The 57671-nt window shown below is 30.3% G+C and carries 50 protein-coding genes and 1 pseudogene (1 of these 51 running past the window's edge); 5 read left to right on the top strand and 46 right to left on the bottom strand.

The window, feature by feature from the left end:
- The 12 genes from G507_RS0107380 to G507_RS0107325 form a co-directional block, all read right to left on the bottom strand.
- Window positions 1–524, bottom strand: the 5' portion of a protein-coding gene (locus G507_RS0107380) for a virulence factor SrfB (RefSeq protein ID WP_026716903.1). The gene continues 2497 nt to the left of window position 1, outside the view; only the first 524 of its 3021 coding nucleotides appear in the window; its start codon is at window positions 522–524; the stop codon falls past the left edge of the window.
- 599 nt (window positions 525–1123) lie between these two features.
- The gene (locus G507_RS16550; RefSeq protein WP_051191521.1) at window positions 1124–1432 is read right to left on the bottom strand and encodes a helix-turn-helix domain-containing protein; all 309 of its coding nucleotides are present in this window, start codon (window positions 1430–1432) and stop codon (window positions 1124–1126) included.
- A 317-nt stretch (window positions 1433–1749) separates the two neighbouring features.
- Window positions 1750–4257 carry a DUF4268 domain-containing protein gene (locus G507_RS0107370; protein ID WP_026716902.1) on the bottom strand — a complete coding sequence of 836 codons (2508 nt, stop codon included), beginning with the start codon at window positions 4255–4257 and terminating at the stop codon, window positions 1750–1752.
- A 142-nt stretch (window positions 4258–4399) separates the two neighbouring features.
- Window positions 4400–7507 (bottom strand): type I restriction endonuclease subunit R, encoded by a 3108-nt coding sequence (locus G507_RS0107365; protein WP_026716901.1) that lies wholly within the window; start codon window positions 7505–7507, stop codon window positions 4400–4402.
- 5 nt (window positions 7508–7512) lie between these two features.
- Window positions 7513–8766, bottom strand: coding sequence for a restriction endonuclease subunit S (locus G507_RS0107360; RefSeq protein ID WP_026716900.1), 1254 nt, complete (start codon window positions 8764–8766; stop codon window positions 7513–7515).
- Window positions 8763–10310 carry a type I restriction-modification system subunit M gene (locus tag G507_RS0107355; protein ID WP_026716899.1) on the bottom strand — a complete coding sequence of 516 codons (1548 nt, stop codon included), beginning with the start codon at window positions 10308–10310 and terminating at the stop codon, window positions 8763–8765. Before G507_RS0107355 ends, G507_RS0107360 begins: the two co-directional genes overlap by 4 nt.
- 322 nt (window positions 10311–10632) lie before the next feature.
- Window positions 10633–11289 (bottom strand): hypothetical protein, encoded by a 657-nt coding sequence (locus G507_RS0107350; RefSeq protein ID WP_026716898.1) that lies wholly within the window; start codon window positions 11287–11289, stop codon window positions 10633–10635.
- 22 nt (window positions 11290–11311) lie between these two features.
- Window positions 11312–11920, bottom strand: a complete 609-nt coding sequence (locus G507_RS0107345; protein ID WP_026716897.1) for a P-loop NTPase family protein — start codon at window positions 11918–11920, stop codon at window positions 11312–11314.
- A 33-nt stretch (window positions 11921–11953) separates the two neighbouring features.
- A complete protein-coding gene (locus G507_RS0107340) occupies window positions 11954–12787 on the bottom strand; it encodes a hypothetical protein (protein ID WP_026716896.1) in 834 nt (277 codons plus the stop codon).
- 15 nt (window positions 12788–12802) lie between these two features.
- Window positions 12803–13114 (bottom strand): helix-turn-helix domain-containing protein, encoded by a 312-nt coding sequence (locus G507_RS0107335; protein WP_051191519.1) that lies wholly within the window; start codon window positions 13112–13114, stop codon window positions 12803–12805.
- A 266-nt stretch (window positions 13115–13380) separates the two neighbouring features.
- Window positions 13381–14859, bottom strand: a complete 1479-nt coding sequence (locus G507_RS0107330) for a hypothetical protein (protein ID WP_026716894.1) — start codon at window positions 14857–14859, stop codon at window positions 13381–13383.
- A gap of 267 nt (window positions 14860–15126) precedes the next feature.
- On the bottom strand, window positions 15127–16368 hold the full coding sequence (locus G507_RS0107325) for a site-specific integrase (RefSeq protein ID WP_026716893.1): 1242 nt from the start codon (window positions 16366–16368) through the stop codon (window positions 15127–15129).
- Between the two features lie 965 nt (window positions 16369–17333).
- Between G507_RS0107325 and G507_RS0107320 the strand changes: the two genes are divergently transcribed.
- From G507_RS0107320 to G507_RS17635, 4 genes are read left to right on the top strand one after another with little or no spacing between them, the layout of a single operon-like run.
- Window positions 17334–18092, top strand: coding sequence for a hypothetical protein (locus tag G507_RS0107320; protein WP_026716892.1), 759 nt, complete (start codon window positions 17334–17336; stop codon window positions 18090–18092).
- The gene (locus G507_RS0107315) at window positions 18092–18487 is read left to right on the top strand and encodes a DUF5675 family protein (RefSeq protein ID WP_026716891.1); all 396 of its coding nucleotides are present in this window, start codon (window positions 18092–18094) and stop codon (window positions 18485–18487) included. Before G507_RS0107320 ends, G507_RS0107315 begins: the two co-directional genes overlap by 1 nt.
- Window positions 18488–18497: 10 nt before the next feature.
- Window positions 18498–18713 carry a hypothetical protein gene (locus G507_RS0107310; protein ID WP_026716890.1) on the top strand — a complete coding sequence of 72 codons (216 nt, stop codon included), beginning with the start codon at window positions 18498–18500 and terminating at the stop codon, window positions 18711–18713.
- On the top strand, window positions 18700–18876 hold the full coding sequence (locus tag G507_RS17635) for a hypothetical protein (RefSeq protein WP_157496508.1): 177 nt from the start codon (window positions 18700–18702) through the stop codon (window positions 18874–18876). The genes G507_RS0107310 and G507_RS17635 overlap by 14 nt, the downstream gene beginning before the upstream one ends.
- A gap of 69 nt (window positions 18877–18945) precedes the next feature.
- Here the strand turns inward: G507_RS17635 and G507_RS0107300 are convergent, their stop codons facing one another.
- The 34 genes and pseudogenes from G507_RS0107300 to G507_RS0107120 all read right to left on the bottom strand — a co-directional run bounded on the left by G507_RS0107300 (window position 18946) and on the right by G507_RS0107120 (window position 55898).
- Window positions 18946–19368, bottom strand: a complete 423-nt coding sequence (locus G507_RS0107300) for a DUF6943 family protein (RefSeq protein ID WP_026716889.1) — start codon at window positions 19366–19368, stop codon at window positions 18946–18948.
- A gap of 1586 nt (window positions 19369–20954) precedes the next feature.
- On the bottom strand, window positions 20955–22334 hold the full coding sequence (locus G507_RS0107275; protein WP_026716887.1) for an ATP-binding protein: 1380 nt from the start codon (window positions 22332–22334) through the stop codon (window positions 20955–20957).
- A 212-nt stretch (window positions 22335–22546) separates the two neighbouring features.
- On the bottom strand, window positions 22547–27598 hold the full coding sequence (locus G507_RS0107270) for an NACHT domain-containing protein (protein WP_026716886.1): 5052 nt from the start codon (window positions 27596–27598) through the stop codon (window positions 22547–22549).
- Between the two features lie 87 nt (window positions 27599–27685).
- Window positions 27686–28312, bottom strand: coding sequence for a P-loop NTPase family protein (locus G507_RS0107265; protein ID WP_026716885.1), 627 nt, complete (start codon window positions 28310–28312; stop codon window positions 27686–27688).
- A 227-nt stretch (window positions 28313–28539) separates the two neighbouring features.
- Window positions 28540–29475: a transcriptional regulator gene (locus tag G507_RS0107260; protein ID WP_026716884.1), complete on the bottom strand. Its 936-nt coding sequence runs from the start codon at window positions 29473–29475 to the stop codon at window positions 28540–28542.
- A gap of 68 nt (window positions 29476–29543) precedes the next feature.
- Entirely contained in the window at window positions 29544–29831 is a 288-nt protein-coding gene (locus tag G507_RS0107255) for a helix-turn-helix domain-containing protein (protein WP_026716883.1), read from the bottom strand.
- Between the two features lie 225 nt (window positions 29832–30056).
- Window positions 30057–30890 (bottom strand): RteC domain-containing protein, encoded by an 834-nt coding sequence (locus G507_RS0107250; RefSeq protein WP_026716882.1) that lies wholly within the window; start codon window positions 30888–30890, stop codon window positions 30057–30059.
- A gap of 218 nt (window positions 30891–31108) precedes the next feature.
- Window positions 31109–33205, bottom strand: a complete 2097-nt coding sequence (locus G507_RS0107245; RefSeq protein WP_026716881.1) for a copper-translocating P-type ATPase — start codon at window positions 33203–33205, stop codon at window positions 31109–31111.
- Window positions 33206–33222: 17 nt separating this feature from the next.
- Complete coding sequence (locus G507_RS0107240; protein ID WP_026716880.1) at window positions 33223–33531, bottom strand: hypothetical protein; 309 nt, start codon at window positions 33529–33531, stop codon at window positions 33223–33225.
- A 7-nt stretch (window positions 33532–33538) separates the two neighbouring features.
- Entirely contained in the window at window positions 33539–34123 is a 585-nt protein-coding gene (locus G507_RS0107235) for a hypothetical protein (RefSeq protein WP_026716879.1), read from the bottom strand.
- 109 nt (window positions 34124–34232) lie between these two features.
- Window positions 34233–34784, bottom strand: a complete 552-nt coding sequence (locus tag G507_RS0107230; protein ID WP_026716878.1) for an AAA family ATPase — start codon at window positions 34782–34784, stop codon at window positions 34233–34235.
- A 22-nt stretch (window positions 34785–34806) separates the two neighbouring features.
- Window positions 34807–36180, bottom strand: a complete 1374-nt coding sequence (locus G507_RS0107225; RefSeq protein WP_026716877.1) for an MBL fold metallo-hydrolase RNA specificity domain-containing protein — start codon at window positions 36178–36180, stop codon at window positions 34807–34809.
- Window positions 36181–36192: 12 nt separating this feature from the next.
- Entirely contained in the window at window positions 36193–37035 is an 843-nt protein-coding gene (locus tag G507_RS0107220) for an ATP cone domain-containing protein (RefSeq protein WP_026716876.1), read from the bottom strand.
- Window positions 37032–37490, bottom strand: a complete 459-nt coding sequence (locus tag G507_RS17890; RefSeq protein WP_245575604.1) for a universal stress protein — start codon at window positions 37488–37490, stop codon at window positions 37032–37034. Before G507_RS17890 ends, G507_RS0107220 begins: the two co-directional genes overlap by 4 nt.
- 66 nt (window positions 37491–37556) lie before the next feature.
- Window positions 37557–37868 carry a universal stress protein gene (locus tag G507_RS17885; RefSeq protein WP_245575603.1) on the bottom strand — a complete coding sequence of 104 codons (312 nt, stop codon included), beginning with the start codon at window positions 37866–37868 and terminating at the stop codon, window positions 37557–37559.
- Between the two features lie 11 nt (window positions 37869–37879).
- Window positions 37880–38941, bottom strand: coding sequence for a class I fructose-bisphosphate aldolase (locus G507_RS0107210; protein WP_026716875.1), 1062 nt, complete (start codon window positions 38939–38941; stop codon window positions 37880–37882).
- An 11-nt stretch (window positions 38942–38952) separates the two neighbouring features.
- Complete coding sequence (locus tag G507_RS0107205) at window positions 38953–39966, bottom strand: type II glyceraldehyde-3-phosphate dehydrogenase (RefSeq protein ID WP_026716874.1); 1014 nt, start codon at window positions 39964–39966, stop codon at window positions 38953–38955.
- A 17-nt stretch (window positions 39967–39983) separates the two neighbouring features.
- Window positions 39984–41321, bottom strand: coding sequence for an APC family permease (locus G507_RS0107200; RefSeq protein WP_026716873.1), 1338 nt, complete (start codon window positions 41319–41321; stop codon window positions 39984–39986).
- A gap of 112 nt (window positions 41322–41433) precedes the next feature.
- Complete coding sequence (locus G507_RS0107195) at window positions 41434–41712, bottom strand: DUF5676 family membrane protein (protein ID WP_026716872.1); 279 nt, start codon at window positions 41710–41712, stop codon at window positions 41434–41436.
- 17 nt (window positions 41713–41729) lie between these two features.
- On the bottom strand, window positions 41730–41948 hold the full coding sequence (locus G507_RS0107190; protein WP_026716871.1) for an SHOCT domain-containing protein: 219 nt from the start codon (window positions 41946–41948) through the stop codon (window positions 41730–41732).
- Window positions 41949–41970: 22 nt separating this feature from the next.
- Entirely contained in the window at window positions 41971–42240 is a 270-nt protein-coding gene (locus G507_RS0107185; protein ID WP_026716870.1) for a hypothetical protein, read from the bottom strand.
- Between the two features lie 26 nt (window positions 42241–42266).
- Window positions 42267–42521 (bottom strand): hypothetical protein, encoded by a 255-nt coding sequence (locus G507_RS17880; RefSeq protein WP_245575602.1) that lies wholly within the window; start codon window positions 42519–42521, stop codon window positions 42267–42269.
- A 256-nt stretch (window positions 42522–42777) separates the two neighbouring features.
- Complete coding sequence (locus G507_RS0107175; protein WP_084518947.1) at window positions 42778–43452, bottom strand: WG repeat-containing protein; 675 nt, start codon at window positions 43450–43452, stop codon at window positions 42778–42780.
- A gap of 455 nt (window positions 43453–43907) precedes the next feature.
- The gene (locus tag G507_RS0107170; protein ID WP_026716867.1) at window positions 43908–44171 is read right to left on the bottom strand and encodes a heavy-metal-associated domain-containing protein; all 264 of its coding nucleotides are present in this window, start codon (window positions 44169–44171) and stop codon (window positions 43908–43910) included.
- Between the two features lie 83 nt (window positions 44172–44254).
- Window positions 44255–44815 carry a helix-turn-helix domain-containing protein gene (locus G507_RS0107165; RefSeq protein WP_026716866.1) on the bottom strand — a complete coding sequence of 187 codons (561 nt, stop codon included), beginning with the start codon at window positions 44813–44815 and terminating at the stop codon, window positions 44255–44257.
- A 7-nt stretch (window positions 44816–44822) separates the two neighbouring features.
- Window positions 44823–45296, bottom strand: a complete 474-nt coding sequence (locus G507_RS0107160) for a DUF305 domain-containing protein (RefSeq protein ID WP_026716865.1) — start codon at window positions 45294–45296, stop codon at window positions 44823–44825.
- Between the two features lie 63 nt (window positions 45297–45359).
- Window positions 45360–45809, bottom strand: a complete 450-nt coding sequence (locus tag G507_RS0107155; RefSeq protein WP_026716864.1) for a heme-binding domain-containing protein — start codon at window positions 45807–45809, stop codon at window positions 45360–45362.
- Window positions 45810–46430 carry a DUF3347 domain-containing protein gene (locus G507_RS0107150; RefSeq protein ID WP_026716863.1) on the bottom strand — a complete coding sequence of 207 codons (621 nt, stop codon included), beginning with the start codon at window positions 46428–46430 and terminating at the stop codon, window positions 45810–45812. It abuts the gene before it with no gap.
- A 27-nt stretch (window positions 46431–46457) separates the two neighbouring features.
- Complete coding sequence (locus G507_RS0107145; protein ID WP_026716862.1) at window positions 46458–48230, bottom strand: efflux RND transporter periplasmic adaptor subunit; 1773 nt, start codon at window positions 48228–48230, stop codon at window positions 46458–46460.
- Window positions 48231–48232: 2 nt separating this feature from the next.
- On the bottom strand, window positions 48233–49453 hold the full coding sequence (locus tag G507_RS0107140) for a TolC family protein (protein ID WP_026716861.1): 1221 nt from the start codon (window positions 49451–49453) through the stop codon (window positions 48233–48235).
- On the bottom strand, window positions 49446–53270 hold the full coding sequence (locus tag G507_RS0107135) for an efflux RND transporter permease subunit (RefSeq protein WP_026716860.1): 3825 nt from the start codon (window positions 53268–53270) through the stop codon (window positions 49446–49448). Before G507_RS0107135 ends, G507_RS0107140 begins: the two co-directional genes overlap by 8 nt.
- Window positions 53271–53408: 138 nt before the next feature.
- Window positions 53409–54047 (bottom strand): annotated as a pseudogene (locus G507_RS17990) (heavy-metal-associated domain-containing protein); the annotation flags it as partial.
- Window positions 54048–54231: 184 nt separating this feature from the next.
- A complete protein-coding gene (locus tag G507_RS0107125; RefSeq protein ID WP_026716859.1) occupies window positions 54232–54588 on the bottom strand; it encodes a hypothetical protein in 357 nt (118 codons plus the stop codon).
- Window positions 54589–54653: 65 nt separating this feature from the next.
- A complete protein-coding gene (locus tag G507_RS0107120; RefSeq protein ID WP_026716858.1) occupies window positions 54654–55898 on the bottom strand; it encodes a site-specific integrase in 1245 nt (414 codons plus the stop codon).
- Window positions 55899–56919: 1021 nt separating this feature from the next.
- Here G507_RS0107120 and G507_RS0107110 point away from each other — a divergent pair.
- A partial coding sequence (locus G507_RS0107110; RefSeq protein ID WP_026716051.1) for a hypothetical protein occupies window positions 56920–57671 on the top strand: 752 nt, incomplete at its 3' end.

Below are 57671 nucleotides of genomic sequence, written 5' to 3'. Positions count from 1 at the left end.
AAGATATTTTCCTCCGGATTTAAACTTAATTGAGGTCCTGTTTTATCAGTTTCATTTTTTGCTAAAGTGGTATCTATTGCAAGTACTAAACTGATCTTATTATATTCGTCATCGCAATCAAAATATAAACGTACCCAATCTGTAGGATACATTAGGTCTTTATTGATAGAATTGTCTTTAAAATATGGTAAGGGAATCCACTTCTTCTTAAAATGTTTTAAGGCTTTTTTAAGATTGTTTGTTTCATAATAATCCGCAATTACTTTACAACTATTTAAATCAACATCATCCTTTAACTTATTGTTTACAATGAAGTCCTTGTCTATTAATTCCTGTTTTCTATAAAAAAAAATATCCCCTTCAATAGTAACTTTGAACAAAGGGTCTAAGGTAAAATCTAAAATATTAGAATCAAATGGTTGGTGAAAATATAATTTATTGTTTTTAGCAAAATCTAAATTAATATCAGCTTCAAATTTATGATACTGAATACTTGAATTAGAGATAAGTGATATTCTTTTCATTAAATGTGGTTTAATCAAATTTTTCGGATAAGTCAAATATAATATTTTTTACTAAATATCCTATTAATTATTTTAACATACTAATTGATACTTTTTATACTAGATTTATTAATAAACAAAACTAAATATTTAAATTAATAATATTTTACGGTTTCCCGTAATGGGGAGTTTTATTATTAAGGGTTATATATTAAATAAGGGTTAAAAAGTTAAATTTCAAGTTTAATATAGTATATGATATTTCTATTTATAACCGTTAAAATATTATACTAATTAAAATACTAAAAATAAATATATACAAAAAACAAAAAATTAATACACAACAAATTATGACCTCATCAAACCCATTTTATATAATATAAGTAAAGGTTGATGGGATTAGGTTAGATTTACTTTCATCGATTTGTTTTTGGAATAGCTATATTTTTTTAATTTGGTTTTGTTCAATGATTTTAGAGACATTATTAAATGGACTATTGCCTTTTAATGGTTTGATCTAATTATTCTAAATTAACAACTTTATACCGTGTATTTAAATAGCTAATATTGTGTATTTAAGAATTGCAGCACAAAGAAATTGGAATATTTAATACTTACTTTTAAAAGCTAAATAGTCTTCTACTTTTTTTTATTTCTACTTCTGTAAGATACTTACCTGAAAAGAAATAATTTTCAAGATCTGATTTTTTAAAAAACAATTTTTTGCCGCTTTTGTAAAATGGGATTGTTCTTCTATGAACTCTTCCATATATTGTAGGCTTACACATTTTTAAGTATGCTGATACCTCATCGATATTCATTATGTCGTTTTCAATAGGAGGTGTATAATTAAGTTTTTCTTTTAGTTCTGAAATTGCTTTCTCGATTCTGTCTAAACGTTCGAAAATTAGTTCGAAAGGGTTTTCCATTATTTGTTTATTTTTATTTTAGGTATAACGAAAAAAATGAAGAGTTTTTTCCAAAAACAACAGTGCTTGTAGCTATTCTTTCAATATATGAAAAAAGTAACGGCTGTTTGATAATCGTATCTCAAATACTATTTTATGAAAACCATTGTTTCTATTTATCTAGTTTTGAATAAAAGATATATTTATCAGATCGATTAATTTATTATTTCAAATACAAGATAAGTTACTAAATAGTAAATATTTATTTCGAGATTTATTCCCACAAAATTACATTTATACTTTTAAAAATAATGTGATTTATTTTTGACTTAATTCATTTATTTTAAATTTTTAATAAACGGACTTAATGCTTTTTCAAATTTTGGGAGATTAGAAACTAAAAAATTATTCATTGTCTCCCAATCAGATTCATTGTATAAATTAACACAATCTTGATCTATTTTTATCCTACTCATTTTGTTTTCAGGTAGTTCTTCCCAAATAAATTCGTTGCCGAATGCTTGTTCTATTACTTCTTTGTTTTTATGTAATTTTTTGAAGTACATTTTATTGATGTCCTTACTTGAGGAGGAAATCGTCAATTCAATTCTAACAAAAGATTTAGTTACTACAAAAGTATAAGATACACCAGCAGTTCCCGCACCAGTAGAAAGCCAATGATCTTTAGACGGGCTTACATTGGCAAATAAGGTAGTGTCTTTTATTATTGGTAACAATTGCTGCCAATATTTTTTTCTTACATTAAATCGATTGGGTTCTGATTCGTTTTCTGTACCTGCTGCATATTTGATTGACAAATCTTCTTCCATTTCGAAAAGAGTAAGCAATCTTTTTAAACTATTAAATTTAGAGTTGCTATCTATATTTGATTCAATAAACCAACCATTAGTTACTTCTTGAGGTGCTCTAAAATCAAAAGAATTTCTTGTTATTTTAAAAACATCCTGATTCTCAACTAGTAATTGTGAGTTCTTCTCATGGAGATTTCTAATAACTCCAAAATACATTCGAGCGATAGTATCTTCTTCGACTTTCGTGTTTTCGAAAATGTAATATTCTAGTTTTTTATTTCTCGGACTTTCTGCATCAAATATGTTTTGTTCTTCTGAATCATCACTATCGATAATTATCACATCCGGGTATTCCCAAATTTTTAAAAATCTATCGTAAATGATACTTAATCGTTCTTCATAATTTGCAACGTTCCAAGTATCTAAAGATTTTAAATAAGCATTCAACCATAATCTGCTGAATTTATAGCCTTGTTCTCCTTCTTCATTGTTCATTTCCTTCTTGGCTAAAAATGACTTATTACTAAGCGTGCCATTGTTTCCAGAAAGAGTAAGGTTTCCGATTGTGTTTAAATATTTTTCCTTGAATAAAAAATACTCTTCTGATGATAAATCTGTGCTCCATTCCTGATTAGGATTTCTAGGAAAAATATGTTCAATTGTAATGTTTTCATTATTTGTATTAACATATTCACGATTGTTAAAATTTTCCAGCATTTCAAACAGATAATTTCTGTTTTTAGGTTGGGTATTATACAAATCCTTATCCTTTAAAGCTGTTTTTATATCTTCATTGGTAGGGAATTTGGCACTTCCTTTCTTTTTAAGCAAGACTCTAGCAATAGAATCGTAATATTCCTCTGTATCAACCTCTGCATATAGACTCATAAAAATCTTATTTAATGCGTTTGTTGGCAAACCTACCACAAACCTTCTCCAGGCATAACTTTGAATGAGTTTCAGTATTTTTATCAAATCCTCTTTACTTAACAACCCATTTTCAGCATCTTCAAATACTTGCAATAAAAAAGGATAGGCTACATTTATTTCTAATCGATTGATGTATTCTAGTTCTTTTCTAATATTTCCATCTGGAACCGTGGATGGATTTACCAGCTTTTTATAGTGAATGGATAAGGATTTTATGTTTTCTAATTCTTGATGGTAAGCATCTTCTTTTTTATTTGGATATAGGCTTTTAAACTCAGCATATACCTTATTTTTATTTGGTATTTTCTTATTGCGAAGTGTTAGGTAATCTCTTATGAACTCTGAAACTAATGAGCTTTGTTTCACTAAATCTTTTGCATTTTCTTCAATTGGATTCCAAATATTTTCAAAAATTCTATTTTGATCTTTTGGAGACAAGTCCATAAGTATGAAATTACGAATCAAATCCGATTGCGATAAATCTAATCCAGTTGAATTTAAGCTTTCAAAAATACGCTGTGGATCGTCTTTGTCTCTCTCTAATGAGATTTCTACAAATATTAAACGATTTAAACCTCTTAATATAACTTCGAAATTATCTTCGTTGATAGCACTTCTAAAGTAGTTGTAGTTTTCAATTACATTGGAGAACGTGCTAAATTCATTTTGTGTTCCAAGCATAATCGCTTTGAATGCTAAAGAATTCGAATCTGTTTGTTTTAGTTTTAACTTACTGGATTCATTTTGAACATATTGATTAGTTAAAAACATATTGTATAACCTATCCGCATCCTGTGTTTTACCAATTTCTTTAGCAAAACGATAAAGGGCTACATATAATATGTTTATTGTTGTTAAACGTTGTTGTCCATCAATTATAACTAATTCTTTTACTTCACTAGTGCTATAAGTTCCTTCATGTACAAATACAATACTACCAATAAAATGAGTACCTCTATTCTCTGTTTCAACTGAAATAATATCATTAAGCAATTCTTTACATTCAGCATTTTTCCAATCGTAATTTCTTTGGTATACAGGAATTACAAATTGCACATTAACAGCTTGTAAAAAGGTAATTATTGGTAATTCGTTTGCTTTCATATTGTATTATTTATTCAAATATTTCGTAAAATGTAGAATTCTTTATTTGAGAATATTTACAAATTTTATTATGATTTATTTTGCTAGAAAAGGCTATAAAATGATTTTATTATTTCCCTTCTAAATAGTATCACGAAGTTACTTATAACTCTCCACCTACACCTTTAAACTTCTCTATAAAGGCACTTATTTTTTGAAATACGCTTTGTTTTTTTGTTAGATATTGTGGGTTTAATGGACTCATTTTTGGTAAAATAGCATTTAATTCGGTGCCGTTTTCACTTGCGAATTCACGTTTTAATGATGCTGCTATGTATCTCTTTGTTTCGTCTTCATTTAAATTTTCATCTGCAATTAGTTCTGTGGCTTCTTTCTTTTGTTTTTCTTGTGCATATTTGAAGAAAGAATCTATAACATTCGCTTTATCATTAATGGTTTCAAGGTCGGTTTCATTAATGAAATCTACGACTAAATTCTCTTTTGCTCTATTGCCAATACTAGCTCGAATGACTCTACGAATTTCTTCAATCAAGGTAGCTTTATCTTTGTTCTTTTTCTTGTGCTCAAAAATTAATTCAAGAATGTAATCCAGGTTTATTTCTTGTGATTTAAGTAAGTCTATTTCAAAAACTACATCATCCCAATCAATAGTTGATTCTTCTGATTCTTTGCCGTTTTTCTCACGTCTTAACCAGTCGCGAATATCATTGTATGTTGAGCGATAATCTTGAATGGTTCTTTCAGGTAGCAAGCTGATTTCTTGCATCTTCTCTAATTCTTCGTCTGTTACAAAGTTTGCTTCTTTAAATGCTTCAAGAGCTTCTGTATCATTTACATCTATTGTTTGAAGTGCTTTTAGATTGTTGAATTCATCGTAATTCTGTAAAATGTTTTCTACACGTAAATACTCCCCAAATAGTTTAGAGAATTCTTTTTTGTCTTTTTCTGTTTCTATTTCGTCTGGTTTTGGGAACTTTTCATTTAATTCCTTCACCACATCCATAAAACCTCTTCTTGCTTCACCTGTGGCAATATCAGTAAAACCTTCTAAATATTCTTTGTAGCTCTTTTCTAGTACTACGTTTTTAGTGTTTTTATCTCCAAATAAGGTTATAGCATCTACAGTTGCCCTTTCTAAATCTCTGAACGTAATAATGTTTCCAAAGGTTTTAGTAGCATCATATATTCTATTTGTACGTGAGAAAGCTTGCATTAAACCATGGTAACGTAAATTCTTATCTACAAATAATGTATTTAGTGTTGGTGCATCAAAACCCGTAAGAAACATACCTACAACTATAATTAAATCAACTTCTTTGCTTTTAACACGTTTGGCAAGATCTCGGTAGTAGTTTTGAAATTCTTTACTTTCGACTCCAAAACTAGTTTTGAACATTGCATTATAGTCGTTTATTGCAGCTGTTAAGAATTCTTTGGCACTGCTATCCATAGCCGTAGGTTCAAAGTTTTCATCTGGAATTTCTCCTATAGCACTTTGTTCTTCATTGGCTGCAAAAGAAAATATCGTAGCAATTTTTAAAGGTTTTTCAGTATCTTTTTGAAGACGATTTAATTCTTCATAATAACATTTTGCTGCTACAACACTGCTAACGGCAAACATGGCATTAAAACCTTGGTTACCTGAATGTTTTCTGTGTGTTTTTATTCTATAGTTCTTTAGAATGTATTGTGAAACTTCTTTGATACGAGCTGGGTGAAGTAAAGCTTTAGTATTTTCTGCAGCTGTTAATTTCTTTTCATCCACTTCTGTTTCAAAACCTTTAAACTGCGGACGAACGTTGTTGTAATCTACTTTAAATTTTAATACTTTTTCATCTCTAATAGCATCGGTAATAACATACGAATGTAATTCGCGACCAAATACACTTGCTGTTGTTTCAGCACCTAAAGCATTTTCAGGAAAAATTGGAGTACCTGTAAACCCAAATTGATAAAACTTCTTAAATTTTTTGTTTAGGTTCTTTTGTGCTTCACCAAATTGAGAGCGATGTGCTTCATCAAAAATGAAAACCACTTGTTTTTGATAAATGGCTAAATCACTTTCGCTTTTCATTAAGTGGTTTAACTTCTGTATGGTTGTAACAATAATTTTATTGTCGTCTTTTTCAATATTTCTTTTTAAACCCGCTGTACTGTCTGAACCGTTCACGCTATCAGGAGAAAAGCGTTGGTATTCTTTCATGGTTTGAAAATCCAAATCCTTACGGTCTACTACAAAGAAAACTTTATCAATAAAATCTAGATTTGTTGCTAATCTTGCTGCCTTAAAACTGGTAAGGGTTTTACCAGAACCAGTAGTGTGCCAAATATATCCTCCACTTTCTTTATCGGACCATTTTTTAGCATTAAAGGAACTTTCTATTTTCCATAACATTCTTTCTGTTGCTGCAATTTGATACGGTCTCATTATTAACAATGTATCGCTAATATCAAAAACGGAATACGTTAGCAATACATTTAACAAGGTGTGTTTTTGAAAAAAAGTTGTTGTGAAATCTTTCAAATCTTTAACCAAAGAATTGTCTGCTTTTGCCCAATTCATTGTGAAATCGAAACTGTTTTTATCTCGTTTTACTGTGTTGGCAAAATAACGGCTATCTGTACCATTTGTAATTACAAATATTTGCAAATACTTAAAAAGTGAATTTTCACTATTAAAACTTTCTTTGCTGTAGCGATGCACTTGATTGAACGCTTCACGAATAGCAACTCCTCGTTTTTTTAATTCTATTTGTACCAATGGTAAACCATTTACTAAAACGGTTACATCGTAGCGATTAGAATGGGTACCTTTTTGTTCGAATTGTGAAATCACCTGGACTTTATTTCGAACAATATTTCTTTTATCTACCAGATAAATATTTTGGATATGACCATCGTCAAAAACAAAATCGTAGATATAGTTTTCATGTAATTTTCTAGTTTTATCAACCGTATTATCACTTGGTTTGTCTAAATACTCTTCTGTAAAACGAGCCCATTCGCTGTTTGTAAATACCATGTTATTTAGCGCTTGTAATTGCACTCTAACATTAGCTAACATGTTTTCCCTAGTATTAAGGTTAGTAGGGTTTTCATATCCTAGATTGATTAAATCTTGGATGAATTCCTTTTCTAATGCTGCTTCTGTTTGATAACTTGCAGGAGCTTCATTCACCTCTAAATACTTGGTAAATTTATCTAAAACAATGAAATTGTTTGATTCTGCTATGGTTTTATAGGTACTCATTGATTTTATTTTTTAGGAAATGTTAGTAACAAATCTCTATAATACTCGTATTGTTTCTTTCTTAACTCTATTTCTTTAGGTAAACCTTCGCTAATGGAAGTAGTTAAAATATCAAATTTATCTAGAATGGAAACGATGCGTTCTTGTTCTTTTTTTGATGGTATAGGAATGATCGCTTTACCTAAGCCTTTAGCATTAATAGCAGAAATTTTACCAGAAGAAATGTGCTTTTTAATTTGATCATGAAATTGTTTAGTTCTTGTAAAATATGCAACATACTTCGCATTTAATATGGTTTTATATGAAAAACATGCATCGTGAACAACTACACCTTCTTCACCTAGCCAAGCCGTTCCCATTCCAATATCATCTATTGTTTCACCAGCTGCAACGATGACAATATCTCCTTTCTCGGCTACACGAAGATTTTTACTTTTAACAAGCTCTTCACTTACAAAAGATTTCGTTTTGTCTGCCCAAGTACCATAGTGTGTGTACATTTCACCGTAATGAATAGTAGGAACTCCTTCAGAAATCAAATCAGTTTTTACAAAACGCTTACCTCTTTGAAATACCCCAATACTTTCATCACCCATCGGTAGATGTTTTACTTCCTTATCATCGAAAATAAACAATTCTTCTCGATAATAACTGTATTGTTGTTTGCGTGCTGTTAGCTCTGCTGTTAGCTCTGCTGTTAGCTCTGCTGTAAGCTTTGTAAAAGAATCGAGAATTGCAACTATTTTTTGTTGTATTTCGAGCGATTTTTTAGGGTTTTCTGGGCAAGGAATGGGGATTTGGAATTTTTTAAAATCTTCCTTGGTTATAGTCTTAATTATATTACCACGAGCAGTTTCTTTTTCTATTTTGAATTTTTCTTCAATTTGATATGCAAAATATTTTTTATCAATTTTAATCTTAAAATGTTCAAATATTGCGATAGTCCTATCAACATATGAATCATATTGTGTAATGGCTACACGACCAATACTGCCTTGTAAAGTTACTATAATAGTATCTAGTGGTACAAATACACTTTTTGACTGAGCCAATTTTGATATCTTCTTTTTTGTATTCTTTACAAGTTGTAAATCATAACTAACATCAACAACTTGGACAAAAGGCATTGCATTTTCTCCATCATACCACTCACTATTGCCGTATGGTTGAGGAAATGAACCACGTCTGAATGTTGCAATTTCTTCAAGACTTATCAACTCAATATTTACACCTTCTAATAATTTATCTAGAAAACTCATGCTTCAATCTCGTTTATAATGGCATCAATATCTCCACGAAGATTATCAATTTTCCCTACTGTTTTGGCAACTTTCTTGTTTAAATCAACAATGTTAATCTTCTCTCGATTGTCTTTCGCTTCCACATAAGAACTCACCGATAGATTGTAATCGTTTTCACCAATTTTGGTGTTGTCTATTGATATTGCAACATGAGGTACATTTTCTTTGCTATCAAATAGTTCCATTATTTTTTCAATATGCTTATCCGTCATCATATTGTTATTGGTAACCTTTTTGAAGAAATCTTCGCCACTTGCATCAATAAATTGTGTAGTATTATCTGTCTTATGTTTTGAAAGCACTAGAAGCGTAACCGCAATAGAAGTACCATAGAATAAATTAGGTGCAACAGATATGATGGTTTCTACAAAGTTATTATCTACTAAGTATTTTCTAATTTTTTGTTCGGCACCACTACGGTAAAAAATACCTGGAAAACAAACTAAAGCTGCTCTTCCTTTAGGAGATAGATAATGTAATGCATGCAGTACAAAAGCAAAATCTGCTTTAGATTTTGGTGCTAATACTCCTGCAGGTGCAAAACGGTCGTCGTTAATTAATGTTGGGTCTTCATCGCCAATCCATTTTACCGAATAGGGAGGATTGGATACAATAGCATCAAATGGCTTTTCATCGCCTAATTGTGGGTCTTTAAGCGTATCTCCCAATACAATGTGAAACTTATCGTAATTGATGTTGTGTAAAAACATATTCATACGAGCCAAGTTATACGTAGTGTGGTTAATTTCTTGGCCATAAAAGCCATCTTCGATAATGTGATTATCAAAGTGCTTTTTGGCTTGTAATAGTAAAGAACCTGAATCAGCTGCAGGGTCATAAATCTTATTTACATTGGTCTGCTTATGCATTGCCAACTGTGCAATTAGTTTAGATACGTGTTGAGGTGTGAAGAATTCACCACCTGATTTCCCAGCATTAGCTGCGTAATTTGAGATTAGAAACTCATAAGCATCCCCGAAAAGGTCGATTTTATTGTCTTCAAAGTTTCCGAAATTCAGTTCTTCAACACCTTTTATAACTGCTGCTAAACGGCTGTTTTTATTTTCAACGGTATTTCCTAATCGAGAACTTGTAGTGTCAAAATCTGCAAACAATCCTTTTATATCTTGTTCTGAAGGATAACCATTCGCCGAACTTTCAATAGCTGTAAAAATGTCTTTTAAATCTGTATTAAGGTTGGGATTGGTGTTAGCCGTTTTAGTAACATTCGCAAAAAGTTGACTAGGATAGATGAAATATCCTTTTGTTTTAATAGCATCGTCTTTTATTTCTGAAGAAATTTGATCGTCTGCAAAACTTGCATAATCTATACTTTCATCACCACCTTCAATATATTTTGTAAAATTTTCACTTATGAATCGGTAGAAAAGGGCTCCTAAAACAAAGTGTTTGAAATCCCATCCGTCTACAGAGCCACGTACTTCGTTGGCTATTCTCCATATTTTCGCTTGTAATTCTGCTCTTTGTGCTGTACTTGTCATTATTTTATTTTTGTAAATCTATTGGCTTAATAATTTTATGTAAAAAAGTGTTGTTAAATTATTTTTTTCTTTGAATATCTGAATCTTTTTAACATGTGTAAATCTAAAAAAAATTACTAAGTAAACCTATCCAAAATTTGTTTAGGTCTATACTATTATAAATATATTCTTACCGGAATAATTAAATAGTAATTCAATTGATTCAAAATTAATTAGTTTGAACAAAACTATTTTACGGTTTCCCGTATTGTAATAAAAAATAAAACTTTTAAAGATATTTTTGTCTTTAAAAGTTTTATGCAAATTTGAAATAATAATTCATTTATAATTTGGTTCTTTTATAAGCCATTGAAGCATATAAGTGCTTAATAAATTCATCGAGCTCTATTAATTGTAATAAACCATTGGTGTTTTTTGGTATAGGTTTTATTTCTATATTTTTTAAATGCTTTTTGAATGCAACTTCACCGATTACCAAAACTATCATTGTTTTTATTACTTCATTTAGTTCTTTTGATTCCTTGTAAGGATGGAAAACTGTAATGCATAATTTTTTTGTTGTTGTATTGAAGTCGTCCAACTGTAGATACAGATCACTAATTTTTACCTGGATTTCTGGAAAAACGTAATAGTTGTCTTGCTTATTTAGGTAGAGTTGTTTGTTGGTTATTGGCTTAATGATTACTATAGGTATAAGCTGTTTTAATACTGGTTGTGCATCTTCTAATGCTATTAATTTAGGGAATAGTTTTCTGTGCCCGTAAGCTGTAAGGAATAATTTCACTCCATCATTTTCTCTTATGACAATGTAGCAAAGTCTTTTTGAAACATAGTTGAGGTTTCTTAGAAGATGCTCCATAACTTCGTCTGTTTTGATGCCTAATGCCATTGCATTGTAGATGTTTGTTTCGTTATCTTCTATCCATCTCCAGAAGTTTTGGATGGTTTTTAGTTGTCTTTGGTTTATTGTTTTGTTCATGAGTCACTATATTAAATTTAACTTATTTTCTTTTGTCATTAACCACATTATTAAAAGCTATTAGATTGCATAATTCTCTTAACCTGGATCTCACTCTATTACCATATACTTTTTCAATTTCAGTAGCTGAGAGATTGGTTGTGATGTGTGTTTTGAGTTGTTTTGAATGGAATAAATCATATCTTGATAAAAGAATTTCTGCCATAACATTGCATTCATTGCCATAGTACTTGATGTTGTTTTCTGTTCCTAAATCATCAAAGCAAAATGTTCTTGGTTCTGAATGGTATAGTTTTCCTTTGCTATACCGGTGTATTATTTCATAACCGTCCTGGATAAATTCAAAACTAATATCTCTGCAGGGTTTAACTGAATATTTATGGTCTGGAAGAGCTAGGTGTTTCATAAGATTCATTAAAGATGTCTTACCACAGCCTATTGGACCAGTTAATAATATACCCTTGTTGAGGTCTATGCCATATTGATGACATGTTATTTCATCTTTAATGAAATATGCCATAAGCTTGTACACAATTGCATAATCTTCCTTATAGATTTTAAATTGATTGCCATATAACTCCTGCCCTTTTGTTTCTAGTCTTTGAATTATTTCTTGATAGTTGTATTCCATAGTAATTCGTTAGAAATGTTGATGAATTAAGATTTAAAGCGGTTCTGCATAGTCTTTATCTGTTGAGGTGTTTAAATGTTTTGCTCTGTTTGAATTAGCGTTTTCTGTTTGGTTAAAAACTGTTGCATTTAGCATCCAATTTTGAGCAGCTGCATTCCAATTTGCCATGGGAGTTTTTCCACCCACTAACCATCCAATGCTTGAAAAGTAATTGAAGAATTTTTGTCCTTCAATTTCTGGGTATTGTTTTTCTTTAAAAAATGCTTTTACCTCTTCTAAAGTTGGTTCCTGGAAACCTTTATTTTTTTCGCGCAACTTTTTTTGTTTGGATGGTTCGTCTTTCAAATTACTTTCATTTTGATTTACATTTTTTTGCTCGCTTGCTTTTATGTTTTCATTCTTTTTTATGTTTACATTGTTTGTATTGTTTATATAGTTTATTGAAGATACCAGTGCTTGTTCAGAAGCTGGTTCACTACTAGTCTTATTACTAGTCTTTTGCTTGTTCACTACTTGTTCATCAACTTGAGAAATTTTTTTATAGGTTGTATCTTTTTTAAAACTTGGTTTTTTGTCTTCCGAAAAATCAAATAATAACACTAGACTACCTCTATAAGGATTATAAGATGGTTCGTATTTAATTAGTTTTTTATCATTAAGATCTCTCATGCATTTATGATAAGTTGCTTTGGAACATATTTTACTTATACGCATCATTTCGTCTCTGGTTATACTAATGGGATTGATAAATCTGTTTATGTTCCAAGCGTGAAATAGTGCCATATATAAACTTACGTGAGTGGGGTTTAATTCGCTGTCTGGTATTATTCTGTCAAAAAAAGCTGTTAGGTGTTTTATATAATTCATAGATACTAGGATAGATTATTGATTTAGTAACTTATTGATATCATCATAATTGTAATAAACATTTTTACCGATTTTGGTATTTTTTATTTTACCGTTTATTCTTAAAGTATTTAGCGTTCCTGGGGAAATATTTAATAGTTTACGAACTTCACCAGCTTTTAACCATTGTCTATTTTTTATGATTTGATTAGAAGCACCCTGCATTATTTGTTTGATATCTTCTAGTAATTGCATTCTAAAATGATTTAGGTCATCTACTGTTATTAATTGTTCTCTGTAAATTCTAGGAGGTTCAGAAATAACTTGATTTTGATTTTTTTTTGCCATTGTATAAAGTTTAAGATTTGATACAAATAGAAATAATAACTGGTTGTCAAACCAGTTATAGGGGTTATATAACCCCTAAGGATTGTAGTGAAATAAGGGGGTTTTGTCCTAAAAAAAGAAGTGTGCTCTCTTACAATTTAGATTGTGAAAGTTATTTGGAAAACCAGTTTAGAAATTATCAAGAAGGCCTAATAAAGGTTGTTTTGAAATGATTGATTTTACATATTATGCCCAAACATATATTCTAGAATTAAAAGAAAGGCCGATTATTTAGTACGATTTAGTAATTCAATAATTTTAAACTTTATAGCTTCTTTTGTACTAGTTTCTACATTATAATATTTAGCATACAAGCTAGTAGCGGAAATTTCTTTTTGATTATCCGTTTGAAAATTATCCGCAAAAAATCTAATGACATTTTTTTGATTTTTGCTTTTTATTATATTGGTTTGAATCAATAAATTAAGAAACCATGAAAACTGCGCTACTGATAAACCAATATGTATTTTTTCCTTATTAGAACTTACCGGAACCATATTATTGTTTTGCGTTTTAATACTATTTTTTTTAGCACGGTATTCTATTTCTTCTTCTATCCAACTAGTAATTTGATATTTAATATCAGGAGTTTTATTGTTGTATGTATTGGTAATTAAAATCTGCTTCTGATTGATAAGTTTTAGGTACTTATATAGTTTACTTATTTTTTTAACTTCAAGTTCTTCAGCTTTTAAATCGGACTTTATTTTCTTTGTTAGCCAATGAAAATAGTTTATTTCGTTGTAATTTAGTTTTAGTAACCAAAGGTATAACTGGCTTTCTACAACCTCTATAGCATTTAAACTGCATAAGCGGTCCAATTCGTTTATATACTCGCAACAATAATTAAATTCTTGATAGGTCATTTTATCTTGAATGCCTAAAGTAGAAAATCGTAGTATGGACTGATAAGCGCTTTGTAATAATTCTTGATCAATATTTAGATTTAGTAAAATTGATTTAACGTTATTAAGTTTTGGAGCTATTTTATTTTCATTTAATAATATAGTTCTTAGAGGCACTCTAATATTAATATTAAGATAGTACTGATATTCTAACTCAATAAAATGCAATAGCTTCTCTAATTGAACATAGGCAAGCTTTAAACATTCTCTACTATCATATTCTGCCGGAACTTCATAAATCTCTGTATTAGTTGTTGGATTGATAATATATAATAATCTAGAAGTCAAATTCTCTAATGCATATTGAATTTTTTGAACAAAATATTCCATTTGTTCCTTAGAATTTGCACTGAAAGCCGTTTGCTTTATATAATATTTAATATTATTACATTCTTTCTTTATACAGCTGCAATAATATATAACAAAAGCTTCCTCTTTATTTAATTGCTTTGTATCTTCAAAGAATAGGTAAAACTTATCTGAAGTTTTATGCTTTACTAATTGATAGTTAGCAATAGTATTATTTGTGGTCTTTAGAAAGTGATTTCTAATGTTTATTGCATCTTTTTCATTTACATATTCTACCAATTTAAGTTTATTGATAAAGGGATGTAATGCATGAAATGTTTTGGAAATTGTAATGTTTTTTTTGTTGGAAACATATTCATATTCATACACCCATCTACTTTTATGGATATGATTATTGAAAAATTTATCAACTTTTATTTCATTTTTATCAAACTGAGTATTAATTTCTACGATTAAATCTTCAATTTTTTTTAGAAAATATTTTTGCTTCATACTATTTAAAACACTGACAATTAATTTTTTAAATTATTATAATTATGAAAATATAATTATTGAATCACATGTATTATTTAAGCTACATAAACGGTGCTAAAAATATAAATTTTTATGAATATTTTACTACAAAATGAATTTATGTAAAAACTATTTAAAGATTTAAGAAAATAGTAATTGACAACTAAATAGAACCTAATTGATTAAGTACAAAAAAAGGGGTAAACTTTATTTAAAATTTACCCCACTTATTAAAATTATAATATACTAACTTACTTGAGCTGCTGCCTTACCATTCATATTAAATTTATTTTTTAAAATCTTCATATCATCACTTACTTTTCTATCGAGCACTTTAGCATAGTGCTGTGTAGTTCTCAGGTTTTTATGTCCAAGCATTTTACTAACACTCTCAATTGGAACACCGTTTGTAAGTGTTACAGTAGTTGCAAAAGTATGTCTGGCAATGTGAAAGGTCAATTCTTTATTAATTTTACAAATACCAGCAATTTCCTTTAAGTATGCATTCATTTTTTGATTAGATAAAATTGGAAATACTTTATCTTCATTTATACATTTTGGATTATCTGCATATTTATCAATTATCATTTGCGTTACTGGAAGAATCGGAATTTTAGAAGCACTTTCGGTTTTCTGTCTATGTGTAAAAATCCACTTCTCACCATCAATACCAAAACTTATATGTGATGTTGTTAGGTTTTTGACATCTACATAAGCCAATCCAGTAAAGCAGCTAAAAAGGAATATATCTCTAACTAAAGACAATCTCTCATTTTTAAAATCCTTTTCAATTATACTTTGGATTTCCGCTTCAGTTAAATATACACGTTCCACCTCCTTAACCTTAGCTTTATAGTTTGCAAATGGGTTTTTATCAAGCCAATCATTAGCAATGCATATTTTAATTATTTTACTAAAGTTTTTAATGTATTTGACCGCTGTATTATTATTACAATTTCTAACACTTCTTAGCCAGAATTCATAATCTGTCACAAATGCATGGTCAATTTTAGTAATATCAATATCGTTTATGTTGTATTTCCATTTCATAAACTCTTTTGTATGCTTCAATGAAGTGGTATATCGTTCTAATGTTCCAGGTGCATATTCTTTACCTACGAGTTGCTTAATCTTATTGTTATGATCTTGGAAGATAGGCACAAGATATCTAATTGGTTTATCTGTTCCTTGTAGTTTAGCTTTAATTGTAGATGCTGTTGCTGACTCTTTGTCTTTTAAAATTTCATGATGAGCTTCATAAACTTGTTGCTCTAAAGTTTTTAAATACGCATTTAAAGATTTGACTTCAAAAGAGGTTCCGCTTACTTTTTGAAGTTTGTTATCCCATTTAATTGGATGGATGCTTCTTTTGCTTGAAATTTCTTTGGGTACTCCGTCGATTGTTATTCTTAAATAAATTGGAGCAGTTCCGTCTGATTTGATTTTGTTTTTCTTGATAAAGAAAAGCAGGTTGAATGTTTTGTTCATGGTGGTAACTTTTTTTGTTGATAAAATTATATTTAAAAAGTACTTGAAACAAGATGTTCAAAAGATGAACTGCTTGTTAAACAAGTGTTTCAGTAAGTTTTAGTGACCCATTTTTGAAAAAAAAATTAGGTCACTAAATAGGTCACTGATGAAATACTATTTTATGAACTTTATTGCTATAGCTACCAAAGCAAAAACGCTGTAGAACATATGTTTTACAGCGTTTTGATTTGTTTTGAGATTAACTCCGCGGAGAAAGAGGTTCTTGTTGATAACAAAAAATGTCAATAAAATCAATACTTCGCAAAGTATTTTATTTAAGTGACTCCTCGACTGACTCCTCGTTATAGGGATACAATTATCTTAAATTCAAAGTACTCAAAGATAAGCATAATTGTTTGAATATTTAAGCATCAAGACCAAAAAATGAACTAGTTTTTAAACTGGTTGAAAGTATGAATAAGTAAAATTTATTTTCTTATTAAGGTATAAATCTTACCCAAAAATTAAAGGTTCTACTTGTTCACTTTTCAATCCAGTGTATTGACAAAACTCATCGATTGTTAATAGCTCATTATCTTGCTTTTCATAGCTTAATTTTATCGTCTTTAACATTCTAGCACTTTGTCTATAACTCTTGCCTGTGATACGTTGTATGTCTTTTGGATAGATGCAAATTCTTTTAAATTGCAATTTCATACTTTATCTATGCCTTTGGTATAGCGTTGACTTACTTCAAAGTCGTTTTATTTGTTCTGCAATTTAGTAATATTTTTTAATTAATTAGAATCCTCTTTTTTGTCTTTTGTTGGACACTTTAGCCTTTTTTGGACATATCGTACACTCGTTATTTCTTTTTTTGATTAATGCTTTGTAAACTTTGTTTAAATCATTCAAAATGTGGTTGCAACTTATTGATAGAATGAAAGAGATTTAACTGAATGTTTAATTAAAAATTTGAAGTTATGGCTAGACAGAAAGGCATAATTAAATTAAAAGGTACTATCGGAGATATTACTTTTTATAAAACGCAAGATGGCCACTTGGCTCGTGAGAAAGGTGGTATTGAAGCTAGTAGAATTGCAAGCGATCCTGCGTTTCAAAGAACGCGAGAGAATGGAGCTGAGTTTGGTAGAGCTGGAAAAGCTGGAAAGCTTTTAAGAACTGCTTTTAGACCATTGTTGTTGAATTCTGCAGATGGCAGAATGGTTAGTCGTTTGACGCAAAGAATGGTTAAGGTTATTCAAGCGGATTTGGTAAGTGATAGAGGTTTAAGAAACGTTATTGATGGTGAAGCTGAACTTTTGTTCGGTTTTGAATTCAATATTCGTGGGAAACTTGGAACTTCTTTGTTTGCTCCGTTTGTTGCTACTATTGACCGTGTTGCTGGTGAAATTAAAGTGGATTTAGTATCATTTATTCCTGCCAATATGATTGCTGCTCCAAGTGGAACAACACACTTTAAAATTATTTCTGGTGGTGCAGAAGTGGATTTTGAAACTGAAACTTTTGTAGTTTCTAGTTCTGAAACTGCTATTTTACCTTGGGATAATACAGCAACTGCAGCTATTAACCAAGTAAATGCGGTTACTCCTGCAAGTACAAAACCATTGTTTTTAGCTGTTGGAGTTGAATTTTATCAAGAAATTAATGGACAAATGTACCCATTGAAAAATGGTGCTTTTAATCCGTTGTCTCTTGCGAAAGTTGATGGTGGTGTGTAATGGTTATTAATTTAACTAGAACTTATTTCCCTGAAGGAACAAATGGAAAACTCGAATGTGATGGTAAATTCATCTGTTATACAATTGAATTGCCTTGGAAGAATAATGAAAAGAGAGTTTCTTGTATTCCGGAAGGGAAATATTTTATTAGAAAGCGGTATAGTCCAAAATTCAAATGGCATTTAGAAGTGGTTGATGTTCAAAATCGAAGTCTGATTTTATTTCATCCTGCTAATAATGCTTTGAAAGAGTTAAATGGTTGTATTGCTCCGGTTACTAAACTTTCTGGTCCAGGATTAGGACTAATGTCAAGAAAAGCTTTTGAAAAGCTTAAAACATTGGTTTATCCAATTTTAGACAAAAAAGAAAGTGTAGAATTATTAATTACATCTTAAATTATTTAAAATGAAAAAGATATTAAATAGAGCTTCAGCTCCTACTCCAAAGTTTTTTAAAGTGCTTCGAAATGTTGGTTTAGCTTTGGCTGCTGTTGGTGGAACAATTTTAGCAGCTCCAATTGCCTTGCCAGTACTTGTTACAACTATTGGTGGTTATTTGGCACTTGCTGGAGGAGTTTTGACTGCAACAAGTCAGCTTACTACAACTGATGACAGCGAATAACCATACTTTAATGGGAACTGCTGGTGGCACATTTTTAAGTATAGTACCAAATATTAATTCAGAAGATATTGCAAGAACTATTGTTTTAGCAACTGTTGGAGCAATTGTTAGTTTTATGATTTCGTTACTGCTTAAAAGCCTACAAAAGAAGCGCAAAAAATAAGTTTAACTCTAGTTGTGGTGACCTTTGGGTTAAACAAAATGAAGCCAAGTCGTAAGACCTGGCTTTTTTTTATTTGTTACAATAACGATATAAAATTACTCTTCTCATATCGTTTATGAGGTTGATGTTGTCGTGAAAGTGTTTTTCTTGTTGTTCTAATACTTTTAGAGCTGCAATATGTTTTACATGAGCTTCATGTTCTTGCATCATGGATTTTGATTTTATGAAGAATTCTTTCTTGAAATCTGACAAACGTAAAAATGGAATTACAGAACCAATTAGAAATTGATGCCAGAATTTTGTTTTCCATAAACTGAACGCAACAAAATAAAGGTTTTCGCAATCTTCTTCGGTTTGAAAAAGCAATACAAAACTGTTTGTAAATGGCTCTTTTTGAGGCTTACCACTGTTTAATCCTTTGTTTAAGATGAATAAGTGAGGTTTCGAGTAAATCGTGTCTTTTTGGTGGGTTTTGATGATGAAATTTTGCATGGTTTTGAAATTAAAAATTAGGGATATTTTCAATTTTTCGCAGGTTTTTCTTTTGAAAGGCGGTTTTTCATCTCACGGTTGGCTTTTTAAAACTTTTCAAAAGAAAAAAGGAAAAAAAAGAAAGCCGTCTCGTTATGTGGAGGGTTTCAAAAAAGCAAGTTTTTTTGAAAAAATACTACCCGAATGGGTGGAGATTTTTTCCAAAACCCGTAGGGCTTGAACTTGCTTTTTTGTAAACCTGGAACAAAAATTTGTTTTCTTTTTTTTTCTTTATTTTTTTTGAAATTTCCTCTTCAATCTAGGGTTTGTTTTGGAAATGGATTTTTTGGTTTGATGAACCGATGAATGTGTTTTGGAATTGTATGGTTCTTGAAAGGGTGTGGGATTTTGAAACAGGATAAAAAACAATTTTTAAATCAATAGGGATGGTTTTATCCTGTTTTGAAATTTTACACTCTTTGTTTTTGGATTTGATTTTTGTGAATGCTTTTTTGTGAATGAATTGTGAGAAGTGATTAGTGAAAACGAAAGTTGTTGTGAAAATGGGAAGCATTGACAAAAAACAATGCATTAACCTGCCTAGTGCGATGGTGCAGTAGCGCAAGTATGGGTGCTATTTTTTGATTTGCTTAGTGAAGTTATTTTGATTGCTTTTATTAATAGCTGATGCCACTATTAGTGTTCAGTGTTCAGTTTTTAGTGTTCAGTAATTTGTGGTTTTGGAATTGGAAGGCATCAGCTATTGTGAAAGTAATGGACCTTGTAGTTGTGGCAAATGAAAAATAATACGCATACTGGGTAATTTGATTTTGTGGGTTCTAAAAATGGCTTTACCTCTCTTCTATTTTACTATGATTTTGAGCCATTTTTTGAACCTACAAAAACAATGTAAATACTACCGATGTCTACGCAAAGCTGATAAAACAATTGTAAAATTCCTGCGAATGATAACTATTTCACTTAATGTAAGTTATCCTACGGATTATTGAAAGTGGTTTGCGAAGGGTGGTTTTTTGAGTAGCTTGGTGATGCGATGGGAGCTGCTCAAAAAGTTGCCCTGGAGCAAACCACACGAGCGTTGGGTGGAGCGGCTTTTTTACATAATGTTATTATAGAGCATAAGGATTTTCAATAGAAAGATAGGGTTTCTTTATGCTCTATAATGCCACATTATGTAACTAAGCTTGGGAGAAAAAACTACTGGCATGAGTTGCGAAGCGTACGTGTTTTTGTTTTGAGCGTTGGGCAAGCTCTTTGACTGATGGCTTATTGGATTTTCATTATTAAATAAAGATTTCTAGCCAACAGGCAAAGTGCTTGATGTGCGATGGGACAAAAACCATGACAGTACTTTTTTTAGGAGCGTTGGGAAGGAGTGGCAATTGGAGTGTTAAGCGTCTTTTCTACAACCAAATGAAAAAATATTCTTTCTATTTAAAATGAAATTAGCGAAATGAAGCAAACAAAGAGTTGATGCTAGGAATATTTGGATACTGATATTCATCAGCACAAGCTAGGAGCAATTTTTGTGCAGCTGAATGAGATAATGAATTTTTACTATTTTTCTACCCACCTTTTGTACCCACTTATGGCAAAATTGGATTGATTTTCCAATAACCACCTTTATCACTTCCTTCTCTAGTTAGTAATCCTAAATCTTTTAGAACATCTATATTATTGTCAATGGCTGAGGCACTTAAGCCCACAAATTGTTCTAATTCTTTTTTAGTTACTTTATGATTATTATTTACTTCTTTAAGAATTTTAACTCTATTTTCAGTTAGTTTTTCTACCCAGTTTTCTACCCACATTGCAAAATCAAATGGCCTTTGTAGTGTAACTGTAAACATTCCGTCAATACTGAATTCTGGTGGTGTTAAACCTTCATCTTTCATTACATCACGAATACGAGCAATACCAGAACCAATTTGCTCTACTAAACGCATTCTTTCAAATAAACCAAAAATTAAAGGATTTCTACTCGCACTTCTTTTTCCAAATTCACTTTTTGGTACAGCACTTACTAAACCACCAGGATTAGATATTTCGACACGATCATTAAAAACTTCAATAGTTATTCTAGCACCTTTATCGTAATAATCTCTATGTGCTAATGAATTGATAATAATTTCTTTAAAAGCTATTTCTGGTATTTCCCATAATTCTTTTCTTGATTTGCCACCTTCTCCTTCAATATCATATCTTACATTAAGCTTTGATTTTATCCAAATCATACTTTTTTGATATTGTTGGTACAGTGTACCGGTCATTATTTTATCATCTATAATGTAACGTTTATCGATACCATCAAAAGCTACACAACGAATTACTGCTTTATCAAAAAACTTTTCTGGAGTGCTTCCGAAAAATAAAACAGTTCCGTTTTTTAATTGATTATCATTTGTTACTAGCTTAAGATTGGCAAACAATTGTTCATCTGATGTTGCATTGACTAATCCTGCTTCAAACCTAAATGTTTTGATATTTTCTTTTGCAATATCTTCGTTTATAGCTGCCTCTTTACAAATAGCATCATCAAAATAAATTTTGTCTGCTTGTTGAAAAAAGTCTCTCATTTCTTCAACAGTAGTAAGTTTTTGAGAATTTGGACCTTGACGTACATAAATTGCCCCTGATAAAACATAGGGTTTATTTTGACCTGATGGCACTTCGATAACTGCTATATTCAAACCATCTACCTCAACACTATAAAACTCACATTTTAAAGTTGGAGATATTTCATTTATAGAATTTTGTATAGCAGAACGTTTACTATTATCTATCGTTACTCCTTTTATGTTATTTGCATCATCAACACCTATTAGAACCACACCACCAGAAGCATTAGCAAAAGCACATACTTCTTCTGTAATTCCTTTTACATTACTTGGAATACTGACTTTGAATTCGGCATTGTAGCCTTCTCCAGAAGCTATTATTGATTTTATTTGGGTTGGATTGAGCATAATTATTAAATGATTTTCAAAAGTAATATAATTTAATTTACACCGATAAAATAAATATCAGGATTTCTATTGATTATTGATTTCAAAATGTATATTATTTTTAATTATTACAATTGAGACATTTGGAATTAATTCTCTGTTTAACAATTGCTCTAACTTTATTTACTTGAGGAATTTGGACTCTTTACATATTTAGATTTGATACTTTAAATTTAAAAATCTATCTTTTTATAAGTAATTACACTTTCACGAATTAGATAAGCTTCAGAAGAACCAATTTCTACCATTTTATTTAAAATGAATATAAAATCTGAAACTAAATTTTGATGATTTTTTATAATCGCAATATGATTGTTAAACAAAACTTGTATAAATTTTTTTGATGATTTGGAATTAAGAAGTAATAGGTTTTCAGGATTCTCTTTTAAGAACTTTGCAATCCAAGTTAATCCGTTTGGTAAAAACACTTTCTCTCCAAAAGTTGAAAACACATTTAAAAGCACCTCAAAATTTGTATTACCAAAGCTTTTTATCATTTCTTCATAAAATGATTTCTTATTAATAAATCCTTTCCAATTATCTGACTTTAATGACCATTTAGTATCAAGAAGTAATTGTTTTTGAAAATAATTTTTATCGGTTAAACTAAATCTTTCAAAAAGACACTTCCAAAGTTCCCAAAACTGTATTGCATATTTATTAATGTCAGATTCATTGTCTAATACAACCACATCATCTAATCTGGTTATTGTGTAATCAAAAATTTCATATACAAATTTGTAAACATCCACTGTATTCCTTGAAATTTCAAAATCAACATCTAGAAATGGATTTATTAAAGTTTCTAAAAGCTTTTTACTAAATTCTAAATCATTGTACAAAAGTACCTCGTTGATATAAAATTGTATTTTTATACTAATTGTAGAATCTAACTTTCTTTTTTTTCTTGAACTACTGAATGTATAATCATTATCATTTTTATGTTTGAAATCATCTAAAATAAGTTCTGTAATTTTTAAAATAAAAGCCTTCTGCAATTCATTTTTAGTATTAACAGGAATCAAAAGTAGAGCAAGTCCCAAATTATGTGGTTTGTATAGATCAAAACTTAAATCATCAAAATTTAAATTGTCAGAATTATTTATCCAATTTAATATAAATTGATGTTCCTTCTGTTTGAAATCTTCTTCTAATGCTTGGTCATTATTGTATACATTTGGTCTTTGAGTAATAAATTTTGAATAGTCTACTAGAAAATACCATTGTTGTAAAATTTCATTAGAGTACAAATTATTAAAGGTTGTTCTAAAATATTCATAAAATTCTTTTTCTTCATATTCTGCTAATGGACATATTAATAGGTATGATAAAATAACTTTAATTTCGTAAAGTGGTTCTTTTTCTAAAATATTGTCAAATAAAAGATGGATTGATTTTATAGTTAAACTAGCTTCTAGAATATTATAGTTTGGTAGATTGCCATAATCCCTAGAAAATTTATTTTTTATAATTTCAATTGTAGTATTTGAAATTGTTTCTAAACACCATTTCTTTTGAGAGGTATCTAATTCTGCTAAAAAATGTTGAAGTCCTAAAACCGACAAAGATACTGGTTTGTCAAACATTGATTTTTCGATTTCTATAGATGAGAAATGTTTATAAATAGCTTCCCATTGTTCAAATGTAATTAGTTCATCTTTTTCAATTGCATTATGAAGTATACCTGAAAAAATCAAAGAACTATCCTCATCTTTTCTTAATTCTGTAAATTCTTGAACAACCTCTTGAACGTCTTTAGAATAAGAGACTTCTAATTGAATTATCCCTTTTTCGTTATCCAAAATTGTTGACTTATATTTTCTGATGTCCATTTCACTAATGGCTTTTTCCCAAAAAACATCATTATTAACATTTTTATAGAAACCATCGAAAATTTTATGAAGTTCATTATTAAGCTCTCTTTCGTAAAATTGATAATAAAAAATAAACTCTCTTAAGCCTCTTGGATATTTTCTTCTGTGTGGAAGTTGATTTGAATCATATCGCTCCTTTTGAGCAAAACTAATTCTTTGATCAACAATTTCTAACGATGAATGTTCGCGTGTACTTCTTTCAACGTCAAATTCATAAAATCTTCTAGTTTTTAAAATAGGTAATATTGTTTCTCCAAATGATTTTGGATGAGCAATAAATACGCTAACAATTACACTACTAATCGAAACTGAATTAGAATTCTTTAAACAATATTCTATAATATTTTGAAATAGTTTTTTATCATCTTCTATATCTGAAATTGCTAACTCGAGAAGATATTTTTCTAGACTCATTAATACACTTTCAAACAAGTGATTTGTAACTGTAATACCTCTATATGCAGACCATAAAAAGCTATTACCATACTGTTCAATCTTTAATCCATCATTTAGAGTTATATCAATTTTCTCTAAATTATCTTTTTGACTAAATTCGGAATCTGCGTATGATTTTGTTATATAATTTGTGAAATCAATAATAAAATTTATTGCTTTAATAGGTTCAAAGACAAGCAAAGTATAAGTAAAAGTTTTATAAATACCTGGTGGGAAAAAATAGAGATAATCTTTTTTAAGACCCCAACAATCATCTCTTTCTTTTTGTATTGGAAAATTAAATTGACTTTTATTTTTAGATTCTTTTTTTGTTTCAAGCGATTTCTTCCATTTTTTATTAGCAATTTTAATTACCAAATCTGGAAAATTGGCAATTACTTTCTGGTTTCTTATCGCACCTAATGTAATTGCAATAACTTTTTTGTAAAAGTCATTTAATTCCCAGAATTCGTCGTCTTTTTTTCTAGTATAACTTCTAATTAATAAGTTTTCAATTTCAGTTTTATTATGAGGTAAGAAATAAAAAAATAAATAGATTAATTCTTTCCAATTTTCTTTTCCAAATGATTTATACCAATATTCGTCATTACTTTCAATCTCTTTAATGAAGCTTGAAACTATACAAATACCTGCTGCAATTTCCTTTGATGAACATTTTGCTTGTTGAAATAAAATTTTATATTCCCAATCAAATAATAACTGTATTACAGAATTTCTAATTATTGAAATCTCTTCTAAATGTACAGCAATAAAATTTAAAAGTTCTTGCCAAATTGAGCCTATTGGAAAAAGAATGTCTTTTGAATTATTATTATCAAACGAATATTCTCTACAAGTTGTTCTAGCTATTAAAATACATCTATTTAGAAAAACTGCATTATTTTGTAAAAGAATTTCTTTAAACTCACTAAAAAAGATTTCACAATTTTCAGCTCTAAAAACTGCGGTTAGTACTTCATCAGTCCAGTATGTTTCAATACTCTTATTATTAAGAGTATCATTTATCAATTGAATTACTTCTTCTGGATTATTAATAATTAAATCCTCAATCCATAATCTAAAAGCTCTTCTAATTGCTGGTTGATTACTTAATTTTTCAAATAAAGATTCACCTTGCAGTAATTTTTTTTGAATTGATTCAATATATCTTATCAATGCCCAATCTTCTAGAATATCGTGAGATGGGGCAAATTCATATTTTATGCCATTTCTCGATATTACATTATCATTAAGTAAAACTTCAATTGTTTCAAAATCATTAAAATCTTCATTTGGTTCAAAAAATAGTTGCATTGATAATGCTCTAGAAATAGCAATATGATTAAACGCTTTCTCTCTTTTTCGAGAAAGCCCATTTTTTACAACAGTTGCATTTTCAATAATTTGACTCCAAAGTTTTTCTTTAAATTCTTTTAAACTAATTTTAGTTGTTTTAAAATTTTCCTGACTAATTGTTAAAAGTCCATATTCCAAATATTTTGGGCTTCTTAATATTTCTTTAATTTCTTTATTTAAAAAAAGATTGTTTAATTGAGGAAATTCTTTTACGATGTTGTCTAATTCTAAATCCGATAAATTTGGAATTTCAATTAAATTTAGTTTTTCAGAATCAACTCCATATTTTTGTGTAATTATATTTACTGCGTATGAACGAGAAGTTATTAATAATTTCAAACCAGTTGTTTCATTTATTATGGTTAATAATTGTTTGAAGGCATTATCAGGATCTCCTTCTAATAGTTTTTCAGCACTGTCTATTATAATTACTTTATTTTGTAAAAGTGACATTGTGCTAAACAACTCTTGAATGTTATGAGATATTTGGACATCACCAAAAACTTGTGCTAAATTGGATTTATTGAATTGGTCAGCCTTAAAAATTATTGGAATTGAATCTATAAATTCATTTTCTAATAATTCTTTCACAATTGCAGATTTACCAACTCCCGGATTACCAGTTATAAACGTAATCGAATAATCATTAAACGATTTTTTTATTTTTAGCCTTGTAGAATCTCTATTAATATGATAATTTCTAATCGTGCTTTTGAATGGTTTTAAAATCAAATTTCCATCGTCAACTAGTTTCTGTAATGAATTATATGCACTTTGAGTATATGATAAGTCAAAATATTTATAGAGGTCATAAGATTTTAAATCTTCATAAGTAACAGAACCACCATTTATGTTTAATTCGGCACATTTAGCTAAAATAGTATTCCATATTTCTATTGGAGAAGTGTTACTATTACTTGTTTTAGAGAGTTTAAGTAAGTCTAATATATTAGCTTGATGTGTACTAGATTGTATAGTGAAATCATATGCTAGCAAATTAAAACATTTTAAAAATTCCCATACTTGTTTCTTTGAAACGTCTACACCATCATTTGCTTCTTTAAGGAGACTAGAAAATTTAGAAATATTTTGTTTTTTAATATCTATTCTTTCTATTTCTGAATAAAAATCAATTTCGTCTTTGTGAGTTTTTGCCCAATCGAGTAATACTATAATTTGATTTTTATCATCATTTGTTAAACTTGATTTGATTAAAAAAAACTTATCTTTTTCAATATTAAAAATTTCAGATTTATTAAAGTCAATCCAAAATGATTTAATAACATCTTTGAATATTTTACTTTTTTCCGTTAATGATATATTGTACTTTATTTGAATAACAACACGATGTTCATTTTGTTCATTTTTTATTTTTAAAAATAAATCATCTGTTTCATATCCTTTTCTTTTACATTGAAAAGCTATTTCATCAATACTTCCATTTTGAAAAGTTGGAACATTTCCTTTCAATATCATTGCAGTTAGAAAAGCACTTTGAATGTAATTTTCATAAACAAAACCCCCACCACCCATTTGAAATACACTCGCTTCTGATGCCATATTTAATAAAAAAATTAATAATTCACCAAATTATAAAATAATTCTTAATTATATGATTTATTCTCTTTTGAATTGTTAACCAAGTTATTAAAACCTTTTATCTGTAATATTCCTTTCAAAACCAATCAAATTAATCATTTCTCTTAATCTGCTTCTAACACGATTACCGTAAAATTTTTCAATCTCACTAGCCGATAAATTAGTTGTTATATGCGTTTGTAATTTTTTAGAAATGAATAGATCATAACGCGATAATAGAATTTCTGCCATTACGTTACATTCGTTTCCGAAATACTTTAGGTTGTTTTCTGTTCCTAAATCGTCAAAGCAATAGTTTCTTGGTTCTGATTGGTATAATTTTCCTTTGCTGTATCGATGTATGACTTCGTAACCGTCTTGAATGAATTCAAAACTTATATCTCTGCATGGTTTTACGGAAAATTTGTGTTCTGTTTTTGCTAAAGATTTCATTAGGTTCATGAGTGATGTTTTGCCACAGCCAATTGGTCCAGAAAGTAGTATTCCTTTGTTGAGGTTAATGTTGTATTGAAAGCAGGTTGGTTCATCTCGAAGGAAATAAGCTATTAGTTTGTAGACGATTGGATAATCGTTTTCGTGGATTTTGAAATGGTTGCCATAGAGTTCTTTTCCTTTGGTTTCTAGCCATTGGGTGATTTCTTGGTAGTTGTAGTGGGTTTTTATTTCTGTTTCCATCTTTTATTTTTTTAACCACATAGATTTCATAGTATTTTGATTGTGAAAAAGAAGTTTTGCTTTGGATAGTTATCATAGTTTTTTTCGCTAAAGCGAAGTTTTTGGAACACAGATTAAACGGATTTAACAGATTAGCACGGATTTTTTAAAATAAAAACACAAAGTTTTCATAAGATTCGTGAATATTTGCCACCCCGCCCTTTGGGCACCCCTCCAAAGGAGGGGAATTATAACGGTTCTGAATAGTCTTTATTTGTTGTGGTGTTGAGTTGTTTTGCTCGGTTTGTCGGTGTTGTGTCGGTGTTGTGCTTGAAATTAGTACTGTTTAACATCCAATTTTGTGCTGCAGCTTGCCAATCTACCATTGGTGTTTTGCCACCAACTAACCAACCCACACTTTTGAAGTAATTGAAAAATTTTTGTGCTTCTTGTTCTGGGAAGTTTTGTTCTTGGAAATAGGTTTTGATTTCTTCTATGGTTGGAGTTGATTTTTGGTTAGGTGAGTTTGCTTCGTTCCTCGCAATGACATTGTCTTTTTGCCAACCTATTTCAGTTTGATTTTTATCGATGTCAGCGAATGTTGAAAACATTTCTTTTTTAGCGGAACTTTTTTCTTTTTTTAAATCGGAGCTATAGATTTCTGAGATTACTTCATTCTTCGTAATGACATTTTTTGCTTGCTCTTCCAAGTTTACAATCTTTAAATCGTTTGTAATGTTTGATATGTTTGTATTGTTTATATAAGATACTAGTGCTTGTTCAGTACTTGTTTCACTACTAGTGCAAGACTTGTCTATTACTTGTTCAGTAACATGTTTAAAAACTGGTTCATTTTTTGGTTTTCTTTCGCTTTTTGGAAAAGGTTTTAAATCTTCTGAAAAGTTGAATAAATACACATGGCTTCCTTTGAATGGATTGTAGGATGGTTCGTAATTTATATAACCTAAACTATGTAAATTCTTTAAGCATTTATGATAGGTAGCTTTTGAACTTATTTTACTTATTCTCATTACCTCATCACGACTTATGCTTATTGGATTTTTAAAACGGTTGCAATTCCAAAACTGAAATAAAGCAATGTATAAACTAACGTGTGTTGGGTTTAAGGTTTTATCTACTGCTACTTTTTCGAAGAAACCGGTTAGGTGTTTTATGTAGTTCATAATGAAGTATTAAGATTGGAGAATTAAGTATTAAGACTTTTGAGATTGCTTCGTTCCTCGCAATGACATTACTTGAATAAAGTAGGTATTGCGTGGACTTTATTTCCGTTTAGAAGTTTTTCTATATCTGCATTATCGTAATACATGATACCACCAACTTTGGTATAAGTTAGTGTTCCATTAATTCTTAAATTTTGTAATGTGCCTGGAGAAATGTTTAACAGCTTTCTGACTTCTTTAGATTTGAGCCACTGTTTTGCTTGTTGCGGTTTGGAATGAATGATTTCTTTTAAATCATTTAGTAATAGACTTCTAAATTCGTTTAAGTCTTCCATTGTGATAACTTGTACTGCCATAACTGATGTTTTAGATTGTTATGGTACAAATTTGTGAACTTTGATTCATTTTAATTCACAACCTATACACAAGTTGTGTACGATTTTTGATGAAATTATAAAGAAGTGTATTGTTTTAAGGTGTTTTGAAGTATTACTTTTTTAGAGTCTGAATTTTAAAACAATCGTTTTTGAAAATATATTGCTATTTTGAAGCAACACACAACCTTAACACAAGTTGTGTATTTATTCTTCTTCTAATAAATGGTTTTCTAAACTTTCTGAAAGTTGGTTTATGAATTTTGAGCGAACTGTCTTTCGGTTTTTAATATCAATATACCATCTATAGACATTCTCTTCTAAATCTTGATTAAACATTTTTCCGAAATTAGTTGCGAGTTCTTTTATATCTGAATTTCCATTATTGATTTTCTTCGATAAATGAAGTGCATAAATTAATTCGACAAGATCTATTTTGTTTCCTGTCCAGTTTAAAGGTTGTTGATTTATTATTTGAGTGTTAGTATTGTTATTTTCTATTTCTTCAATTTTATTTTCAAGGTAATTTGTTAGTAAGTCATTTGCTATCATAATAGCCATACTATAATCATGTGAAGTGCATAATTTTAAATCATAATTAATTAAAGAGCAATCTCTTTTAATTATGTTTTTTTCTACACTTCTTAAAAAATAAGCACTGTCTTTGTAGGAAGCTCTAGCTCTATAATATTCGTAGAATTTCTTGTTTTTGTTGGTGTATTCTTGAATAGTGTTTAGCTCTTCTTCATAGAATTTTATTTTATTTTTTTTTGAAGTAGGTACATTGCTTTCAATATTCAGAATCGTTTTGTAATAAATTAGTTTGGAAATGAATATTGGTTTTAAGTCTTTGAAGAAATAGATTTCCTCTTCAACAGAATTGAATTTATGTTTTTTTAACCATTTAAAAAGTTCTTTACTTTTTTCTTCAATTAGTGAAATTACTTTGGATGCAATTAAAATATTGTCTGAATTTGTATTTTTAATATTTTGGTATTCTTTTTCGAATTCATTGAAAAAAGGCAAACAAAATTGATTCATTTTAACACGATTTAGGTTACTTTATAGTGATTTCTATAAAACTAAAATTTGTTAAAAATATTGTTAAACGGCAGAAATTTTATTTTCTATTTAAGAATTTATTAAATTAACTAACAAATTATTATTTTAATCACATATTAAGAAATTTAAATAAAATGGGGCTGTGACACCTCGTTTTATGTCCTTTTTATAATTTTATATCACTTAAAAAAGATTCCTTATTTTTTACTTATACTTCTTTTTAAAAGTTGTGCATTAACTGCAACGATAATTGTACTTAAACTCATAAAAACAGCTCCAATTGCTGGACCTAAAACAAAACCAGAAGAATATAGCACACCAGCTGCTAATGGAATTGCAATAACGTTATAACCTGTTGCCCAAATAATGTTTTGTATCATCTTATTATAAGTTGCTTTGCCAAATAGAATTAAATTAGCAATATCTTGAGGGTTACTATTCACTAAAATAATATCTGCTGTTTCTGCTGCAACATCTGTACCTGAACCTACAGCAATTCCAACATTTGCTTGAGCCAATGCTGGAGCATCATTAACACCATCTCCTGTCATTGCAACAAACTCTCCTTTGGCTTGCAGTTCTTTTATTATTTCAACTTTTTGATGGGGTAATACTTCAGCATAATAGCCGTCTAAACCTAGTTTATCGCTAACTGCTTTTGCTGTTTGTTCATTGTCTCCCGTAGCCATTAGTACCTTAATATTGTTCTTTTTAAAAACTCTAATTGCTTCAGCGGATTCTGGTCTGATCTCATCTGCCAATGCTATAAAACCTATTAGCTTATTATCAATTAGTATAAAAACTACTGTTTCTGCTGCATCACTGTAAGCATCTTCTGGAATTGAAATATTATTTTCACGCAAATATCCTGGACTTACAACTTTTACATCCTTACCTTCAACTATAGCTTCTACACCTTTGCCTGTAATGGCATTAAATTTTTCGAGTTTAGGAATTATGATGTTATTCTCTTTTACTTTTTTAATAATTCCAACCGCTATTGGATGTTCTGAACTTTGTTCTAAAGCACTTGAAAGTCGTAAAACTTCGTCTGAATTATAATTTTCATCTACTGATTCAATTCGTGTGACCCCAAAATCTCCTTTAGTTAATGTTCCTGTTTTATCAAATAGTAAAACTGATATTTTTCGTGATTCTTCAAAAGCTGTTCTATTTCGAATTAAAAGACCATTTTGAGCAGAAACTGCTGTTGAAATAGCAACAACTAAAGGTATGGCTAGACCAAGTGCATGAGGACAAGCAATTACCATAACCGTAACCATTCTTTCTAAAGCAAAAACAAAAGGAAATCCTAAAAGAAGCCAAGTCGCTAAAGTACCAAATCCGATAGCTAAAGCTATATAGGTTAGCCATTTTGCAGCCCTATCTGATAAGTTTTGCATTTTTGACTTGGTTTTTTGTGCCTCTTCAACCATCGTAATAACCTTATTAAGATAACTGTCTTTTCCTGTATGTTCTACTTTTATCTTTAAAGAACCATTACCGTTTACTGATCCACCAATTACTTTATCGTTTTCCTCTTTTTTTATCGGTTTTGACTCACCAGTAAGCATAGATTCGTTTAAATAACTTGTACCTTCGATAATTATACCATCGGCAGGCACTTTTTCACCTGGTTTTACTAAAATTACATCGTTTTTTAATAACTTATCAAGAGCTATATCTTCAATTTTATCTCCATTAACTTTGTGGGCTTCAGCAGGCATCATACTGACTAAAAGTTGTAATGCTTTAGAGGCTCCTAATACACTTTTCATTTCTATCCAATGTCCAATTAGCATAATGGCTATAAGCGTAGCTAATTCCCAGAAAAAGTCAACTCCTTTTAAACCAAATACAGTTGCCGAACTATAGAAATAAGCAACACTAATTGCCATTGTAATTAGCGTCATCATTCCTGGAGAACCACTTTTTATTTCTGACCAAAATCCTTTTAAAAATGGCCAACCACCATAAAAATATACTATTGTTGAAAGTGCAAAAAGCACATATGAATTACCTGGTAAAAGTAATTCATAATTAAAAAACTCCTGAATCATTGGAGAAAATAACAATATTGGAAATGTAAGTACAAGGATTACCCAAAAACGTTTTTTAAAATCATTAATCATCATTTGATGATGGTTATGACCTGCCATTCCCATAGGAATACTACTATGGTCCATTTTTGAGTGGTCCATATTAGTATGTTCTTCTTGGGTCGTGTTCATTTTTGAATGGTCCATCTTTGAATGGTCTATTTTTTTGTTCTCGTGCTCTTTATGATTTTCCATGTTATTAAATTCTTTAGTTACTTTTGATGTTTTTGATTCAGTTTTTGTATCATTTTTTCATTTAAACTTTCGCTATACATTCCATAAGCGTCTACTAACAAGCCTTTAACTCCATTTTTAGAGGAAATTGCATATAGAATACTATTATCGTCAGTACTACTCATTCCTTCAAAACGGTAGAATTGATCTACCTCGAAATCTTCTGGATGAATTTCAATAGAAAGGGAAGCACATTTTATACAATCCTCATTCAAATTAAAATCTTTAGTATAGCCAAGACTTATTAAATCATTAATTGCCTCTGAAAGTGTGTCGTAATTTCTCATTTTTTAATTATTTATATTCCATTGTAAAGTAGCTTCCATCATTTTCAATAAACTTTTGATAGGTGAGTAAACCATTAGTATCTAACTTTTCAGTTAAATAATAATTTAATTGTTTGACTTTTATACCAAATGCATATGCTTTTATGCTTATTTTTGATGTGATACTCCAACTTGTATTATTGATTTCTTTTTTTCTGTTGTAAATTTTTATTTTACTTTTTGATCCAAAAAAATTCAATAAACCTGAATCGAAACTTATTTCTAAATCCACATTTTCTAATTTTTCGATATTGTATAATTCTTTAAAATTTATTGATTTTGAACTAATTTCGGTTTCTTTTGATTTTGGATTTGCGAAAGGAAAAACAAATAGTACAATACTGAACTTTTCCGGTTCGCATTTATATGTTGTAATGTATTTTTCTTTTACAATTTTATTTACATCAAATAAAGTGGTTGTTACTATTATTTCATAATAATCTTTTTTTTTAGTGATTTTTCCAGCTTCAAAAAGTTGCTTATTTAAAAGAACTCCTTTGTCATTAAAATTCTCTCTTATGATAGTCCTACCTTCTATTTGTTCTAAAAACATGTTGTTTTGAGATTTTGCACTTGTGCAAATAAACAATATGAAAAGACATAAATAGGGTAGAATGGATTTGGTATTACAATTATATTTGTTTTTTATATTTGACATTTTTCTATACATTATCTAAAATATATTTAACTCTTTCTAAAGGAGACACAACAGGCACAAAAACAATTGGAAAACCTAAATCTCTATAAACATCAATTATTAATTGGTGAATCTTTTCTTGATCTTCTTCATTTTCTGTTCTTGCATAGTCTTTTGTAAATGGTAGTCTATCTAAAATGAAAATTTTTTTATAAGAGACTTCTTTTATTGCATTTATTAATTTTTCATCATAATCTAATTCCAAAAATTGATAATAGGCTAAAGCATCTGGAATAGCTCTATCCAAAAAAACAATGTTTTTGGTTTTAATTGAAGCTTCTTGTTCAATTTGCATATCTAAAACTCCTAATTGAAATTTTCTTTTATTATTTCTAATTTCATCAACTGAATGTCCTTCATTTCGCATAGTATCGATATAATGTCTGGCATGTTCAATTGTAGTAGTATATCCTTGTTTCTGAAGTAAATCAATTACTGTTGTTTTACCAGTGCTAGGACCTCCAGTAATAACATACCAATTTTTCTGAATTGTACTATTTGTTTTACTATCCATCATGTTATATATATATATATTATCATTAAACTTCTTCAATACTATAGAGTTGGGGTATTTCAGCATCCCATCCATAGGTTTCTTTTATTCCTTTTTGAACACCTTCTGCACCTTCTTTTTCCCCATGAACAATAAAAATTCGTTCAGGTTTGTTTTTTATTTTACCCATCCAATCCATAAGTTCCGCATGGTCTGCGTGTGCTGAAAGACCTTCAACTTCAGCTACCTGCATTTGTAAAGGGACCCATTTTCCATAGACTTTCAGTTCTTTTTCTCCTTCTAATAATTTTCTTCCACGAGTACCTTCGGCTTGATATCCTACAAAAAGCAATGTGTTATTGGGGTTTTGAGCTTGGGTTTCCAAATAATTCAGCATTCTTCCACCAGTAAGCATTCCACTACCTGCAATTACGATTTTTGGTTTATTATCTGTTCGTAATTCCATAGTTTCTCGATAACTGCTTACTACTGTAAAATGAGAACACATTTCATCGCATTCGTTGTCTTCTAATTTATGCCAATCTTTTGTACGATGAAACAGTTCCAATACGTTAGCCCCCATAGGACTATCCATTATCATTTGTACTTTTGGAATCTTATTCTCTTTAAGCAATTTCCAAAAAATAAACATCATCAATTGGGCACGTTCTACCGAAAAACTGGGAACAAATAAACTACCACCTCTTTTTATGGTTTCATTTACTAATTTTTCAATTTGTGGAATGGCTTCTAATTCTTCTTGATGGAATCTACCCCCATATGTTGATTCTATAAAAAGTACATCCGCTTTTTTTGGTTTCAAAGGTGAATACAATAGTAAATCATTTGTTCTTCCTATATCACCAGAAAAGACAAAACGTTTTCCGTGTACATCCAATTCTATAAATGTAGCCCCTAAAATATGTCCATTATATTGAAACCGAGCCTTAATACCATCGAACAATGGAATCCATTGTGATTGTGGAACACTCTTAAAATGCGGGATTGTTTTTTCCACATCTTTTAAATCGTATAATGGTTCTGCTGGGCTATGCTTTGAATAGCCTTCTTTATTGGCACGTTGAGCTTCCTGCTCTTGGATTTTTGCACTATCATTAAGTATAATTTTTGCAATATCCAAGGTTGGATTAGTTCCATAAATAGGTCCGTTGAAGCCTTGTTTGACTAATCGTGGTAAATATCCTGTATGATCCATGTGACCATGTGTTAGTAATACTATATCAATATCTGACACTTCAACTGGTGGATATTCCCAATTTTTAAGACGCAATTCTTTAAGTCCTTGAAAAAGACCACAATCAATTAATATTTTTTTGTCTCCTGTATCCACCAAATATTTAGAGCCAGTTACAGTGCCTGCTGCTCCTAAAAAGTGAATGTTTATTTTATTATTTTTCATTTTCAATATTATTTAATGATTACTACATAATTCTTTAGAATCGTCAAGTATTTTTTTTTGCCTTGCTTTTGGTATTCCAATTTGATTCAAAATAGTTGGAGTATCGTAAATTTCCTTGCAAAGCACTAAACCTGCGTCTAACAATTTCAATTTTTCTGCTTTGGTGAGAGTAGTTAAAGCAGTTAATGGATGTAGTCCTGATTTGTCAATTCGTTCTTTAAGTCCATTTCCTTTTGGGTAATCCCAACTTGCCAAACCTAAACCTATACAAGTACCATATTGAATTGCATCAGTTGTGAATCTAGTGTTTGTATAAACCCATCCCTTATGAAGTTTTGTATTGTGTCCTGGTTGTTTTTTCCATAGTTTTTCAACATCTAAAAATCTTGACTGGATGTATAAAGGAATTTTTACATTGCAAAATCTGCCTTGGTCACTATGGTATTTGCATTCTATCATATAATGTTCATTATCCTTTTGTGCTATGACATCTATCTCGTGCTGCACACAACTACCTTGTACAATTACACCAACTTCTGTTTTAAATCCTTCGTGCGATAGTAGTTTTCCTATTATTTTTTCAAAAGGAAAACCAGACGGTCCCAATTCCATTAAAGCCTTTTTTAGTTTATACCTTGAAGCACTTACTGTTGACTTACCTTTTAACATTTTAAAAGCCATTTTATATATTTGCTTTGTTGTCATGCCATCTTTAAGAGTGCTTTGAACTTCATTGGCAATTTTAAGAATAAGTGGCTCATCAGCTTTAGCTCGTCTTAATGAATTTTTCAGCTTATCTAAATTGAACTCCTCAATTACTCCAGAGTATTTTACTATGTTGATTATCTTTTTCATTTCGAAATATGTATAGTCATTACGGGTAGCTTAGAATGATTGGTAACACCTTCAGCGATGCTTTTAGAGAATAGACTTAAAAACCCTGTTTTGCCGTGTGTAATCATTGCAATTAAATCTACTGGTTGCTCATTAATAAATGTATTAATGCCAGTTTCCACAGAATCTTCGTTATAGACTGCTTTTGAGTAATTTTCAAAATCTGGGAATTTTTTTAATAATAATTCAATGTTTTTTAAACTACACTCAATACTATTAAAATCTGTTTTTGTATTTATTTGTAATAAGTGAATTTTTGCCTCGCATTTTGTGGCAATTGATAGTGCTTGTTCAAAAGCATCAGATACGTCATCTTCAAAATTTGAAACAAAGACAATATTTTTAAATGGAAATTTTATTTTTTCATCTTTAACAACAATAACTGGAACTTTAGCTTTACGAACAATATCTTCCACATTACAACCTGTTATTTCTCTAATTACTCCTTTTGTACCACTGCTTCCAGTAATGATAAAATCATGTTAAAAATGGCCTGAATGATCTAAAATATCTGCTTGTTCAGCATCATATTGAAGAAAAGTGCGACATTTTACTCCTTCGTGTTCTGCCCTTAATTCTAATTCTCTTAAAGCAGATTTGGCTTTGCCAATTTCTTTTACTGTTTCTGGGAATCTTTCTTCTTTTAATTTATCCAATTTAACCCAGTCTACAGGAGTTTTTAATAAGTGTAAAAAGTGAATTTCCGAATTATATAGTTTAGCCATTTCAATACCCAGTTGTGCTGCTTTTGCACAGTTTTCAGAGAAATTGGTTGGTATAAGTATGTTTTTCATGTTGATTATATTTAAGCAATAGTTATTTTCATGTCCAGATAAACACTTTGTATAGTATTTAATAAATCGACACCTTCTTTAAAAGGTTTTTGAAATGCTTTTCGACCTAGAATTAAACCAGAACCGCCAGCTCTTTTATTAATTACGGCTGTTGTTATTGCTTCTATCAAATCAGATTTGCCATTAGAACCACCTCCAGAATTTATCAATCCTATTTTTCCCATATAACAATTGGCTACTTGCAAACGGCACAAGTCAATAGGGTGTTCTGAGGTAAGCGTTTCGTACATTTCATCATCATATTTTCCAAAACCAATTTCTTTAAATCCGAAATTATTAGTTGGCAACTTCTGTTTTATTATATCTGCTTGAATAGTTACACCCAAATGATTAGCTTGTCCTGTAATATCGGCAGCAGCATGAAAATCTTCTTTTTTAGTTTTAAATGCATCATTACGTGTATAGCACCATAAAATAGTTGCCATTCCTAAATTGTGGGCTTCTTCAAATGCTTCTGCAATTTCTTTGATTTGTCTGTCACTTTCTTCAGATCCGAAATAAATGGTTGCACCTACAGCAACAGCGCCCATATTCCAAGCAGATTTCACTTTGCCAAATAATGTTTGATTATATTTATTAGGATAGGTAAGTAATTCGTTATGATTAATTTTTACAATAAATGGTATTTTATGCGCATATTTTCTTGCATTCAATCCTAAAACGCCAAAAGTGGAAGCTACCGCATTACAACCTCCTTCAATAGCGAGTTTAATTATATTTTCGGGATCAAAATACGCTGGATTTTTATAGAATGAAAATGCGGCACTATGTTCAATTCCTTGGTCGACAGGTAAAATACTTAAATATCCAGTACCACCCAAATTTCCATGATTATACATTTGTGTAAGACTTCGAAGTACTTGTGGATTTCTGTTACTATCTACAAATACGTTGTCAAGACTATTTTTACTTGGTGTTTGCAATTGGTCTTTTGTAATTTTCTCGCAAACGTAGTCTAAATAGTATGCTGCTTTTTCTCCTAAAATTTCCGATATGTTTTTTTCTGTTTTCATTTTAAAAGGATTTAATGAATTCCTAAACTTTCATTTGTTTTAGCAATAGATTTATTTGCATCCATTTCAATTCCGGTAAGTGCTCTAATGGCATCGATAGTTTCGGGAATAACAATCGCTTGGTTATCGACTACATAGGCATAAAACAATTCATCGCCTACAACTTTTAACATATCTTCCCAAAGAGCCACTTCATACATGTCGCCCCATGGTCTTCCCATATCTAGAAACATTTCCTTAATGGTGTTATTAGAAACCAGTCCTTGATCATAGCGTATTAATTTAATACGACTGGATGTTTTAAAAGCTTTTAGCACTTCTTCTTTAGTGGTATGTTTTTTTAACTTTACATTCCAATAGTGCATATGGCTTAAAGTTTCTGGAACTTTTACAGCAGAAGTAATCACATCTAAATCTGGGTCTACACTTTTTGCATCAGGACCTTGATGACTTGGTATTTCTCTTTCGGGTACCATTGTATTCATTATACCTCCTAAATGACTTTCCCATGGGTCTGTAGCTCTTCTTAATAATGTACCTCTCGCATACTCTAGTAAGTCTGCTTTTTTTAAGGTTGTTAATGTTCTTAATATGGAAGTAGTATTACAGGAAACAACCCTTGTTGCATTCAAATTTATTGCTGAATTATAATTGTTTTCGGCACTAAAAGAATGACCAGTGGTTTCATGTTTTTCGCCACCTTGAACAATATATTTGATGCCTATTTCTTTGTAGATTTTTATATTTTGTGCCGCTATATTTTTTGGAGTACAATCCACTACTAAATCTACATTTTTCAAAAGGTCTTGCGTGCTTCCTTTTAATGGAATATTTGCAGTTGTCATTTCCTTTTCGGCTTCGGGTGTTGCGTAATAGATGTTGTATCCTTTTCGTACAGCATTTTGAATACGCCAATCACTAATGATGTCACATACTCCGGAAAGTTTCATGTCTTCTTGTTTGCTTATGGCGTCAGCAACTCTTTTTCCGATAACTCCGTAACCTATAACTGCAATATTTTTCATATAATTTTATTTTTAAATTAATCATTAGTGTCCATTCCCATTTGCATTTCCCCATCATCATCTGTATGCGAAATCATAAAAAAACGTTCCGAAATAATCATTAGAATAATTCCAATTGCTGCTACAATTAGCACCAAAGGATCGTTTATGTATTTTACGTATAAAAATGCTGAAAGAACTACTATATCCATAACGATTGCGATAAGCGGAATGATAGGTATAAAATCTACTTCCTTTTTAAGATGACGGAAAAGTCCCCAATGGATTGCAATATCCATAATTAGATAAAAAATAATTCCAATAGATGCGATTCTCGTTAAATCGAACAAGAATGTTAATAAAATTGCGAGGGAAACTGTGAATATAAGTGCAGGGTTTTTAAAGTTCCCAAGTCTTTTTAAAGAGGGGACTTGTTTCATGTTACTTAACATTTCCAATAGACGAGAGGAAGAAAACACACTTGCAATGACACCTGAAAAGGTTGCAACAATTGCGATGGTTACGGTAATCCAAGTACCCCATTTTCCAAACACAGGTTCTGCTGCTGCAGCTAAAGCGTAATCTTTTGCTTTGATGATTTCAGGAATGCTTAATCCTCCCGCAACGGCAAGTGCTAAGGCAACATAAATAATAGTACAAATAAGAATAGATGCTATTATAGATCGTCCTAGGTTTTTGTTAGGGTTTGCTATATCTCCACCTTGATTTGTAATAGTAGTGAATCCTTTATATGCTAGAATTGCTAATGCTAATGAAGCAACGAAACCAATTCCGATTGGCAATTTTTCAGTATTTTTTGGGATGTAATTTCCAGTAATATCTGGAAATCCTGAAACTATTAAACCTGCAATTGCAAGTAATGCGATACCGAATACTTTTATGACAGCTGTAAAAGTAGCTGTTGTTCCAATGACTTTGTTTCCTAAAATATTCACGATAAATACGATTACCAAAAGAAGTATACCAAGAATGGAAGCAAAACTGGCAAAACGCTCTGGGAATAATCGAAGTGTGTAAGCCCCAAATGTACCCGCTACCAAACTCTGTGAAACGACCATTGAGACGTACATCAATAATGAAAAGACACCAGTTGTAGTTCCTGGACCATACGATTTATTTAAAAATTTGACTACACCACCTGAAGAAGGGAACGCATTTGAGAACTTGACGTAGGAATAAGAACTGAAACCTACGACAATGGCACCTGCGATAAAAGCAATAGGAAATAAATCGCCCACTAGTTCTGCTATTTGTCCCATAAGGACGAATATGCCAGCGCCAATCATCGCACCCGTTCCAAGAGATATTGAACCTATTAGTGAAAGTTTATTGTTTTTATCTTTGGTGTTTTTTATCATAAGACTATTTCTTTGTTTGATTGTTTTTCATATTTTATAACTATTTACAGTTATTACTAATATTACTAACTTATAAATCAAACGAGCTTCACAAATCCAAATAGCATTCCTATTTTATAACATTAATCTGTGCGTTATAAAAAGCTGCAACGCAAGCACCTACAAGCCATCCTAAGATGAACGTTTGTATAATGCCAAAGAATGCATCTAATAATGGTACATCCATTCTTATGATGCTAGAAGTGTCTAGGCCATGTAAAAGGTTGTTGAAGAAAGTAACAGTTCCTTCTTTACCCGCAGTTAACATAACAATTATACATCCTAAATATAGTAGTGCTCCCGTAAAACCGAAAGCAAAACCGAGTTTTTTCACGTTTATTTGTAACATAGTATTTTGGTTTTAAATTAGTTTTCTGATTTTAATAACTTTTTAGATTCTTCATATTCTTCCTTTGATATCTCACCTTTAGCAAAACGTTTTTTTAAAATATCAAGTGGTGAATCTTTTTTTGCTCTCTGTCCTGGAATATTCCATGGAGTTGCGAAAATCCATATTATAAAAATCATCCAAATAATCCACCAAATAAGGTGCATTCCTCCGTAATTTCCATCGTAATCGTGCATAATTTTAAGTTTTAAGTTGTTTTTAGTGATGTTGATGATCTTTATGTTCTTCTTTAGATTTTACGCTAGGTATTTCTTTATTATGTTCTTGTTGCTTTTGCCCATGTTGGGAATGGTTATGACCAGTATGACTATGTGACCCGTGAGGCATAAATAGATGACAGGCAAACATAAAAAGGATAAAAATAAAGAGTGATGAACCGCCTCCAAAACCAAAAGAAGGTGCTAAAAAGATGAAGAGGAGTGGTAATCCACAACCTATAATCATCCATATCCAGTGATTTTTTTTCATTGATTTAAGTTTTAGTTATTAAAAAATTAATGATGTTCTAAATGGTCTTCTTTAGCTGAAGCATCCATATTACCCATCTTGTTCATTCCCTTCATATCCATTCCTTTTTCGCTCATCATCTTTGTGCAAGATTCCATACATTCTTTACTCATCATACCTTTTTCGTTCATCATTTTCATCATATTACCCATCATCTTGCTGTCGTTCATCATTCCGTTCATCATTGTACTATCTTTCATCATCATTTGCATACCTTCTCCTTGCATCATAGAGTCCATCATTTTTTTGTTGCCCTGCATCATTTGCATTGCATGATTATTACCGTGCATATCTTCCATGAATTCCGTCATTAAATCATGGTCTCCAGCAATAGTGCTAAAAATTTCCTTTCTTGAATCAGGGTTATCTAAAATAGCTTTAGTGTCTGTTTTCTGGTTGCAACTGTTAAATGTTAGCAAACCAATTACCGAAAAAATAATTACCAGTGTTTTCATATTATTTGATTTTAATTAATTGTTGTTTTTATTGCGTTTTTTCCTATTTTTCGTTGATTTTTTTTATTGTCCAATTGTTACTTTTATTCCTGATAGCAATTAGGTTATCAGCAATAAATTTTGAGGTAATTACAGGTTTGTCTTTCATATTCTGATTGGCTAGCGTAATGTGTATAGGTTCTTCGCTTAAATATTGACCTGTTTTTCCATCCTTATCAATAACTACTTCGAAGTATTCGTAGCTCACCACGTTTTTCATTAATTCATTTGTACCTAATTTTTCTTTTACCAACTTTAATACAATCGCTGCATTTTTATTGAAATTAGTAGCATTTAGAAACTGAGGCTCAATAACTGTTTTACCCGATTTATCTATGTATCCAAAATATGGGATACCATCTTTTTCTTTGCTGATGAGACATCTTTCATTACTAAAAATTGGATAATTATCATTGTTTATTTCGGTGGAAACCAAATCCTCTCTAAAATTGATGACGATAGCACCTTTTTTATCCATAAATCCCCAATTACTTCCCTTTTTGACTGCTGCAACACTATTGTGATAAGGTGAGATATAATCTATATTCTCTGCAATGTTTTTAATGATTTCGTTCTTTATTTCAGCATTTTTAAGCTTGGTTTTTACATCTTTTTTTTGATTGCAACTGTTTAAACTGAATAGCCCAATTGCTGATAAAATAATTATTAGTGTTTTCATATTGTTTAAATTAATCTAGTATATTGATTTTAAGATTATATTTTTTGAACAACTTCCGTTCTATTTTAGAAAATTACGATAATAACTTTGTGTAAAATATTATATTAATAATCTTTGTATTCTTATTTAATTAAAATAGAGAATATTACATTTAAAATATATAATACAATTTGTGTAAATCGAGTTACTATCTGATTTACCAGTTTTGAATCTAATTATGGAATATATCTCTTTTTAACATCATTGTGATTTCTTCACTTTTAGAAACTTCAACTGCCTCCATAGACTAACTGTCAAAAAATCTTTCTGTCTTTTATTTTCTGATTTTCGGTAACACTACAAGGGTTTTGAATATTGTTGTGACACCATGAATGAGTAGTTAGTGATGAATAAAGAATGAGAATTAAATGTTGCTTCTCTATTGACTACTTTGATGGAGTGCTATGTATTGGTTTTTAACAACATGATTTTTTAATAGGGTTGTCTTCTTTCTGAGGTGCAGTATTTGTGACAGTAGCCATTGTTATAGTGTATTCTCCTGCAGTTGTTAATGCTGCTTGTAACTGTTCAGTAGGAACATGTTTCTCCATTGTTATTGTAGCTACTGGTGGATTTAACGAAACTTTAGCTTTAACACCATTAATAGTATTTAAATTTTTTTCTACTTTGCTACGACAACCATCGCAACTCATTCCGGTAATATTGTAAGAATGTATCATTTTTTTGTTTAAAATTAATACATCAAATATCCGTCTGAAACTAGTATTTTATGTTGTACAACTTTGTATATGTTTGGTATAATTTACAGATTTTCAGGTAGTTTACGTTTTTTAATTTTAAGTTTTTTAAAATGAGTAGCAGTTAAACCTGTAATTTTTTTAAATTGTTTACTTAAATGAGCTACACTACTATAATTAAGTTGATATGCAATTTCGCTCAATGAATGTTCATCGAATATTAATAATTCTTTGGCACGTTCTATTTTTTGAGTAATAAAATAATGTTCAATTGTTGTACCGTTTGCTTCTGTAAAAAGATTACTTAAATAATGATAATTTTGGTTAAGTTGTTCACTAAGATAATTAGATAAATTTATTTTTAAAACTACTTCTGAATGATTTATTAAATCTAAAATTAAGATTTTTATTTTTTCAATGGTTTGGCTTCTTTTGTCGTCCATGAGTTCTAATCCCATTGATTCTAGATTTTTAATCAATTCATCTTTTACCATATAAATAGATTTTTCTTTGAGTGTAATTTCGCCCATATCGATAATGATAGGGTGAAGTCCAAGTTTTTCTAACTCAGATTTTACCATCAATTTACAACGATAACAAACCATGTTTTTGATAAAAATTTTCATAATTTCTTTATTTTTCTAATCGGTTAATCATTTCTTTCATCTGATTAATCTCTTTTTCTTGAGCGATGATGATATCTTCTGCTAATTTTTTGAGTTCAGGATCTTTAAAATCAACATTACTACTCGTCATTATAGCTGATGAATGATGTGGAATCATTGCTTTCATATATTGAATATCTGTAATAAAAGTTTGGGTTCGTAACAGGTATAAAGTTCCAAAAAAAGAAACAGCTGCAAATGCAATTATGCCAAAATTGATTTTACGATTTGGATACATTTTCCACATAAATAATAACATTGATATTGCCATAGTAGTTATCATTAAAGTTGTCATGTAAAATCGAGTAATACTATTAAATATATGGCTAAATGTCTCAACATTTAAAAACATGACCGAATACATTATTACGAATGAAACAGCCATTATTATGGCAAACTTAATATAAGGGTTTTTCTTTGTGTGCATGTTATTTTCTTCCATGTTTTTATTTTTTTATTAAATAGTTGTTTTTATATATTTTTGCTAATCAATTGAATCCTAATATTATTTCATATCTAATTTACTTATCCAATCTATAATTTCGCTTTTTTGTTGATTGGAAAGATTGGCGTTTTTGTGAATAATTGTATATGATGACAGAGGCATTTCATTATCCTCAATTTGGCTTATAATTGACTTTAATTTACTCTTTTTTCTTCTATCTGAATAATTATCCCATTCACTAAAATTTAATTCTGCTTTACCTTCTTCAATGTGATTTTCTAAAAGCCAAGCAACTGGTTGTACTTTATTGTACCAAGGATATGATGTATTGTTGCTATGACAATCATAACATGAAGTTTGAAAGGTATTTTTAATATTTTTTGGTGCATTATTTACGATTATAAAATCGGTCTTGGGTACGTTCTCACTTTGATTGCGTTTTGTGGGAATAAATTGAATTCCCACAAACACAATCAGTAAAACCAATAAACTGATTTTAAAAGATTTCATTTAGTTAATTTGCTTTTTGATACTTCCACATTTTAGCATTTTTGAACCATAATAAGGGTTTTTAATTTCTTTTACTTCACTTAACCAAAGCGCACCTTTGTTGTTATTTGCCATTGGGCAAAAATCTTGATACACCACCTTGTCCGTTCCAAGAAGCGCTACTAAATCAGTGATGTCAGTACTTAAGCCTTCAAAATGTTCTCTTTGGTGGTCGATATCACTTTTTACAATATGCTCAGCATGTTCTTTAGCACTTTCTTCAATTTCCATATATTCTTTATGTGCTTCTTCTGAAAGTTTTGACATATCAAATTTTGAAATTGCGACTAAAAGATTATTGCCTCCTGATGCTGTTTTCTCTTTACTATCTGCAACTAGACCATTTTTGATTTCAAAATAAGCATCTAATATGGCTGCTGTTTCACCATTTTTAGTATTGTTTTGAGTAATTTCTCTTTGACTAGTTTCTTCCCCATTAGAATGGTCATGTCCTTCGTGAGATTCCATTTGCATTTCTTCGTTATGCTTGGTGCCATCCATATTTTCTTGTTCTTTATTTTCTTTACAAGAAATGGTTACGCTTATTAAAGCTACTACTAAAATTCCGATTACTTTTTTCATGATTTTTAAATTTATTTAATTATTAATTTATTTAATTGTTTCTTTTACTTCTCCACATTTTATCATGGATGCTCCAAAATATGGGTTAACTACTTTATTCTCTTTACTTAACCAATTTGCACCTTTATCACTATTAGCCATAGGACAAAACTGAACGTATGCACTCTCATTTAAAGGATTAAAAGCCTTTGTCATTGCTATCATTACATTTGAAATTGGTTCGAATGACATTCTTAATTCCTTAATGTTTTTTATATGTGTAGCATGAAGTGTCTGCTTTTTCAGCTCTGTTTGATAATTCATCCATACTTTATGAGATTCTCCTTTGAATACACTCATGTTTACTTTGCCAAACGATTTTTCCAATTCTAACAAGGCTTTTTTAGCCGAATTAAAATCATCTTTTGTTAAGGCATCTTTTAATTCAAAATAACTTTTATATAAAGGTTGTAATACTTTTTTAGCTTCTGCACTAATAGTGGTTTTTTCTTCTTTTAACACAACTTTTTTGTCATCACTCATTGTCATAGTAGCGTCACCATGATTGTGACCTGTATTTACTTTTCCACCTTCAAGATTCATCATGCTTGGTTTGCCTGCTAATTGTGCAGCAGCATCAACATTGAACGTTCCGTTTGCAACTATTTCTTCACCTATATCTAAACCTTCTTCAATTATGTATTCATTACCCAATAATGGCCCTAAAGTGACTTCTCTTAATTTGAAAGAAATACCTTTTTCGGATTCATTTTTGATGTAGACAATGGAACGTTTTCCTGTCCACATCACAGCCGATTTAGGTACACTTAATGTTGCCTTTTTAGAATCTACTTTCGTTTGTATTGTTCCAGAAACAAACATTTCAGGTTTAAACTTTAACCCTGAATTTGCAACTTCAACTCTAGCTTTTGCAATTCGTGTCATTGGGTTTATAAATGGATCGATAAATGCAATTGTTCCCGAAAAGGTTTCTCCAGGAAAAGATGCTACCGTATAACTCACTTTATTTCCTTTTTTGATATATGCCATATCGGATTCGTATATTTCAAATAGTACCCAAACGGTTGATAAATCTGCAACATCATACAGGGTTTGCCCTTTTTGCAAATAATCTCCAAGCTCTACATTTTTTTTAATAATATAACCTGAAACATCTGCGTAAATAGGAAATTTATCTTGTGTTTTGCCTGATGAAATAATACTATTAATAGTTGCATCTGACACTTTCCAATTTTTCAATTTCGTTTTAACCGATTCGAATAATTGCGGTTGAATGTCTTTTACACTATAAGCTTCAATAAGTTCTTGTTGTGCACTTGCTAATTCTGGTGAATATATGTAAGCAACGACTTGTCCTTTTTTAACGTATTCGCCAACGAATGACACTTGAATTTTTTCAATACGACCGGGAATATGAGAGGATTGACTGTATACAGTTTTTTCATTAACTTCAATTTTACCGTTTAAAGAAATCTCCTTAATTCCATCTGTATTTCCAACTTTATAAGTAGAGACACCTGCAATAATCATTGCTGATTCTGACATACTAATTGCATCTGGATCAGCTGCATCATTATCTGATGCTAATGGTATTAAGTCCATTCCACATATTGGGCAATCACCAGGTTCTGGTTGTCTAATTTGTGGATGCATAGAACATGTCCAAACTTCTGCTTTTGAAGACATTTCTGTTTTTTGTTCTTCTTCATTAGAATTTCCTCCAAATATCAAAGCCCCTAGTAAAACCCCTATAATTAAAGTTACTAACGCTACTATTTTTGTTTTTTTATCTATGTTCATGATTAAAATTGTTTTGCTGTTAAATAATCTAATTCAGCTAATTTTATATAAAATGTACTTATACTTGACAACTGCATTTTTTGGTACTTTAAAAGTTCTTGTTGCATACGCAATACTTCTTCAAAGTCTTTGTTTGCATTGCTATAATATGCTAATAATAGATTTAAACTTTTGGAAAGTGTTGTAACTTGCCCTTCATATAGTTTTAATAAATCACGTTCTTTCTCCAATTCAAAAACAAGTTTATAATAGGTGCCATTCAATTTGTTTTCATACGCTTCCTTTTGAAAAGAATAACTTTCTTGCATCAGCTTTGCCTCATTAGTTGCTGCCTTGTATTTTTTTCTAAAAATTGGCAAACTAAAGGTTACCATAGGCATAATAACATCTTTACCAGAATCGGGAAAATTATTCATTCCTTTACCAACTAAAACATAATCTAGTCCCAAGCCTAATTTAGGTAACCCTTGTTTTCTTGCAACTTCAATAGCTACATCTGAAGCTTGTTTTTTAAGTTCCAATTCTTGCAATAATGGATTTGTGGCAATAGAATCTTTACGATATTGAAACGGTAATTCGATTACTTCTATTTCTTGAGACACCACAATTTTTTCGTCGTACTTTCGATTTAAAATACTATTAAGCCATGATATAAGTGCAGGTTCTTTTTTATTTAAAATCTCTAGATTAGTTTGTGCATCTTTTATCATAATATCTACACGCAAAACATCTACTAAATTTCCTTTTCCGTTTTCAAATTTTGCATTGGCAATATTTTTGTATGATTCTAGAATTTTGATGTTTTCTTGTTCAATATTTTGAAGCTTAACCAATTCGTATAATGGATAATAAACTGCTGCAACTTGAGAAAATAATTGGTTTTTAGTATTTAAAAAAGCTTGGTATTTACTTTCTGCCATTAAAGTTGCCACATTTTTTTGAGCTTTTAAAGTCCCAAACCAAGGAAACATTTGCGACAGTGAGAATCGCATATTTTGAGGACCAAGTCTTGTTTCTACGGGTGAAATAAAATAACCTATCGAAAGATTTGGATCTGGTAAAGAACTTACTTGCGGTATTCTTTGCATGGAAGCTTCAAACTCTTTATACTTTGCTTTTAGCTCAGGATTATTTTCTGTAGCGATTAAAAAATAATCGTTTATAGATTGACCTTTTGCGCTAAAAGCAAAAAACAAGATTGAAATAATTAATAGTTTACGCATTTCTTTTTTCTTTATTTTTTATTACCGTTTCTCTCCAATATGCTTGTAATACTGGTACAACAAACATGGTCATGATTTGTATTGACATTCCACCGAATGTTGGTATTGCCATTGGTATCATAATATCAGAACCTTTACCCGTTGAGGTTAATACAGGAAGTAAAGCAATAATTGCAACAGCGGCAGTCATCATTGCAGGTCTTACTCTTTTTTTACCAGCTTCAACTACAGCTTCTCTCACATCAGTAACAGTTTGTGGATTTTTTTCTTCAAAGACTTGATGTATGTAAGTTCCCATAATTACACCATCATCTGTTGCAATTCCAAATAAAGCAATAAAACCTACCCAAACTGCTACACTTAAATTGATTGTGTGTATTTGGAATAAATCACGCATGTTTACATCTGCAATTGCAAAATTCATAAACCAATCTTGACCGTATAACCAAAGCATTATAAAACCACCTGCAAACGCGACAAATACACCAGAGAAATGGATAGAAGATGCAATAATGGTTTTGAACTGGAAGTATAGTAATAAGAAGATAACCACTAAACAAATAGGAATTACAATGGAAAGTCTTTTCATTGCTCGAATTTGGTTTTCGTAACTTCCTGAAAATTTATAATTAATACCTTGTGGAACTTTTAATTCGCCCGAATCAATTTTAGATTGAATAGCTTTTTGTGCATCATTCACTACATCAACTTCTGCATAAGTATCATTTTTATCAAATAAAACGAAACCCACTAAAAAAGTATCTTCACTTTTAATGGCTTGTGGTCCTTTTTTGTATTCAAATTGGACTAATTGTCCTAATGGAATTTGTGCTCCAGTAGGGGTTGCTACTAAAATTTTACCTAATGCTTCTGGACTATCTCTTAATTCCCTTGGATAACGAACTCTTATTGGATAACGTTCTCTGCCTTCAACGGTTGATGCTATTTTCATACCTCCAATAGCTGTTTCTATTGTTTGTTGAATATCTTCCACATTTAAGCCAAAACGTGCAATTTTTTCACGGTCAATGTTTAGATGTAAATATGGTTTCCCAACGATTCTGTCCGCAAAAACAGCTTCTTTTTTTACAGAAGGAACTTCTTTAAGTATTGATTCAAGTTTTAATCCAAACTCTTCAATTGTTTTTAAATCTGGACCAAAAACTTTTATACCCATAGGAGCTCTCATACCTGTTTGAAGCATTACTAAACGCGTTTCAATAGGTTGCAGTTTTGGAGCTGATGTAACACCTGGTATTTTTGAAGCATTTACAATTTCATTCCAAATATCATCAGGTGATTTAATAATATCGCGCCAATTTCTATAGAAAGTACCCTCTTCATCTGGAATTAAATTCTTAATTGAAATAGCTTGTTTTAGAGCTTGGTCATGTGTTAGACTATCCCCAGATTTGGTAATAAAACGATTATCATCATCTGTTTTAAAACGCATTCTATGTCCTTTGGTATCCAAAATAAATTCTGGTTTGTAATTGATGATATTCTCATACATAGAAATTGGAGCAGGATCTAAGGCACTTTCTACACGACCTAATTTTCCAACAGCCATATCTACTTCGGGAATATGATTTAGAATCATATCGAGCTGCCCAACCACTTTTCTATTTTGTTCTACACCAGCATGTGGCATTGAGGTTGGCATTAATAAATAACTTCCTTCATTAAGTGTTGGCATAAATTCAGAACCTATTCCTGGGAAAATGTGTGATGGAACAGACCAAACTTTCGAATTTCGAATATTCCAACCTAATTTGTCAAAACCTTTTGCTACCACACCAAAAGTACTATCAAAACCAATCCATACTAAAAGTCCGAAAAGCAAAGTAACCAGAGGCAGCAACATGAACTTCCCTTTGTTTTCTAAACACCATCGAAGTACTCTTTCATAAGAATTGACAATCGTTAAAAGGGCTGACAATATTATCCCTAAAAGAGCAATAACGAATAAATAATTACCAATTACACTTATTTGTGGACCTAATGGCATCCATTCTTCCGTAAGGAAAAAAGAGACTATAAATAAAACTATTACTAAATTAAAATGTTTTGTATAGGGTTGAAATTTTTGAGGAATTTTATGATTGAAAATATCATAAAAGCCCATTAAAGTTAAAGCTAAAGGAAGCCAAATTTTGAAATAAATACTTAATAGAATTCCTCCAGAAATAAACACATATCCCCAAAAACGTTTTACTCTTTTTTTATCAAAATCAATTCCAAAAATATAATTAGCTAAAGAAGGTAGTATGACTAATCCTAATACAAAAGCACCTAACAATGCAAAAGTTTTGGTAAAAGCTAAAGGTCTAAATAACTTACCTTCGGCAGATTCCATTGCAAAAACTGGGATAAAACTCACTACTGTTGTGGCTAAAGCTGTTGAAATTGCTGAAACAACTTCGGTAGTTGCTTCATAAATTACTTGCATTAATTTTGCTCCTTTTACTCCATGATTCTCTGGCATTTCAAGGTGCCGAATTATGTTTTCGACAAAAATAATTCCAACATCCACCATGACTCCAATTGCAATAGCAATTCCGGATAAAGCTACTACATTGGCATCTACACCAGCATATCGCATTACTATAAAAGTTAATAGTACACCAACAGGTAACAAACTTGAAATAATTAAAGAGGCTCTTAAATTAAAAACCAAAAGCAAAACAACAATTATACTAATTAAAACTTCATGAGAAAGAGCTGTTTCTAATGTTCCTATCGTTTCTTGAATTAATTCTGTACGGTCATAAAAAGGAATAATCGTTAATTGACTTTCTACACCATTGGCTAAAGTTTTTTTAGGTAATCCTGAAGCGATTTCGTTAATTTTTGTTTTAACTCCATTAATTACTTCTAATGGGTTAGAACCATAACGAGCAATTACAACACCTCCTACGGCTTCAGCACCACCTTTATCTAAGATTCCTCTTCTTGTTTCTGGCCCTAATGCAACTACACCAATATCTTTAATACGAATAGGCACATTATCTTTAACAGCAACAACTGCTAGCTCAATGTCTTCTACTTTTTTTACATAACCTAAACCTCTAACTAAATATTCGGCTTGGTTTATTTCTATTGTTTTTGCACCAACATCTTTGTTTGATTTTTGTACAGCTGTCATTACCTGCATCAAACTTATATTATATGCCTTTAACGCATCTGGATTAACATCAACTTGGTATTCTTTAACGAAACCTCCAATTGATGCAACTTCAGAAACTCCTTTTACAGCATTTAGTCCGTACTTTATATAGAAATCTTGTGCCGTTCTAATTTCTTGTAAATCCCATCCACCCGTTGGGTTACCCTCTTTATCTCTTCCTTCGACCGTGTACCAGTATACTTGTCCTAGTGCTGTTGCATCTGGACCTAGTGATGGTTTTACATTTTCAGGTAATAAACTGTTGGGTAATGAGTTTAACTTTTCAAGTATTCTGGATCTAGACCAGTAAAATTCAATATCATCATCGAAAATGATATAGATACTTGAAAAACCAAAAATGGAATTACTTCTAATCGATTTTACACCAGGAATTCCTAATAAATAAGTGGTTAATGGATAAGATATTTGGTCTTCAATATCTTGAGGAGATCTGCCTTGCCATTGAGTAAAAACAATTTGTTGGTTTTCACCAATATCAGGAATAGCATCAACCGCAACAGAATCCGATGGAACAAAGGGTACATTCCAATTAAAAGGTGCTGTAGCAATACCCCAAACAATTATAACTGTTAGTATAAGTACAGCTACTAATTTATTTTCTAGAAAATATTTTATTATTTTATTTAACATTTGAATATGTCATTTTAACCAATGAAAAAGTTAATAGCTTACTAATTTATTTTTAGTCAACACTTTCTAAATATTCTTCCAAAGTAGTTGCACAATGGAAGAATAGGTTAGTTATTAATTATTAAAGCACAATTATTCTCTATCATATTGACAACATCCCGGAAGGTTGTCATAATCTTTGTCTTTTGCTTTAAAAAGTTCTGAGTCATATCCAGCTTTAGCTATACGTTTAAGTATTTCATCCTTATTAGTTTTAGTATCATCATAGGTTAAAGTTGCGATTTTAGTTTCTTTATTCCATTCTACTTTTGAAATCCCTTCAATAGTTCCTGCTTTTTCAATAGTCTTTTTACACATTCCACAGTTTCCTGAAATTTTCACAGTTTCAACTTTTTCTATGGTAGCTACAGTTTTAGAATCTTTACTATTTTCTTTTGCAGTTCTATCATATTGGCAACATCCAGGTAAATTATTATAAATAGCGTCAGGTGCTGAAATTTTTTCACTATCATAGCCAGCAGAAGCAATACGCTTCAAAATTTCTTCTTGATTTGTTTTTTTTGCATCATAAATTAATGTTGCTATTTTAGTTTCTTTATTCCAATCTACTGAAGCGATATCTTTAATATTACCTGCTTTTTCAATAGTTTTTTTACACATACCACAGTTTCCAGAAATTTTTACTTCTTCTGTTTTGGTGTTTTTTATTTGTGCATTCATTGTCGTTGATAACAATACAACAATTGCTAACATTACTTTTAATAATGATTTTTTCATTTTATATGATTTTGTATTCAAAAAAATCTTTTTTTGAATTTGTTTTTTAAATAAGTTTTGAATAATTGATTGCTGGAAAAATAAGACAAACATGTAAAATGCATGGAAGTTATATTTTAAGCTGCTTTTAAATATATAGCAATCGCTATAAAATTGACATAAGTATGGCTGTCAAATAGTAATTTTAGCTTATTTTAGGAATAAGCCATATTGAAGAATAACCCTCTGAAAGCGAAGGTATGGTATAATGAAAGTTAACTTTTGTTATAGTTGAAAAGTTAAAAATAGTATTAAATTTTAATTGATTGAAGATTGAAGTAGAACTAGTTGTAAAAGTTGAAGCACAACCACATTTAGAATGACCACAACTTCCTTCACATCCTTTTTCATCAGAATCATTTTCACAGCAACTTCTTTCATGTGTCTTAGTAGTAGTTATTTCTTTTTCGCATGAATCATTACCATTTCCACATGCAATAGCATTATTCGGAATAAGAAATATTCCGAAAAGTACTAAAAATATGAAGTATGATTTTTTCATTGAATGTTATAAAACATATCAAAGTTAATCAAAACAAATTAATAACTATAAAAAAAATGTTAAAATCAATTAGTTATTTGCTTTTTGATTGCATTGACTGAGTTATATTTTTCTTTTAATATTCTCATATCATCACTCACTTTTCTATCTAACACTTTTGCATAATGTTGTGTAGTTCTTAAATTCTTATGACCAAGCATTTTACTAACGCTTTCTATCGGCACACCATTAGTAAGTGTTACGGTAGTTGCAAAAGTATGTCGTGCAATATGAAAGGTTAATTCTTTTTCAATTTCACAAACTCCAGCAATTTCTTTTAAATAAGCGTTCATTTTTTGATTGGATAAAATTGGAAGCAGCTTATCTTCATTTAAACATTGTGGATTATCTGCATATTTATCAATAATCATTTGTGTAACGGGAAGGATTGGAATTTTAGAAGCGGATTCTGTTTTCTGTCTATGCGTAAATATCCATTTCTCGCCATCTATACCAAAGCTTATATGCGACTTTGTCAAGTTTTTGACATCTATGTAAGCCAAACCAGTAAAGCAGCTAAAAAGGAATATATCTCGAACTAAAGACAGTCTTTCAGTTTTAAAGTCTTTTTCAATTATAGACTGAATCTCTGTTTCGTTGAGGTAAACTCGTTCCACTTCTTTAACTTTCGATTTATAGTTTGCGAAAGGATTTTTATCTAGCCAGTTATTGGCCAAACAAATCTTTATTATTTTATTGAAGTTCTTGATGTATTTTACAGCTGTGTTATTAGCGCAATTGCGAACGCTTCTTAACCAGAATTCATAATCGGTAATAAAAGCATGATCAATCTTGGTAATATCAATATCGGAAACATTGTATTTCCATTGCATGAATTCTATAGTATGTTTTAATGAAGTGGTATAACGTTCTAATGTTCCTGGTGCGTACTCTTTACCAACTAATTCTTTTATTTTGTTGTTGTGGTCTTGGAAGATAGGAACGAGCATGCGTTTATTTTCAGATAATCCGAATAATTCATTTTTTAGATTTTCAGAAGAAATACTAATGTCTTTTTTGAAAAGTCTTTTTTCAGCTTCTAAAACTTGGTTTTTTAAATAATCAAGATGACTATTTATTGTCCTAGCATCTTCATTGCAACCCTTTACTTTAGTACCTTCATTAGACCATTTATCAGGATTGATGTATTTATTAGTACTAAACTCAAATCGTTTAGCATTAATTGTAACTCTGGTGTAGATTGGACAAACTCCTAATGTGTTGACTTTTGCTCTCTTTATATAAAAGAGAATTGATACAGATGTGTTCATTATTGGTGACCTTAAAGTTATTACTAAATTTATTCTATTTAATAACTACACACAAGATGTACAATTTTTGAATATGTTGTTGAACATCTTAATGTAGTGGTGCTTTTTGTTGAAAGGAGTCACTTAAATTTTAATTTTTTAGTGACACCTCGAAAGACACCTAAACTTTGAGATTTTATGAATAATTTGATACAACCTAAAAAGAAAAAACCCACTAAATCGTTGAATTTAGTGGGTTTTGTTTCCATTTGCTTTTCAGCTCGCGGAGAAAGAGGGATTGATTACCTAGTTCTATGTAGTTGATATATAAATAATTATATATATTATTTTTTTCAAGTACTCCTAATTGTACCCCTTCAAATCACAGCATTTCTTCACAACTGTGTTGATACCTCAAATTTACTAAAAAAGATTTACAAATTATATTATTATTATTAAAATTTGGTTTGCTAGCTATCTATTTATTAGACAAGTAACGTTCATTTTCTAACTAGATAAGTTTTAAAAATTAACCAACAATTAAATGTTCAACTTGTTCATATTTTAAACTAGTATACTGACAGAACTCTTCAATACTTACAACCTCATTTGGAAGCTTATTAAGGTCTGTTCTAATCTTTTGAAGGACTCTTATACTTTGACGATAACTTTTACCTGTAATGCGTTGTATGTCTTTAGGGTAAATACATACTCTCTTATTTTCACTTTTCATACACTATCTATACTTTTGACTTGGCTTTGACTTACTTTAAAGCCCTGTTTATAAAAACTATTTTGAATTACTAAAATACAAAAAATAATCACTTTTTAGAAAGGGAAATTTACCTAAACATAATTAAAATATTGAGTGACTTTTATGTCGATTTATGACATATGTGTCAATTTGTGACATATGGCACAGTCATACTATGGGTTATAATATAATTTGACTAAAATTTGCATGTAAATCAATTTTAAGAGTTGCAACGTGATGGTGATTGAAGGAGATTTTAACTGATTTATTAATTAAAAATTTGAAGTTATGGCTAGACAGAAAGGCATAATTAAATTAAAAGGTACTATCGGAGATATTACTTTTTACAAAACGCAAGATGGGCACTTGGCTCGTGAAAAAGGTGGAATTGATGCTAGTAGAATCAAAAGTGATCCTGCGTTTCAGAGAACTCGTGAGAATGGTTCTGAATTTGGTAGAGCTGGAAAAGCTGGTAAGCTTTTAAGAACGGCCCTTAGACCGTTACTTTTAAATTCTGCCGATGGTAGAATGGTGAGTAGACTTACTCAAAGAATGGTTAAAGTAATCCAAGCGGATTTGGTGAGTGAGAGAGGTTTAAGAAACGTTATTGATGGAGAGGCTGAATTGTTATTTGGTTTTGAATTCAATATTCGTGGGAAGTTAGGAACTTCTTTGTTTGCTCCTTATGTGGCAAGTATTGACCGTGCGGCTGGAGAGGTTAAAGTGGATATTGCATCATTTGTTCCAGGGAACATGATTGCAGCTCCTAGTGGAACTACTCACTTTAAGATTATATCTGGAGGTGCTGAGGTAGATTTTGAAGCTGAAACTTTTGTGGTTGCGACTTCTGAAACTCCTATCATGCCATGGGACTCTACTCCTACTGCAGTGATTAGTCAGACTAATGTGGTAACGGCTAACTCAACTAAGCCTTTGTTTTTGGCTTTAGGTGTTGAATTTTACCAAGAGATTAATGGACAAATGTATTCATTGAAAAATGGTGCTTTTAATCCATTATCGATGGCTGCAGTTGACAGTGG

This window comes from Flavobacterium gelidilacus DSM 15343 (assembly GCF_000422685.1).
GTDB classification, from domain to species: Bacteria; Bacteroidota; Bacteroidia; order Flavobacteriales; family Flavobacteriaceae; genus Flavobacterium; species Flavobacterium gelidilacus.
This window is presented reverse-complemented; position numbering and strand designations above follow the sequence as displayed.

Excerpts from the sequence above, each read along its gene's own strand:
- G507_RS0107125 (WP_026716859.1), bottom strand. The coding sequence starts at position 54,588 with ATGAAAAAATCATACTTCATATTTTTAGTACTTTTCGGAATATTTCTT.
- G507_RS0107145 (WP_026716862.1), bottom strand. The coding sequence starts at position 48,230 with ATGAACATAGATAAAAAAACAAAAATAGTAGCGTTAGTAACTTTAATT.
- G507_RS0107330 (WP_026716894.1), bottom strand. The coding sequence starts at position 14,859 with ATGAAGCAAAAATATTTTCTAAAAAAAATTGAAGATTTAATCGTAGAA.
- G507_RS0107225 (WP_026716877.1), bottom strand. The coding sequence starts at position 36,180 with ATGAAAAATAATAAAATAAACATTCACTTTTTAGGAGCAGCAGGCACT.
- G507_RS0107320 (WP_026716892.1), top strand. The coding sequence starts at position 17,334 with ATGGCTAGACAGAAAGGCATAATTAAATTAAAAGGTACTATCGGAGAT.
- G507_RS0107300 (WP_026716889.1), bottom strand. The coding sequence starts at position 19,368 with ATGCAAAATTTCATCATCAAAACCCACCAAAAAGACACGATTTACTCG.
- G507_RS0107260 (WP_026716884.1), bottom strand. The coding sequence starts at position 29,475 with ATGAACTACATAAAACACCTAACCGGTTTCTTCGAAAAAGTAGCAGTA.
- G507_RS0107370 (WP_026716902.1), bottom strand. The coding sequence starts at position 4,257 with ATGAAAGCAAACGAATTACCAATAATTACCTTTTTACAAGCTGTTAAT.
- G507_RS0107325 (WP_026716893.1), bottom strand. The coding sequence starts at position 16,368 with ATGAACAAAACATTCAACCTGCTTTTCTTTATCAAGAAAAACAAAATC.
- G507_RS0107160 (WP_026716865.1), bottom strand. The coding sequence starts at position 45,296 with ATGGAAGAAAATAACATGCACACAAAGAAAAACCCTTATATTAAGTTT.
- G507_RS0107205 (WP_026716874.1), bottom strand. The coding sequence starts at position 39,966 with ATGAAAAATATTGCAGTTATAGGTTACGGAGTTATCGGAAAAAGAGTT.
- G507_RS0107240 (WP_026716880.1), bottom strand. The coding sequence starts at position 33,531 with ATGAGAAATTACGACACACTTTCAGAGGCAATTAATGATTTAATAAGT.
- G507_RS0107310 (WP_026716890.1), top strand. The coding sequence starts at position 18,498 with ATGAAAAAGATATTAAATAGAGCTTCAGCTCCTACTCCAAAGTTTTTT.
- G507_RS17635 (WP_157496508.1), top strand. The coding sequence starts at position 18,700 with ATGACAGCGAATAACCATACTTTAATGGGAACTGCTGGTGGCACATTT.
- G507_RS0107340 (WP_026716896.1), bottom strand. The coding sequence starts at position 12,787 with ATGAATTATATAAAACACCTAACAGCTTTTTTTGACAGAATAATACCA.
- G507_RS0107275 (WP_026716887.1), bottom strand. The coding sequence starts at position 22,334 with ATGCTCAATCCAACCCAAATAAAATCAATAATAGCTTCTGGAGAAGGC.
- G507_RS0107165 (WP_026716866.1), bottom strand. The coding sequence starts at position 44,815 with ATGAAAATTTTTATCAAAAACATGGTTTGTTATCGTTGTAAATTGATG.
- G507_RS0107135 (WP_026716860.1), bottom strand. The coding sequence starts at position 53,270 with ATGTTAAATAAAATAATAAAATATTTTCTAGAAAATAAATTAGTAGCT.
- G507_RS17885 (WP_245575603.1), bottom strand. The coding sequence starts at position 37,868 with ATGAAAAACATACTTATACCAACCAATTTCTCTGAAAACTGTGCAAAA.
- G507_RS0107190 (WP_026716871.1), bottom strand. The coding sequence starts at position 41,948 with ATGCACGATTACGATGGAAATTACGGAGGAATGCACCTTATTTGGTGG.
- G507_RS0107175 (WP_084518947.1), bottom strand. The coding sequence starts at position 43,452 with ATGAAAACACTAATAATTATTTTATCAGCAATTGGGCTATTCAGTTTA.
- G507_RS0107230 (WP_026716878.1), bottom strand. The coding sequence starts at position 34,784 with ATGATGGATAGTAAAACAAATAGTACAATTCAGAAAAATTGGTATGTT.
- G507_RS0107315 (WP_026716891.1), top strand. The coding sequence starts at position 18,092 with ATGGTTATTAATTTAACTAGAACTTATTTCCCTGAAGGAACAAATGGA.
- G507_RS0107140 (WP_026716861.1), bottom strand. The coding sequence starts at position 49,453 with ATGCGTAAACTATTAATTATTTCAATCTTGTTTTTTGCTTTTAGCGCA.
- G507_RS0107210 (WP_026716875.1), bottom strand. The coding sequence starts at position 38,941 with ATGAAAACAGAAAAAAACATATCGGAAATTTTAGGAGAAAAAGCAGCA.
- G507_RS0107170 (WP_026716867.1), bottom strand. The coding sequence starts at position 44,171 with ATGATACATTCTTACAATATTACCGGAATGAGTTGCGATGGTTGTCGT.
- G507_RS16550 (WP_051191521.1), bottom strand. The coding sequence starts at position 1,432 with ATGGAAAACCCTTTCGAACTAATTTTCGAACGTTTAGACAGAATCGAG.
- G507_RS0107235 (WP_026716879.1), bottom strand. The coding sequence starts at position 34,123 with ATGTTTTTAGAACAAATAGAAGGTAGGACTATCATAAGAGAGAATTTT.
- G507_RS0107355 (WP_026716899.1), bottom strand. The coding sequence starts at position 10,310 with ATGACAAGTACAGCACAAAGAGCAGAATTACAAGCGAAAATATGGAGA.
- G507_RS0107255 (WP_026716883.1), bottom strand. The coding sequence starts at position 29,831 with ATGGCAGTACAAGTTATCACAATGGAAGACTTAAACGAATTTAGAAGT.
- G507_RS0107345 (WP_026716897.1), bottom strand. The coding sequence starts at position 11,920 with ATGGAATACAACTATCAAGAAATAATTCAAAGACTAGAAACAAAAGGG.
- G507_RS0107245 (WP_026716881.1), bottom strand. The coding sequence starts at position 33,205 with ATGGAAAATCATAAAGAGCACGAGAACAAAAAAATAGACCATTCAAAG.
- G507_RS0107155 (WP_026716864.1), bottom strand. The coding sequence starts at position 45,809 with ATGAAATCTTTTAAAATCAGTTTATTGGTTTTACTGATTGTGTTTGTG.
- G507_RS17880 (WP_245575602.1), bottom strand. The coding sequence starts at position 42,521 with ATGATGGACTCTATGATGCAAGGAGAAGGTATGCAAATGATGATGAAA.
- G507_RS0107185 (WP_026716870.1), bottom strand. The coding sequence starts at position 42,240 with ATGAAAAAAAATCACTGGATATGGATGATTATAGGTTGTGGATTACCA.
- G507_RS0107220 (WP_026716876.1), bottom strand. The coding sequence starts at position 37,035 with ATGAAAAAGATAATCAACATAGTAAAATACTCTGGAGTAATTGAGGAG.
- G507_RS0107360 (WP_026716900.1), bottom strand. The coding sequence starts at position 8,766 with ATGAGTTTTCTAGATAAATTATTAGAAGGTGTAAATATTGAGTTGATA.
- G507_RS0107120 (WP_026716858.1), bottom strand. The coding sequence starts at position 55,898 with ATGAACACATCTGTATCAATTCTCTTTTATATAAAGAGAGCAAAAGTC.
- G507_RS0107270 (WP_026716886.1), bottom strand. The coding sequence starts at position 27,598 with ATGGCATCAGAAGCGAGTGTATTTCAAATGGGTGGTGGGGGTTTTGTT.
- G507_RS0107365 (WP_026716901.1), bottom strand. The coding sequence starts at position 7,507 with ATGAGTACCTATAAAACCATAGCAGAATCAAACAATTTCATTGTTTTA.
- G507_RS0107335 (WP_051191519.1), bottom strand. The coding sequence starts at position 13,114 with ATGGCAAAAAAAAATCAAAATCAAGTTATTTCTGAACCTCCTAGAATT.
- G507_RS0107350 (WP_026716898.1), bottom strand. The coding sequence starts at position 11,289 with ATGAACAAAACAATAAACCAAAGACAACTAAAAACCATCCAAAACTTC.
- G507_RS0107195 (WP_026716872.1), bottom strand. The coding sequence starts at position 41,712 with ATGTTACAAATAAACGTGAAAAAACTCGGTTTTGCTTTCGGTTTTACG.
- G507_RS0107250 (WP_026716882.1), bottom strand. The coding sequence starts at position 30,890 with ATGAATCAATTTTGTTTGCCTTTTTTCAATGAATTCGAAAAAGAATAC.
- G507_RS0107150 (WP_026716863.1), bottom strand. The coding sequence starts at position 46,430 with ATGAAAAAAGTAATCGGAATTTTAGTAGTAGCTTTAATAAGCGTAACC.
- G507_RS0107265 (WP_026716885.1), bottom strand. The coding sequence starts at position 28,312 with ATGGAAACAGAAATAAAAACCCACTACAACTACCAAGAAATCACCCAA.